The organism is Flavobacterium sp. W1B (assembly GCF_047344965.1).
In the GTDB taxonomy this organism is placed as follows: Bacteria; Bacteroidota; Bacteroidia; order Flavobacteriales; family Flavobacteriaceae; genus Flavobacterium.
On sequence record NZ_CP178845.1, the window covers coordinates 980,418 to 1,038,088 of the forward strand.

A 57,671-nucleotide genomic window follows, 5' to 3' on the forward strand; every position below is an offset into this window, starting at 1 on the left:
TCTTTCACCATAATTAATACATTGTTCGATTCTTTTTTAACGGAAACAAATACACTTTTATTTTCTTGTTGTTCCGGTATGGATTGAATAGCATTTTTAACCAGATTGGTGATGATTCGAATCAGTTGTGTTCGGTCAATTTTTGCAATAACCATTGGAGATTCAGCTTCAAAAACAATATGTTCGTCATTAAAAATATCCAAGGCTAATTCTACAACTTCAACTACGTTTAGTGTTTCATTTTGTTGGGCAGGCATCGAAGCAAAATTTGAAAAGGCTGATGCAACGGCACTCATGGTATCAATTTGCTGGATCAATGTTTCGGAATAATCCTTCATTTTTTGAATAATGTTTGGATCATTTGGGTCAAATTTTCTTTGGAAACTCTGAACAGTTAATCGCAAAGGCGTCAATGGATTTTTGATTTCATGTGCCACTTGTTTTGCCATTTCGCGCCAAGCGCCTTCTCTTTCGCCTTGGGCTAATTTTATGGCACTTTTTTCCAGTTCATCTACCATTCCGTTGTATGCCTTTATCAAGAGATTAATTTCTTTGCTATTGGCTTCCAAAACAATTTTTTCGTTTTTTTGATTCAAACTGGTTTCACTCAATTTATCCGATATCGTTTTTAAAGATTTGGTAATATAAGAGGAAAGAAAATAAGCCAAGGCAAAGGCTACGATGAGCATAAAGGAATAGACCTGACCCAAACGAATCAGAAAACTATTCAGCTCTTTTTCATAAAAACCATCGTCTTCTAAATAGGGTAAATTTAAAATTCCCAAAGGCTTGAATTTATCATCTTTTATTTGGCTGTAAGAAGATCTGTTCTTGATTCCGTTGATAGTTTTGATATCTACATATCTTTTTTCGATAGAAGATCGGACTAATTTTAATATGTATTTCGGAATTGGTTGCGCTACTTTGTCTACAGAAAAAGATTCTTTGGATGATTTTAATAGTTTCCCATCTAGATCATAAATGTTTATTTCGGTATTGTGAATGTGCGCCAATTCGTGGATTTTATCCTTGAAAATCAGCTCCAGATTTTCTGTTGTCAATGGATAAGTAGTGGTAGAAAGAACGTAATTGATGTGCTCTTTCACTGCATTTTCTTTGCGTTCCTGTCGTTCTTGATGGTATTCTTTGGCTTCGTTTTTAAATTGAATTATTGAAATGGAAGCTAACAAACCAGAAGCTACAATTATCAATAGGATCATCGAAATAAATATTCGAATCCGTAACGAAAGCGCAGATATTTTGAAGCCTTTCAACATAGTTAAGATTGATTTCTTTCTCGAATTCTTTTGTAAAATTTGAAGCCTAACATAATTAAAATAGAAAACAGAAATATTCCAACGACACCATAAATCCAGTTGACGGCATTTTTTAGAACAACTAAAAACACCACGGCAAAAAGAATGATGGTAGCACCTTCATTCCATAAACGCATAAAATTAGTGGTGTATTTTACCTGATCGTTTTGCAATTGCGTGAATATTTGGTGGCATTTTCCATGGTATAAATACAACACAAATACGAAGCCAAGTTTTACATGCATCCAAGGCATTTGCAACCAAGACTGTCCTAATTCAGTAAAAAACAACATCCAAAAAGCAAAAAAACTGGCCAAAACCGCCGATGGCCAAGTGATGATGTACCACAGGCGGTAAGTCATTATTTTGTATTGTTTTTGCAATATTTCTTTTTCTGGCGATGGTTTTTGTGCGGCTTCAATTTGGTAAACAAACAGACGAACAATATAAAATAAACCAGCGAACCAGGTAATTACAAAGATGAGATGCAAGGATTTAAGATAGTTGTAATAATCCATCAGTTAAGTTTATTTAGTTGCAGCCCAGTTGTTGATCCAGTTGCTCACGGTTTTACACCAGTCATCGCTGTCATTTAAACAAGGAACAGCTGTAAATTCTTCGCCGCCATGTGCTAGAAATTCATGATTGGCTTCCATTGCAATTTCTTCTAATGTTTCCAAACAATCGGCTACAAATGCAGGAGTAACAACTGCTAATTTCTTAATTCCTTTCTCCGGTAACTTGTTTATCTCGAAGTCGGTATAAGGCTCGAGCCATTTGTCACCAGCCAATCTGGATTGAAAAGTCTGACTGTATTTTCCTTCCGGAATACCTAATGCTTCTACAACTAATTTTGTAGTTTCATAACATTGATGACGGTAACAAAATTCATGCGCAGGCGAAGGAGTATTGCAACAAGAACCATCTATTTTACAATTTGATTTGGTAATGTCAGTCTTGCGAATGTGTCTTTCGGGTAAGCCGTGGTAGGAGAATAATAAATGATCGTATTCAAAATTAGCCAAATAATTTTTGATCGAATCAGATAAATTTTTGATATAATCCGGTTTGTTGTAAAAAGCAGGAATTGACGAGAATTTCATTTCCGGGAAATGTTTTTTTCTAATTTCTTCCGCTTTTTCCAAAACCGTAACCGTAGACGACATAGCGTGATGCGGGTATAAAGGAAAAAGCAATACTTCGGTAACCCCTTTATCAGCTAGTTCTTGAAGTCCCGATTGGATATTTGGATTTCCATAACGCATCGCTAGTGCAACGGGAACGTCAACCATTGGCTGTACTTTTTCGTGCATTCTTTGCGAAAGAACCACTAATGGAGAACCTTCTTTCCACCAGATTTTACTGTATGCTTCTGCTGATTTTGCAGGTCTTTTTCTTAAAATTATTCCTCTAACTAATAATGCTCTTAATAAGAATGGAACGTCGATTACGTACTTGTCCATTAAAAATTCATCTAAATAGGGCTTTACATCTTTTGGAGTTGGACTTTCAGGAGAACCTAAGTTTACTAATAATACACCTTTCATTTTTTATTTTGTTTTTGATAAAAGTACACAATCTTACTTTTTTATAAATTGTGATTTGTTATTTTTTATTTATTGTTTAATATGTAAAACCAATCGTTTTAGGTATTCGGATTAATTGACATTAAGTATTTTTTTGGGGTGGTGCCAAATTTCTTTTTAAAAGCGGCAATAAAATGACTTCCGGTACTATAACCTATTTTTAATCCTACTTCATTAACATTATAGGAACCGCTGTCGAGCAATTTTCGAGCAAAATTCATTTTGTAATCAAATAGGAAGCCGTAAACCGTATCGCCATAAATTTGTTTGAAACCCATTTTTAGCTTCTTTAAATTTAATCCAATCTGATCGGAAAGTTCTTGCAGACTAGGGGGTTCAGACATATTGGCAATAATGATTTCTTTGGCTTTTTTAATCTTCATCACATTGTCTTCGTCAATTAGAAACGGACATTGTTCTGCGTTTGGATCTTCGGTTCGGTTAAAGTATAAACTCAGCAATTCGTATCCTTTTCCTTTGTAATAAAGGTTTTTTATCGACGGATGCAGGTTGTAGTGAAAGAGCTGACTTAGCACAATTGCCATAGACGGACTCACATTTCCTTCGTTATAATATTTTTTGTCCTTGTTATCTGGACTCAAAAAAGTAATATAATCTGCTTCTGTCGAAAATAAAGCGTGAAATTTTTTGATGGAAATAATCACCGAAATCACCCAAGAATTAGGCGAAAGCTCCAAATTCAAAGGCAATTCCTTTTGCGGATTGTACAATAGCAGCGATTTCTCTTCTTTTAATTCCAAGGCATAATTCCCTTGATTGAAGATAAATTTGGCGCCTCCTTTTAATCCAAAATGAAATTGAATCAATCCGCTGCTAACTTCACGTTGAGCAAAAAAAGGCTCAGCGCTGTCGTTTTGAAAGCGGATTAGGGTGAAGTCATCTTCTATTTTAATGATTTCTTGAGAACTCATAGCGACATTTTTTTATTAAAAGAATGATAATTATCAGTTAATTTTGTTTAGAACAACTCTAAATAAGCAACTTGTTATGACCTTATTTTACAGCAAAAGTAACATAATTTGCGATAAAATAGAGGATTAGAAATAAAAAACATACAGCGACACAAAAAGTACTTTTAGCGTTACTTTTATAAATACTATAGTGATAATTTTGTTTCACTTTCTTGAAAGGTATTTATATGGAAAATAATAAACAATCTAAGCCTCATTATTTTTACGCAGTTGGATTAAGCTATAAAAAAGCGGACGCCGAGATTAGAGGTAAATTTAGCTTAGACGCATCAGCTAAAACACGTTTGTTAGAGCAGGCAAAAAACGAAGGAATCGAGAGCTTAATCGTGACTTCAACTTGTAATAGAACTGAAATTTACGGATTTGCGGAGCACCCTTTTCAATTAATCAAATTGATTTGTGAGAACAGTCAAGGTAGTGTTGAAGCGTTCCAAAAAGTAGGTTTTGTATATAAAAATAAAGAAGCAATAGGTCATATGTTTCGTGTAGGAACAGGTTTGGACAGTCAGATTCTTGGAGATTTCGAGATCATTTCACAGATAAAAACCAGTTTTATACAGTCAAAAGCTTTTGGTCTTGCCAATACTTTCATGGAAAGATTGGTTAATGCGGTTATTCAAGCCAGCAAAAAAATAAAAACAGATACCGAAATCAGTTCGGGTGCTACTTCTGTTTCTTTCGCCTCTGTTCAATATATTATCAAGAATGTAGAAGACATTGGAAACAAGAACATATTGTTGTTTGGAACGGGTAAAATAGGGAGAAACACCTGCGAAAATTTAGTAAAACATACTAAAAACGAACATATTACCCTAATCAACAGAACCAAAGATAAAGCCGAAAAGCTTGCCGGAAAACTGAACTTAATTGTAAAAGATTATTCTGAATTGCATTTGGAATTGCAAAAAGCAGATGTTGTCGTAGTGGCAACCGGTGCGCAAAATCCTACGGTAGACAAAGCGATTTTGAATCTAAAAAAGCCGTTGTTGATCTTGGATTTATCTATTCCTAAAAATGTAAATGAAGATGTTGAAGAGTTAGAAGGGGTTACACTGATTCATATGGATTATTTGTCCCAGCTGACAGACGAAACTTTGGAAAATAGAAAAACGCATATTCCAGCAGCCGAAGCAATCATCGAAGAAATAAAAGAAGAATTCATTACTTGGACAAAAGGCAGAAAATTTGCCCCAACCATTAATGCATTAAAAGAAAAGCTAAATGCAATTAAAATTTCTGAATTGGATTTCCAAAGTAGAAAAATTGCCGATTTCAACGAAGAACAAGCCGAGATTATCAGCAATAGAATCATTCAGAAAATAACAACACAATTTGCAAACCATTTGAAAGATGACAATACCATGGTAGATGAAAGCATCGAATGGATTGAAAAAGTTTTTAAAATTGGCGCTAGCGTGAAGTAAACAATGTTCTTTTTAAGAAACCTTAATGAATCTTAATTCCTTAATGGTTTAAAAAATGAAAATATAAAAATGGCAGATAAAGTAATACGAATAGGAACTCGTGATAGTGAATTAGCCCTTTGGCAAGCACATACGGTTCAAAAAAAGTTAAATGATTTAGGGTATAAAACCGAAATTATTGCAGTAAAATCTACGGGAGATATAATTCTTGATAAACCACTTTACGAATTGGGCATCACAGGAATTTTTACAAAAACGCTCGATGTTGCGATGATCAATGGTCAGGTGGATATCGCGGTGCATTCTATGAAAGATGTTCCTACGGCTTTGCCAACAGGGATTGTTCAGGCAGCAGTTTTGGAAAGAGCCAATACCTTAGATATTTTGGTTTACAAAGACAACCTTGATTTCCTAGGAGGAAGCGGAACAATTGCTACCGGAAGTCTGCGTCGTCAGGCACAATGGTTACACAAATATCCGAGTCATAAAACGGTTGATTTGCGTGGAAACGTAAATACTAGAATGCAAAAATTAGCTGAAAGTGATTGGAACGGAGCTGTTTTTGCCGCAGCAGGTTTGGAGCGCATCAACTTGAAACCAACAAGTTTTATTGATTTATATTGGATGATTCCTGCGCCGGCACAAGGGGCAATGGTTGTGGTAGCGATGCAAGATGACAATTTTACTTTAGATGCTTTATCTGAGTTAAATGATATTGAAGCAGAAATTTGTACTTATATTGAAAGACAGTTTTTGAGAACTCTCGAAGGTGGTTGTACGGCTCCAATTGGTGCTTTGGCAAAATACAATGAGGAGGAAGATACCATTCATTTTCAAGGAGCTTTGTTCTCCTTAGACGGAAAAGAAAAAATGGAAGTGAATAAAACATTTCCTATCGAAGAATGGAAAAAATTAGGTTTCCATGCCGCCCAAGAAATTTTAAATAATGGAGGCGCTCAATTAATGGAAACAATAAAAGCGACTTTAAAAAAATAATTCAGCATCGAGGCGAGATTTATCACGTTTCTTTGATTGCTAATTTATATAGGAATAAAAATATGCGAATACTCTCGACTAGAATACTTTTGGATAGTCAAAAACAGGAACTATTAAATGCTAAGTTTGATTTAACCGAAGTTGATTTTATTGCTACGAAACACAATCGTTTTGAATTAAATGAAATCAATGATAATTTGATTTTTACCAGTCAAAATTCGGTTCTTAGCGTATTTGAGCATCCTGATTTTGAGGCTTTAAAATCAAAAAACGTGTTTTGTGTTGGTTTAAAAACCAAAATCTTATTATCAGAAGCAGGTTTTAATGTGATCGCCTATACAGGATATGCAGCTGATTTAGCCGAGATTATCACCTTAATATATGGATCCGAAAGTTATACTTTTTTTAGTGGTAACTTGCGTCGCGAAACTTTGCCAGTTGCTTTAAAAGAAGCAAAAATAAAGTTTAATGAAATCAAGGTTTACGAAACTACTTTGACACCACATAAAATAAAAACTGCTGTAGATGCAATCTTATTTTTTAGCCCGTCAGGAATAGAAAGTTATTTAAAAGAAAATACCATTAAAAAAGAAACTTGTTTTTGTATTGGAACAACCACCGCAGAAGCATTAGAAGGAATAACAAAAAACGTTATAATCGCAGATCAGCCAACAATTGAAGATGTGATTGAAGATGTAATTGCCGAATATAAATAAGAGCCCAATAATCCCAAAGAGGAATTAATAAAGAAGAAATAATTTTGCGCCTTTGCGCCTTTGAAGCCAATACTATTATGATAAAGAACGACTTATTTTTAAAAGCACTAAAAGGAGAAACAGTAGAACGTCCGCCAGTTTGGATGATGCGTCAAGCGGGAAGATATTTGCCAGAATTCATTGCATTGCGTGATAAATATGATTTTTTTACCCGTTGTAGAACTCCTGAAATTGCTGCCGAAATCACGGTGCAACCTATTCGTAGAATTGCTCCAGATGCCGCTATTTTATTCTCGGATATCTTGGTGATTCCGCAAGCAATGGGAATTGAAGTGTTGATGAAAGAAAATTTTGGTCCGTTTGTACCCAATCCTATTCGTACTATTCAAGATGTTGAGAAAGTAATTGTTCCGGATATTCACGAAACTTTAGGCTATGTAATGGATGCCATCAAATTGACCAAAGAAATGTTGAACGATGAGGTGCCATTAATTGGTTTTGCAGGTTCACCTTGGACAATTATGTGTTATGCAGTAGAAGGACAGGGATCTAAGAGTTTTGATAAGGCAAAAGGATTTTGTTTTCAATACCCGGAAGCTGCCCATGTTTTATTGCAAAAAATTACCGACACCACTATTTTATACTTAAAAGAAAAAGTAAAAGCGGGAGTTAATGCCGTTCAAGTTTTTGATTCTTGGGGCGGAATGTTGTCTCCGGCTGATTATCAAGAATTTTCTTGGAAATACATTAACCAAATCGTTGAGGCTTTGGCCGATGACGCTCCGGTAATTGTTTTCGGAAAAGGATGCTGGTTTGCCCTTGGCGAAATGGGTAAAAGTAGAGCTTCGGCACTAGGAGTAGACTGGACATGTTCACCTAGAAATGCAAGATATTTGTCAGGCGGAAACATCACTTTGCAAGGGAATTTTGATCCATCAAGATTATTGTCTCCAATTCCGGTTATTAAGAAAATGGTACACGAAATGATTGACGAATTCGGAAAAGATAAATACATCGTGAATTTAGGTCATGGAATTTTACCAAATATTCCGGTTGATCACGCCAAAGCGTTTATCGATGCCGTGAAGGAATACAATCAATAAAAAATGCTAAACAAAGGACTAAAAGATAAAGAAAACGAACGAATAGACAATGTGCTAAAAACCTTGCTTTCTTTTGTTTTTGTTCCTAAGTTTTGGAATATTGAAGACACGAGTCTTATAGATAATCAGTTGACCGATTTTGGATTAACAACGCAAGTTTTGATCGAAATAGAACAAAATGATTTGATCGAATTGTTGCGAAGATTACATTTAGACTGGAATCAACAGGAACAATTTGCTGATTTTTTGATTGCTTTTTCAAAAGAAAATTCATTTAATTTAACCGAAAAAGCAATTGCAATTTATGAGCATATTCAATCCGAAAGTAAGACATTTTCGTTCGGAATTTTTAATAAAATAGCTTTGGCGAAAGCCAGTTTGTAATGAAAAATAAATTTTACACCTACATACAAAACTTACAAGATCAAATCGTCGCAGGATTAGAGGCAGCGGATGGTCAGGCTAAATTCCGCGAAGACCTTTGGGAACGCCCGGAAGGCGGAGGAGGAAGAACTCGTGTGATTGAAAACGGAGCCGTTTTCGAAAAAGGCGGTGTTAATATTTCGGCAGTTCATGGTAAATTACCGGATAGCATGCAAAAACTCTTCAACGTAGGCGAAGCCGATTTTTTTGCCTGCGGACTGAGTTTAGTCATTCATCCAAAAAGCCCGATGGTGCCAACGGTTCACGCCAATTGGCGTTATTTTGAAATGTACGATGACAACGGAAAAGTAATCCAACAATGGTTTGGTGGCGGACAAGATCTTACTCCTTATTATCTTTTTGAAGAAGATGCAACACATTTTCACCAGACCTGTAAAACGGCTTGTGATAAGCATAATCTGGAGTTTTATCCAAAATACAAGAAACAATGCGACGCCTATTTTTGGAACGCACATCGCAATGAAGCCAGAGGAATTGGTGGATTGTTTTTCGATTATTGCAAGGCTACAGACGACATGGGCATGGACGATTGGTTTAACTTTGTTAGCGAAGTCGGCAATAGTTTCCTCGAAGCCTATGTTCCCGTTGTAGAGAAAAGAAAAGCATTAACTTATACTGCTGAACAAAGAACCTGGCAGGAAATTCGCCGTGGCCGATATGTAGAGTTCAATTTGGTACACGACAAAGGCACTTTATTTGGATTAAAAACCAATGGAAGAATCGAGAGTATCCTGATGTCTTTACCGCCGCACGTGCAGTGGGTTTACGATCATCATGCAGAAGAAGGAAGCGAAGAAGAAAAATTAATCAAAGTATTAGAAAATCCGATTGAATGGATTGTAGATTGATGACGAACAATTTGTTTTAAATCTAAAATCTAGAATCAGCAATCTAAAATCATATCATATGTTCCCATTACAAAGAGGTAGAAGATTACGCGTCAATGAATCCATTCGTTCTTTAGTACGCGAAACCAGTTTGAGTCCGTCCGATTTTATGTTTCCAATGTTTATAGCAGAGGGTGAAAATATAAAGGTGGAAATCCCTTCTATGCCCGGAATCTTTCGTCGTTCGATTGATTTAACGGTAGAAGAAGTTAAAGAATTGTTTGCTTTGGGTATTCGCGCGGTGAACATTTATGTGAAAGTTAGCGAAAATCTAAAAGACAATACAGGTAAAGAAGCTTGGAATGACAATGGCTTAATGCAACAAGCTATTCGTGCGATTAAAGCTGCTTGCCCAGAAATGATCGTGATGCCTGATGTGGCACTCGATCCGTATTCGGTTTACGGACATGATGGAATAATCGAAAATGGCGATGTGGTAAATGATGCTACAAATGATGCTTTAGTGAAAATGGCCGTTTCCCATGCCCAGGCTGGTGCCGATTTTGTTGCTCCATCTGATATGATGGACGGACGCGTGTTGCGCTTACGCCAAGGTCTGGATGCTGCAGGTTTTCACAATGTGGGAATCATGAGTTATTCGGCTAAATATGCTTCGGCATTTTATGGTCCGTTTCGTGATGCTTTAGACAGTGCGCCAAGGGAAGCTGATATTGAAGTTCCAAAAGACAAAAAAACATACCAAATGGATTATGCCAACCGAATTGAAGCCATCAAAGAAGCTTTGTGGGATGTAGAAGAAGGCGCTGATATGGTTATGGTTAAACCCGGAATTGCTTACTTGGATATCGTTCGTGAGGTAAAAAATGCCGTGAATGTTCCAGTAACCGTTTTTCATGTTTCGGGTGAATATGCGATGATTAAAGCCGCTGCCGAAAGAGGCTGGCTGGATCATGACAAAATTATGATGGAGCAATTAATGTGTATCAAACGCGCAGGAGCAAGTTTGATTTCGACTTATTTTGCCAAAGAAGCCGCTATAATCTTAAATAAATAGTTTCGCCATGAAAAAAAATGTATCCTTTTTAGCTTTATTTGTGTTAATCTGCTTCGGTAGTTCATTAACGCTCGTGTCTTGTAAAAAAGAAAGTCAGGAATCTTTTGGAAAACAAGAAACTAATACTGAATCAGTATCAGAAGGCATGCAGACCGAGAAGAAAACACCAGAACAATTAGGGGAACAACTCTTCAATGGCAAAGGGAATTGCGCTTCTTGTCATCAGCTTGACGTAAAATCAATTGGACCTAGTGTTCAGGAAATCGCCAAAATATACAAAGATAAAAACAGCGATATGATTAGCTTTTTGAAAGGAAATGGTGACCCTATTGTTGATCCAAGTCAATTTGAGGTAATGAAAGCCAATTTTGCGATTACAAAAGCCATGTCTGATGAAGAATTGAAAGGTTTGGAAGCTTATTTTTATTCTATGTTAAAATAGTCTTTGGCTTAATTATAAAAATATTTTTACAATGTCCACAAGGAATTTATTTTCTTGTGGACTTTTTGCTTTCTTAGGGTATTTATGTTTAATTTTTTTACTTTTATCAAATGGAAACAGCCTATATAAAAACTCCTTTAGGAATTGCCAAAATCATCGGCGACGAAAACGGGATTTCGGTAATTTCAGTGTCGGATGAAGGGGATATTTCTGTAAGTATTCCTGTGTTTTTACAGGAAGCCGTTTCACAACTTAACGATTATTTCGAAGGAAAAAGAAACGATTTCGATTTCAAACTGAATCCAAAGGGAACTGAATTCCAACAAAAAGTTTGGAAAGGATTATTGGAAATTCCTTTCGGGAAAACCTGTAGTTATATGGATTTATCCAAGAAATTAGGCGATGTAAAAGCCATTCGTGCTGTGGCTTCTGCCAATGGGAAAAATCCGTTATGGATTGTGGTTCCTTGTCACAGAGTCATCGGAACAGATGGTTCACTCACGGGTTATGCCGGTGGATTATGGCGTAAAAAATGGCTGTTGGAACACGAAAACCCAACTACTCAGCAAAGTTTGTTTTAGTTGAGAACTTTTCTTCCGAATAGAAAAAAGCCATAACTTTAGCTTTTAATTCATGTTGTTATGCAAAACAAAATACACACCGCCCAAAGTGCTTTCCAACATTGGAAAACTATTTCATTTCAGGATCGTGCACTATTATTAAAAAGATTGAAAACGGTTTTGGATGAGCGTCGTATGCATTATGCCGTTCTGATGACACAGGAAATGGGAAAACCCATTACCCAATCGCTAGCCGAAATTGATAAATGCGGATGGCTGTGTGAGTATTATGCCGAACACGGGGAATCATTTTTACAAAACCAATACACTCAAACCGAAGCACAGCTAAGTTTTGTAACCTATGAACCTTTGGGCGTTTTATTGGGAGTAATGCCTTGGAACTTTCCTTTCTGGCAAGTATTCCGATTTGCCGTTCCCGCTATCATGGCCGGAAATACGGTTTTGGTAAAACACGCCAGCAATGTTCCTAAATCAGCCGTAGGCATAGAATCCTTATTTTTGGAAAGTGGTTTTCCGTTGGGAGTTTACCAGAATTTACCTATTTCAAGTGATAAAGTTGCCGAATTTATTGCACATCCATTTGTTAAAGCCGTTTCACTAACGGGAAGCGAACATGCGGGAAGTTCGGTAGCGATGCAGGCAGGGAAATACCTGAAGAAAACGCTACTGGAATTAGGAGGCAGCAATGCCTTTATCGTTTGTGAAGATGCCGATTTAGAGAAAGCCGTTGCTGTAGCGGTGAATGCCCGTATGCAAAACAGCGGGCAAAGTTGTATTGCTGCCAAACGTTTCTTAGTGCATGAAACTATTTTCGATACTTTCGTAGACAAATATAAATTGGCTGTGAGCCAACTGCGGAGCGGCGATCCGATGGACCCCGAAACTCAAATCGGTTCGTTGGCCAGAGTAGATTTAGCTGAGGATTTAGAAAAACAGCTGCAAGAATCCGTTGCTATGGGTGCTCAAATAGTGTTGGGTGGAAGAAGAAAAGAGGCGTTTTTTGAACCAACGATTCTGACTAATGTAACTCCTGAAATGCCGGTTTTCAAAGAAGAAACTTTTGGTCCAGTGGCAGCATTGGTGTCATTTAAAACATTAGATGAGGCTATTTCGCTGAGCAATCAATCTGATTTCGGGTTGGGAGTTTCGATTTTTACCGCTAATATTTCGCAAATTAAAACCCGAATTCACGAGTTTAATGAAGGAGCGGTTTTTATCAATGATTTGGTGAAATCTGATCCTCGCTTGCCGTTTGGCGGCATCAAAAAATCCGGTTATGGGCGAGAACTTTCTAAAGAAGGGATACTAGAATTTGTGAATTGTAAAACGGTGGTGATACACTGATTTCATTCCCCTCCTTTGGAGGGGTGACCGTAGGGAGGGGTGGTTAATAATCTTTAAAGGAAATAATATGTCCGAAATAATTCTAACCTATGTACAAGGTATTCCTATCAAAAGAAATTTCGTTGAGAATCTACCTTATAATCCCAATTTGGTATCTCGTGCAAAATCATTAAGAAAAGCAGGGAATTTTCCTGAAGTTGTTTTTTGGAAACAAGTAAGAAATAAAGGCTTTTGGAAAATGGATTTCGATAGACAGCGAATTATCGGGAATTATATAGTTGATTTTTACGTAAAAGCTTTAGGGTTGGTTGTAGAAATTGACGGAGAAAGTCATAATGATAAAGAATCCTATGATGAAAAAAGAGAAGAATATTTGAAATATCTTGGGTTAAAGATTTTCAAAACGACTAACTTTAGAGTTCTTCATGATTTGGATAATGTAATGAAGGAATTAGAAGCTTTTATAATGGTGGGATTTGGGACTAACAAAGAGGAGTAACCACCCCGGCTTTCAGCCACCCCTCCAAAGGAGGGGAATAAAATTAAATAATTTTATAAGCATTAATTATTTACTTAAATTCGTTCAAAACTGTCAAATAGTATAGTCAATGATAGAAAAAATAAACCTCAATAATATCCTGTTTCTGGACATAGAAACGGTTCCTGAAACCGAAAATTTCAACGAGCTGGACTCAGAAATGAAAGATCTTTGGGAGCAGAAAACCCAATACCAACGCAAAGACGAATACAGTCCGGAGGATTTTTATGATCGCGCGGGTATTTGGGCCGAGTTTGGGAAAATTGTGTGTATTTCGGTCGGTTTTTTTGTGATAAAAGGGGATGTACGAAACTTTAGAGTGACTTCCTTTTTTGGTGACGAAAAGCAGCTTTTGAAGGATTTTAATAATCTGTTGAATAACCATTTCAACGGGCCTCAACATATTTTGTGTGGGCATAATGCCAAAGAATTTGATATTCCATTCCTTGCAAGGAGAATGATTATCAATCAAATTGCTATTCCGGATAAACTGAATTTATTTGGCAAAAAGCCTTGGGAAATTCCGCATTTAGATACTTTGGAATTATGGAAATTTGGTGATTACAAACATTTCACTTCATTAAAGTTGATGTGTAAAGTTCTTGGAATCCCTTCTCCCAAAGGCGATATCGACGGCAGTCAAGTTGGTCATGTTTTTTATGTTGACAAAGATATTGATCGAATTGTCATCTATTGTGAGAAAGATACCATTGCCGTGGCGCAAGTTTTTCTGCGTCTGCGAAGAGAGGATTTGTTGATTGAGGAAGAAATAATTCATGTTTAAATTAATTACAAAAAAAAGCGGGGAGGAAGTGTTTTTTATTGTATTTTCAGGTCTTTGTGTCCTTTTCAGAATCCTTTGTGAATTTTGTGGTTAAATAATTACATTTACAAAAAATATAAATTATGGTATTAAGTAGGTTTTGGTTGGTCATTTTTATTTCGTCGATTGCCTTTATTGTGGTCAGTTTGTTTACTGCTAATACTTATACCATTGATTATGTTTTGAATGGACACAAAGACGATCCGATTTTAATATCCGAAAAATACATCGATCAAATCCCGACTTTTGTCAAAGACAGCATTACCAAAGCACCCGAAAATACAATCGTAATCAATCGTGATCTTTCCAATGCCGATACGACTTACGTGTACAAAAATAAAACTGTAAAAATTTACAGTGGACTTCAAAAATCAGACGGTTTATTGCCCACTTGTAAAAGCACTTTGGTGGATTTAGTTTTACCGCTTATTGCTTATTTGGCTTTTTTCTGCGGATTGATGGAGCTTTTAATCATTTCTGGAGCTTCCGGAAAATTAGCCAAAGTATTGAGTCCGGTGTTTGTAAAAGTGTTTCCGAGTATTCCCAAAAATCATCCGTCTATCTCCTACATGACCTTGAATTTTGCAGCTAATTTCCTGGGATTAGATTCTGCCGCCACGCCATTTGGTTTGAAAGCCATGGAAAGTTTACAAGAAATAAACCCCGAAAAAGATAAGGCAAGTGATGCCCAAATTATGTTCATGTGTTTGCATGCTTCGGGACTTACTTTGATAGCGACTTCTATTATTGGATATCGCGCTGCCGCTGGCGCCAGCAATCCAGCTGATGTGATGTTGCCTTGTATTATCACTTCTTTTATTGGGACGATTGCTGCCTTTTTGATTGTTGGAATCAAGCAAAAAATTAATTTCAAAAGTGCTTCTTTAGTTGTGGGGTTAATGGTGTTAATTGCCGCCATTATTGGTTTGTTGATGTATGTAAACCATTTGGATTTAATAGGGAAAAACTATTTCACCTCTAATCTTTCTGGATTAATATTGGTTGGAATTATTGCTTTTACTTTGATTTTTTCCTTTATTAAGGAGAAAAAATTTACTGAGGCCAAAACCACCGTTTTCGATGCTTTTGTTGTTGGTGCTAATAACGGAGTAAAAACGGGAGTTGTTATTTTTCCTTATGTTTTGGGAATGTTAGTTGCCATTTCGTTATTTAGAAATAGTGGTTTGTTTGAAATTATAAGCAATTGGATCGCTTTCATTTTTTCGAATATGGGAGTAGGTAAACAAATTACCGATGCCTTGCCGGTTGCCTTGCTTCGTCCATTTAGTTCTGCAGGATCAAGAGGGTTTTTGATTGATTCGATGAATACTTTTGGAGCTGATTCGATGACAGGAAGGTTAAGTAGTATTTTTCAATGTAGTGCCGAAAGTACTTTTTATGTAATTGCCGTTTATTTTGGTTCGGTGAATATAAAAAATACGCGTTACGCTCTAGGTACAATGCTTTTAGTGGATGTAATTTGTGTGATTACGGCTATTTTTGTGGCTAGTTGGTTTTTTTAATATAAATAAGGGGGGAAACCATAGATTCTTGTAAATTAATTTGTGGAATTTGCGGTTTTTATTTTTAGAAGATTAGGAGTTTTAATCTATTTTTCATTCTTTTGAAAAAGGAACAATTAGATTAATTAATAACCAATCAAAAAACTAATAAAATGTCAAAATACACTAAATACATCGCCATAGGCTTAGTTGTTTTATTTCTAGTAACAAGTTTGTTGAGTTAAACAAAACTTATTCAATTTATTGACAAAAGTGTTTTTGCCTGTGTTGAGCAGTAGTGAAAGCACTTTTTTGCTTTCTTTTTTAACATAAAGATTAGTTTTTTTTATGATAATCACCTTAGTTAAGAAGCCATGCGACGATAAATAATTTTTATCTTTGTAAAAAACAATATTCAATGGACTTTATATACCAGGATCCTTATCCTATTTTAAAAGACGATACCCAATACCGAAAAATTACTTCTGATTACGTAAAAGTTGAAAAATTAGGCGAAAGAGAAATCTTAACCGTTGATCCAAAAGGATTAGAATTGCTTTCTCAAGAAGCGATGAAAGATGTTTCTTTTATGTTGCGAACTTCACATTTAGAAAAGCTAAAAGCAATTTTGGATGATCCCGAAGCTACAGATAACGATCGTTTTGTGGCTTACAATTTGCTGCAAAATGCTGTGGTAGCTATCGAAGGAGAATTACCTTCTTGTCAGGACACCGGAACGGCGATTGTAATGGCTAAAAAAGGTGAAGATGTCTATACGGGTGCCGATGATGCAGAATGGCTTTCTAAAGGGATTTTTAACACCTACCAAGAACGCAACTTGCGTTATTCTCAAATTGTGCCAATCAGTATGTTTGAAGAAAAGAACTCTGGTTCAAATCTTCCGGCACAGATTGATATTTATGCCAAGAAAGGGGCTTCTTATGAGTTTTTGTTTTTGGCCAAAGGTGGCGGTTCTGCGAACAAAACCTTTTTGTACCAAAAAACAAAATCGGTATTGAATGAAAAATCGATGGATGAGTTCATTCGTGAAAAAATAAAAGATTTAGGAACTTCTGCTTGCCCGCCATATCATTTGGCTTTTGTAGTGGGAGGAACTTCTGCCGAAGCGAATTTAGCTGCCGTTAAGAAAGCTTCTGCGGGTTATTTTGACAACCTTCCTACTTCCGGGAATATGTCTGGTCAGGCATTCCGTGATTTGGAATGGGAAAAGCGAGTGCAGTTGATCTGCCAAGAAAGTGCTATTGGAGCACAGTTTGGTGGAAAATATTTCACCCATGATGTACGCGTTATTCGTTTGCCGCGTCATGCCGCTTCTTGTCCGGTAGGATTGGGAGTTTCTTGTTCGGCTGATAGAAATATTAAAGGGAAAATTACCAAAGATGGTATTTTTGTTGAACAATTGGAAGTAAATCCTAAACGATTGTTGCCAGATGCAGCGCCGCATTTGGAACCGGCGGTTGAAGTTGATTTGAATCGTCCGATGGCAGATATTTTAGCTGAACTATCTAAATACCCAATCAGAACCCGTTTGAAATTAAATGGAACCTTGATTGTTGCTCGTGATATTGCCCATGCTAAAATAAAAGAACTATTAGATGCAGGGAAACCAATGCCGGAATATTTCAAGAACCATCCTGTTTATTATGCGGGTCCAGCTAAGACACCGGAAGGAATGGCTTCGGGGAGTTTTGGTCCAACTACTGCAGGGCGTATGGACGTTTATGTGGAAGAATTCCAAAAGCATGGCGGAAGTATGGTGATGCTTGCCAAAGGAAACCGTACCAAAGAGGTTATGAATGCTTGTAAGACTTATGGCGGATTCTATTTAGGATCTATTGGTGGTCCAGCAGCCATTTTAGCCAAAGAGAATATTCTTTCGGTTGAGGTTGTTGATTTTGAAGAATTAGGTATGGAAGCTGTTCGAAAAATTACGATTAAAGATTTTCCTGCTTTCATTATTACAGATGATAAAGGGAATGATTTCTTTGAGAATTTGTAATTTGGTTTAACCGCAAAGAATGCTGAGTTTTACACAAGTTTCGCAAAGTTTTATATAGAATAAGACCGCTAATTGTAGCGGTCTTGTTTGTTTTTATAGGGTTGTAATATTAATCAATCACCATTTCAGGGATATCTCCTTCGATAATTAACTCTGCTTCTGTGGAAGCGATAATATGTTCTACAGAAACTCCGGGAGCTCTTTCGAGTAATTTAAAACCTTTTGGAGTTACTTCTAAAACGGCCAATTCAGTCACTACTTTTTTAACGCAACCTACACCTGTTAAAGGGAGGCTACATTTTTTAAGGATTTTAGATTCCCCTGCTTTGTTGACGTGCATCATGGCAACTATAATGTTCTCGGCTGAAGCTACTAAATCCATTGCGCCGCCCATTCCTTTAACCATTTTTCCTGGGATTTTCCAGTTGGCGATATCACCGTTTTCGGCTACTTCCATGGCACCAAGAATGGTTAAATCTACTTTTTGGCTTCGAATCATTCCAAAGCTAAAAGCAGAATCAAAAAAACTGGCTCCCGCTAATGTTGTTATCGTTTGTTTTCCGGCATTAATTACATCGGCATCCTCTTCTCCTTCAAAAGGGAAAGGTCCCATGCCAAGAACGCCGTTTTCGCTTTGAAATTCAACGGAAATATCTGTTCTGACATAATTAGCCACCAATGTTGGAATTCCGATTCCTAAGTTTACATAATAGCCGTCTTTAACTTCTTTGGCTATTCTTTTTGCAATATCTATTTTATCTAAAGCCATATTTTTAATGTGTCAATTAGTGAATTAGAAAATTAGATAAGATTTTACATTATCTAATTAACTTATTTTCTCATTGTCTAATTCTTACGGTTCTTTGCTCAATTCTTTTTTCAAATACTTCACCTTTAAAGATACGTTGTACCATAATGCCGGGAATATGGATCTCGTTAGGATCCAATGAACCCACAGGTAAAAGTTCTTCTACTTCGGCAATGGTGATTTTTGCGGCACCAGCCATACAAGCGTTAAAGTTTCTTGCCGTTCCTTTAAAAATTAAATTTCCTGCTTCATCTCCTTTCCAGGCTTTTACAATCGCAAAATCGGCCTTGAAAGCGAGTTCCATGACATGCATTTTCCCGTTAAATTCACGAGTTTCTTTCCCTTCGGCAACTTCGGTACCATAACCCGCCGGAGTAAAGAAAGCAGGGATTCCCGCCTGGGCAGCACGGCATTTTTCGGCTAAAGTTCCTTGTGGCGTTAATTCAACATCTAATTCTCCAGAAAGCATCTGACGTTCAAATTCAACGTTTTCACCCACATAGGAAGAAATCATTTTTTTGATTTGTCTTTTCTGTAATAACAATCCAAGACCAAAATCATCAACACCGGCATTGTTAGAAATACAAGTCAGATCGTTGATTTCTTTTTTTACTAGTTCTGCGATAGAATTTTCGGGAATTCCGCATAATCCAAATCCGCCTAACATGATGGTCATTCCGTTTTCAACGCCTTGAAGAGCGTCTTGTACGGTGTTTACTTTTTTGTTAATCATATTATATGGTGCTTTTTAGTCCAGAGCGCATCAGTTTTTCTTGTTTTATATTCGATTCTTGTGAGTATTTTGGAATAGTAAAATTCACAAGAATCGAAATATTTTAAATTTAGAAATCAAATTCTTCTGTGTCTTGTTGAATATCAGTGGTGTCTTTTACAACTGGGGCACGATAACAATCTACTTTTATCGAAAGATTTGCGGGTCTTTCAAACTCTCCTTTTGATACTTTCAATTCGGGATCAGCATAACAAAGTTTCATGAAATACCCCCAGACAGGTAGGGCAGCAGTAGCACCTTGCCCATAAGTAAGGCTTTTAAATCGAGCAGAACGATCTTCGCAACCTACCCAAACACCAGTAACTAAATTAGGAACCATTCCCATGAACCAACCGTCAGATTGGTTTTGCGTAGTACCTGTTTTTCCGGCAATCGGATTTGTAAACATATAAGGATATCCGGTCCATCTCTTGTCACCGCTTCCGCCTCCTTGGGTTCTAAGTCTTGATCCAGAGCCACCTTCGGTAACACCTTCGAGTAATTTTATAACCGCAAAAGCGATGTCTTTATTTAATACGTCGTGGGATTCAGGGATAGGTTCGTAGATAACAACGCCACTTTTGTCTTCGATTCGGCTTAAAAATTGCGGTTTGGTATAAACACCTTGATTGGCAAAAGTACTGTATGCAGCTACCATATCTTCCACGGTAATGTCTACGGCTCCTAATGCTATCGAAGGTTGAGCAGGTATTTTGCCTTTTATTCCTAATTTGTGAGCCAAAGTAACAACAGCCTCAGGTCCTGTTTTGTCTATTAGTTTTGCTGAAATGGTATTGATAGAACCTGCCAATGCTTGTTTTAGGGTTACCATACCGCGGTATTTGTTGTCTGAGTTTCTAGGTTCCCAATCTTCGGTAACGTTATGGCGTCCTTTGCGAATCACAAACGGACCATCAATAATGGTGTCGCAAGGAGACATGTTTAATTGTTCAATTGCCGTTGCATAAACGAATGGTTTAAAAGTAGAACCTACTTGTCTTGCACCTTGGCCTACGTGATCGTATTGGAAGTATTTGTAATTAATTCCACCTACCCAGGCTTTGATATTTCCTGTTTGCGGCTCCATGGCCATTAAGCCAGATTGTAAAAAATGCTTGTAGTAACGAATAGAATCCATTGGAGTCATAATCGTATCTCTTTCGCCTTTCCAAGTAAACACGGTCATTTGTGTTTTTTTATTGAAAGATTCTATGATTTCATCATCACTTTTGTCCATTGATTTCATAATAGACCATCTGTTTGAAGATTTCATAGCTTGTTTTAAAATACGCTGTGTTTCGGCCTGTGAGATGTTTACAAAAGGAGCATTTTTATTGCCTTTTGACTGAATAAAAAATTCTTCTTGAAGGTTTGCCATGTGAGCCGAAACGGCTTCTTCGGCATGCAATTGCATTCTAGAATCAATAGTAGTGTAAATTTTTAATCCGTCTTTATAGATATCATAATCAGATCCATCTGGTTTTTTATTTTGCTCTACCCATTTTTTCATGTAATCACGCAAGTATTCTCTAAAATAAGTGGCAGTTCCTTCTCTATGGCTTTCCAATTTGAATTTTAAAGAAATAGGTAGGCTTTGTAGTTTTTCTTTTTGCTCTTTGGTGATCATGTGCTCTTTTTCCATTTGAGCAAGCACAACATTTCTTCGGTTTTTTACACCTTGCGGGTTTCTTACCGGATTGTAAAGTCCGGAGTTTTTGAACATTCCAACTAAAATAGCGGATTCATCGATTGTCAAATCTTTTGGAGCTTTTGAAAAATAAGTTTGTGCAGCAGAACTTACGCCTACAGAATAATTTCCAAAATCGTATACATTACAGTACATGGCTAGGATTTCATTCTTAGTGTATTGTCTCTCTAAGCGGATTGCAATGATCCATTCCTTGGCTTTTTGTACAATTCTAAAAGGTAAAAACTTAGAACCTTCCCCATGAAACAACTGCTTGGCTAATTGTTGGGTCAGAGTACTTGCTCCTCCGCTTGTTCCTAAACTTGCAATTGCTCTCAAAGTTCCTCTTCCGTCAATACCGGAGTGTTCGTAAAAACGTTCGTCTTCTGTCGCAACTAAAGCATCTACGAGGTTTTTAGGTAAATCAGAATATTTTAATTGAGATCGGTTTTTTTGAAAATATTTACCCAAAATTACTCCATCAGAAGAGATAATCTCAGTAGCTAAATTCGAGTCTGGATTTTCTAGATCCTCAAAGGAAGGCATGGAGCCAAAGAGTCCCCAAGAGGCAAATACGAAAAATAGAAGGATGGCTCCCATTCCGTAAAAGAAAAACTTCCAAAACGCTTTAGTATAATACTTGAAATTTTTCTCAGTATTAGTAGTCTTATTATTTTTTTTCGCAGCCATAAATTATCTTAATCTTTGTTTTCAATTCGTAAACCTACTTCGGTAATTCCTTCTAATCGTTCGACTCCGGGAACTTTTCCGGTTTCTCTCACAGCTTGTTTTATGTTGACTTTGTATTTACCTCTAAATTTTACATTTTCCTTATAGAACAATTTGCTTTCTTTTATATCGGTAAAGCCATCGCCAAGCAAGGTTCCATCTGGGCTTGCCATTTGATATTCTAAGGTGTCCACTTTTGTGTAGCCATTTGGCTTTTCCAGAGTAACAATCAAAAAAAGATTGTTGAATTGGTAATTATTGTTGCCTCTTATGTTTATAAATAAATTATATCGTTTTGTTGAGTCTAATTCTGGTAAATTAAAAGATACAATACTGTCTTTATGCCAGGCACTGCCTACGGATTTGTATTCATCAAATACTCTTTTTTCGTCACATGAAGAAAAAAGAATCACAATCAAAAGGAGAAAAACACTATTTTTTATTCTCATTTTTTTTAATAATTATTGGTTTTCTAGGTTCTGCCGGCTTTTTATCGTTTGAAGGATTTGGGCGTTTATTGTTGCTATTTGCAGGTTTATTATTGTTATTTGGTTTGGGTTTATTGGCAACAATTGCATTTTCACCTGCAGGTCTTGGTTTTTTGTTCGGTTTTTTCTTTTTCTTAGGTTGGTCAAAACGGGTTAGACTTTCTTGTCCCATTGCATTGTTAAAGTCTTTTTCTCTTTCCTGAACAATTTCGATTGCAAAATCCTCAAGAGCCGAAACTTTGTTTTTAAGTTTGTTTTCGGCAATGATTTCTTTTACTTTTTCGATTTTTAAGACATGCCAATTGGCAAAATTATTGGTGTAAGCAAACCACATTAACCCTTTGAAAATATCTTGTTTTTGACAAATAGCGTCGCCTTTTTCGGTAACTAATTTCGTGTCAAAATCAGGGAAACCTTTCAAAGCATCCATGTAAGTGTCTAGCTCATAGTTTAAACAGCATTTTAATTTACCGCACTGCCCAGCTAGTTTTTGAGGGTTTAAAGACAATTGTTGGTAACGCGCCGCGGAAGTGTTGACACTTCTAAAATCGGTTAACCAAGTAGAACAGCAAAGTTCTCTACCACAAGAACCAATTCCTCCTAAACGGGCAGCTTCCTGACGGAAACCTACCTGTTTCATCTCAACTCTAGTACTGAATTCTTTGGCAAAATCTTTAATTAAAAGTCTAAAATCGACCCTGTCATTAGCCGTGTAATAAAAAGTAGCTTTAGAACCATCTCCTTGAAACTCAATGTCCGAAATTTTCATTTCCAGTTTTTGAGCTATCGCTAATTCACGTGCTCGAACCTTCATAGGCTCTTCTTTTGCTCGTGCTGCTGACCAGATATCGATGTCTTTTTGAGATGCTTTTCTGTATATTTTTGGAACCTCATTACTGTTAGAATTTACTCCTTTTTTCTTCATTTGAATTTTTACCAATTCTCCTGTCAAGGTTACAATTCCAATGTCATGCCCCGGAGAAGCGACTGTTGCTACAATGTCTCCAATACTTAGCGTTAGTTTTTCGGTATTGCGAAAAAATTCTTTTCTTCCATTTTTAAAACGAACTTCGACACAGTCAAAAGGAGCTTCGCCATTAGGTAAACTCATATTAGAAAGCCAATCGAAAACAGTTAATTTGTTGCAGCTATCGGTGCCGCAGGTCCCATTATTTTTACAACCCTTTGGTGCGCCACCATCAGAGGTTGAACAACTTGTACATGCCATAATTTTATATGTAGTGTTGTGACCGGCACAACTTAAGTTCTTAAAACGATTAATGTGTAAAGATAGTATTTTTTAATTTTATGTTACAACCGTTGAAAATGTAAGAAAGTGATAAAATTTTATTAAAAAACCCATTACAATTGTTGTCGTAATGGGTTAGATATTAGTCTGTTTTTGGTGGATTTAAGTCTCTTTCACCGTAATTATTTTTACCGGGCAGGCTTTTGCGGCCAATTCACAATGTTCAGCAATGGAATGATCCTGTGATTTTAAGGTGTGAAAACCTTTGGCGTTTTGCGAATGAAGCAAAACCGATTTCCCGTCTTTTTTTGACATTTGAAATTGAACAGGAGCCATTTCGACGCAATAATTGCAACCAATGCATTTGTCTCTTTGTAAGCTTACAATGACCATTAGGCTTCCACGATTTTATATAATTTGTCCGACATTCTAATTTTAAATGGCAATTTCAAAGTGCAATCATCGCCTTTTGTTGCTTTTTCGGCTACAGTATCATTTACATACATTTCGTCGATTATCATTTCTTGTGATCCGGTACTTGGTCCGGTTACAAGGATTTTATCGCCAATTTTTATGTCGTAAGCTTCGATTTTGAATTGTCCGACTGCTGCTTTTGGAAAAAAATGCGTTCCTTTTCCCACATAGACTTTTTTCTGAGTCGCCATAGATCCCGAAACATCGCTCCATTCGCCCAATTCCTGTCCGAGATAATATCCTGACCAAAAACCGCGGTTGTAAACGGTGTTCAAAGCTTCCATCCAAATGGCTACTTTTTCTTTAGAAAATGTGTTGTCATAGTAACTGTCTATCGCTTCTCTGTAAGTTTTTATTACGGTAGCCACATATTCCGGAGCACGACCACGACCTTCGATTTTTAAGACCTGAATGCCGGAATCAATTACCTGATCCAGAAAATCAAGAGTGCATAAATCTTTTGGCGACATCATGTATTCGTTGTCGAGTTCGATCTCAAAACCGGTTTCCTGATCGATAACGGTGTATTTTTTACGGCAATTTTGCTTGCAGGCGCCACGATTTGCCGAAGAATTATTTGAATGCAGACTCAAATAACATTTTCCGGAAACCGCCATGCACAAAGCACCATGACCGAAAATTTCAATTTCGACTAAATTTCCGTTAGGACCTTTGATGTCTTCTTTTTTGATTTGATCGGTGATGTTTTTCACCTGACGCAAGCTCAATTCGCGACTCAAAACCATCGTATCTGCAAATAGGCTGTAGAATTTTATGGTTTCGATATTGGTCACATTCAGTTGGGTCGAAATGTGTACTTCCATTCCGATTCCTCTTGCCATAGCAATCACAGCTTGGTCTGATGCGATTACTGCGGTGATATTGGCTTCCTTGGCTTTGTTCAATAATGTTTTGACCACAGATAAATCATGATCATAAATTATGGTATTTAAAGTCAGATAGCTTCGAACGTTTTTAACCGCACACCGACTTGCAATTTCAGCCAGATCGTCAATAGTGAAATTTACTGTTGAACGTGCGCGCATGTTGAGCTGCTCTACACCAAAATAAACGGAATCAGCGCCATTATCAAGCGCAGCCTGAAGTGACTCAAAGCTCCCAGCGGGAGCCATGAGCTCAATTTTATTGTGTATTGACATGATAAATTAGTCTAAGATTTTATATAATTTATCAGATAGTCGAATACGGAAAGGGACAGTGAAGGTTGCTTTATCGCCTATTTTTGCTTGATTAGCTTCTGTTCCGTTGACAAACATTTTTTCTAAAACCAATTCTTGGTTTCCGGTTGTAGGTCCCGAAATTAAGATTCTATCACCTACTTTCAATTCTTGATTTTCGATGATGAAAAGTCCCACTTGAGCTTTTACATAATAATGTTCTGCTTTACCAAGTAATACCTTTTTTACTTTTATTTTTTGGCGAATATCAGTCGATTTTGAAGCAGTTGCCAAAGCGACATTTGATAATTCTCCCGAAAGTTTGAATTTTAAACTTTCAGATTTTCCTTTTCTAAATACTTTATTGCCTACTTGTTTTCCGGTTCTTAATTTTACCTGTTCGGCCAAAGTCATATGGGTGATTTCTTGACATTCGGAAGAACAGCAATTTTCCATAGCGACTTTACATTCATCACATTGGATGAATAATAAGTGACATCCGTCGTTGCCACAATTGGTATGATTATCACAAGGTTTTCCGCATTGATGACATTGAGAAACAATATCATCGGTGATTCTTTCGCCCAAACGGTTGTCGAATACGAAGTTTTTTCCAATGAATTTGCTTTCTAGACCTTCTGCTTCAATTTGTTTTGCGTAATTGATGATTCCGCCTTCTAATTGGAAAACTTTTTTAAAACCTTGGTGTTTGAAATAAGCACTTGCTTTTTCGCAACGGATTCCTCCGGTGCAATACATTACCAGATTTTTATCTTCTTTGTGATCTTGCAGTTGTTCATTAATTATGGGTAAACTTTCTCTGAAAGTTTCAACGTCTGGTGTTATGGCGTTTTTGAAATGACCAACTTCACTTTCATAGTGATTTCTAAAATCAACGACTATGGTGTTTGGATCATCCAAAATTTCATTGAATTCCTTGGCTTTTAAGTGGATTCCTTTATTAGTTACATCGAAAGTTTCGTCGTTTAGACCGTCAGCAACAATTTTGTGACGTACTTTAATGGTAAGTTTTAAAAACGCGTGGTCATCATGTTCTACGGCTACATTCAAACGAATGCCTTTCATGAAATCATAAACTTCTAAAGTTGCTTTGAAAGCATCGAAATTTTCGGCAGGAACGTTCATTTGAGCGTTTATACCTTCGTGGGCTACGTAAATTCGGCCTAGTGCATCGAGTGCATTCCAAGCAATAAATAAATCGTCGCGAAATTTTTTGGGATCTTCAATTTTGGCATACGCATAGAAAGACAACGTAAGACGTTGTTTGCCCGCTTGATCAATCAATTCGGCTCTTTCTTCTGCGCTTAAGGTGTTATACAGTTGCATGCTATAAACGTTTAAGTGAGAAAATATGTTGTGAACTCTAAATGGAAGAATTCGGGCGCAAAGTTAGTTTTTTACTGCAAAGCCACAAAAAATTTTATCAAAGTTCGTCAGATTTAAAAAAAAGCAAACCGCTATAAATAAAAAAACCACGAATGAACGTGGTTTTAGTCTGGTTTTTTTACTGGATTAACAGTACTCGTTGAAAGCGTCTTTCAAGTTTTCGGCAATCATTTCAGCTGGACGTCCTTCGATGTGGTGACGCTCTAGCATGTGAACCAATTCACCGTTTTTGAACAATGCCATAGATGGAGAAGATGGAGGAAAAGGGAACATGTGTTGTCTTGCCGCGTCTACCGCTTCTTTGTCAACACCAGCAAAAACCGTGATTAAATGATCTGGTTTTTTTGCTCCTTCTAAGCTCATTTTTGCTCCCGGACGCGCATTTCTTGCAGCACAACCACAAACTGAATTTACAACCACTAGAGTTGTTCCTTCTGCTTTTATTGCGTTTTCTACTGCTTCAGCACTATGTAAATCTTGAAAACCTGCTACTGTTAATTCAGCTTGCATTGGTTTTACCATTTCTTCTGGATACATATCGTTGTATTTTAAATATTAATTTTTAATTAGGCAAAGTTACGAAGTTTGCAAAGAACTCCATTGTTTGCATTATAAAGTTTTGTTATTGTTTGATAGTTACTGTTTTGTTATTAAAATAAATTACGTGTTGATCGAATTAAAGCATGCATAAACGGGATTTTAGGACATTTCCAAATGACTTGAAGATCTTCGGCGAAAGTTGTTTCTTCATCCAAAAATTTAAAAATCAAGCTTGGATTTCCTTTTTTGAATAGAGATGAAAATATGGAAGCACCCAATTCATTTTTCCGGTCTAAAATATCCAAAAGCAATAAGTCATAAAACCAGAATTTGTTTTTTTTATGGAATCGTCTAAAGTCCGTTTCTTTTTGTAAAAAAGCGACTAATTCCGTCGACTTTTTATCGGAATTTTTAAAGGTGTAACCCGTGCTGGCTTTGGTCCATCCTCCGGCAGTGCCTATATTCAGTGCTTTTTTGGTGTTTTTTTTCCAAAAAGGATAGCAAGTCATCGGGATGCTACCCTGTTCTTTTTCGGTAATTTCATAATTTTGAATACCCAGTTTTTGGATGTATTTTTCAATTTCAAGTTCGTATTCTTTTTTTTCTAATAATTGATGTGAAAACAAGGTATATTCCAATAAAGCTTCGGTTTTAGAAATCGGCAACACATACATAAAACGAGTATTTCTTTTTTGTTCAACCGAGAAATCCATGAAAGTAGCTTGCTCGGGATTGAAAGCGGCTTCCTTGCTTTTGATGAACCAACCTATAAAATGTTGTTGCAAAACAGGATATTGGCTTTGGTTTTCTACTTCCGATTTTCGGTAAATGCTGTTCAAGAGTTTTCCGCAGGTGTAACTTTCTTTTTCTGTTGCCACAAATACGTGGTTTTCGAGCTCGTTGATGTCGGTTACTTTTTGATTTGCGAAAGTTATATTAGATTGTTCCGAAATCAGTTCGAAAACTTGATTGTAGAAATCCAATCCTTTTACCATATTGTATTGATACGGTTTTAAATCGAGATCGCGACTAAAATCAGCATTGGCAAACAAAGCCGAATCCCATTTTTTAGAAATGCTCTTTTCCCAAATAGAATCTTCGGTTTTCCAAAAACACCAGGTTCTGTCATTGTCTTTTTTGGTATTTTGATCGATTAACAAAATGGATTTATCGGCAAATTTGCCGGATTCAATCATTTTATAGATCGTCATCAATGCCGCTAAACCTGTACCCGTGAAAATGTAATCGAAGTGCTTCATGTTAATTGGAGGAAATTCTTCTCAAAAATAGCGAATTATTTCAGTTTGTCAAGGATCTGAATTAAGGCTTTGGTCGTAACGTAAGAATGTTGTTGGAATAAAATGGAGTTATCCTTTTCCAGAATAGTCAATGTAGGATAAACGACTTGGTTGTCTATGGTTGCTAATGCTGCGGCCAATTCGTGAATTCCGGTGTTAGGTCCTGTTGGTTCGAATTGGAATCTATGATTTTTGAAAAGGATGTCTCGTCTAGTCTCGGCATCAAATGCAATGAAATAGTAATGTCCGTTTAATGCTGCAATAATCTTTGGATCTTTGAAAGTCGAATTTTCCATTATTTTGCAATAGTTGCACCAAGAAGTATGGATAAAAATGACAATGGGTTTCGGGTTTTCTTTGGATAATTGTTCTACTTCTTCAAAGGAATGTGTTTTCAATTGGGCAAAACCAGATGGAATTACCAAAAGAAAAAGCAGTATTATGAAAAGATCTTTTTTCATTATTTCAAAGTATATCTTAAACCCAAAAAGCTTCGGATTCCTTGGTTTGGGCCGTAAACATAATTTGGGTCAAATGTCAACGCATACGGATTATTTGCTGTGGCTAGAACATTTCCGATAGCGTCATATTGCACGTTTTTGTCAAAAGGATCGTTAGCCCTTGCAATAATAAACGGGTTTCCTTTATTTGGCGTCCAGTTCAGTAAATTTTTCACACCGGCATAGATTTCTATGTTTTTAAACTTGTTGAAAGTGAATTGGATATTTTGGATACTCCAAGTGGGAGAATATTCTTTTCGCGGGTCTAATGTACCCAATAACGGCAGACGCATTGGTCCATATAGATTTCCGGTGTAGTCAACATCTAAGAATAGTTTGTTGATGCGATAGGAAACTGCCCAAGTCCCTGAAAATTTTTCGGTAAGAATTTGTTGGGTTGTAGTGTTGTTTTCGGTTTTGGAAACATCCATGAAAGTACCACCTATAATCATTTTCAAACCATTGTTGAAGACCAAATCAATATTGGTACTTATTCCTTTGGTAACGGCGTAACCATCTAAATTTTTATAGATAATCTGGTTTGGATTGCTGTCGTAATCCGGAATGATTGAATTGCTAAAGCGGGTGTACCAAGCGGTAGTTTCAATGCCGATAAAATTGCCGTTTTTGCTGTAAATTTTCTTCAGATAGTTCAAATTAGCATTGTAAGAACGCTCCGGTTTTAATTCTTCCAATACAATCACATCGCGCGAACCTGTTAAAGCAGCGTGTTCTTCGGTAAAAAGATTAACGATTCTAAAACCCGTTCCGGTGTTAAATCGTAAAATATTATTGTCGTTTATTTTCCATTTATAGGCAAGACGTGGAGTGAAAATGGAACCATGATTGCGGTTGTAGTCGTAGCGGGCACCGAGAAGCACTTTGTGGTTTTCGTTAAAACTTATTTCGTCCTGTACAAATAAACTCGGAATCCAATTGACATCTTCGTTGATAGTTGCCGTGGTATTGTCATCGTAATATTGATAGCGTAGGGCAGTGCCAAAAAGCAAATCGTGGTTTTCTATTTTTTTGTCCCAAGTCAGTTGTCCAAAACCAATGCGCTGTTTGGCGAGATAAGGAATGTTTCCATAAACCGAGTTCTGATCGTGATCTGTGTAAGAAAAGGAAAATAACATTTTCTCGGCAATGGGAAGCTCATAAGCACCGAGCAATTCCCAGCGCTTGGTGTAAATGCTTTCGCCATAGATCTCACTTCCACCACGATATTTTTTCTCCCATTGCAACTCGCCTCCCCAGCGGTCTTCATAAAAATAACGCCCCGCCAAAGAGAATAACTTGTTGCTTTTTCGATTAAAATTCCATTTTTGGAAAACCGAGATTCTGTCCTGTAAGGTTAAATCAGTAAAATTATCGTTATTATTGTCAATTGGGTTGCTGTAATTAAAATAATTAATTCCGGTTAACAACGAAGTGTTTTTGCTAATGTTGGCTTTAAAACCCAGATCTACATTGAGTTCTCCCCAATCCGTTAGGAAAGAATCTGCAGAGAAAACAGCAGCATTTTTTGGGTTTTTGGTGATGATATTTATTAATCCGCCCACGGCTTCGCTTCCGTATAAAGAAGAGGCTGGACCTTTAACTATTTCGATACGTTCCAATAAAGAATTAGGAATTCCGGACAGACCGTAAACCGTTGAAAGTCCGCTTACAATTGGCATTCCGTCAATTAAAACTAAGGTGTATGGACCTTCAAGACCATTAATGTGAATGTCGCCGGTGTTGCAAACATTGCAATTCAGTTGCGGACGCACGCCGTTGACGTTTTGTAAAGCCTCAAAGATGTTTGCCGTTGGGTTTTTCTTGAAAAATACAGGTTTGTAAACTTCAACAGGAACAGGACTTTCTATTCGGGACACCGGTTTTAAGGTTCCTGTTACAACCACTTCGTCCAACGTATTGTTTTCTTGCAAATCAAAATCCAAAAAAACTTCAGTGGTATCGCTAACAATAATGTTTTTTGTTTGGGATTTAAAACCAGTATAGGAAACATGAATTTCATAGTTTCCGTTTGAAATGTTTTTAATTATAAAGTTACCATCTCGATCACTTATCGTCGATTTTTTTATATTTTTTAGAACAATATTGGCGTGTTGCAAAGGCATCGCATCCGAAGAAACCTTTCCTTTTATGCTAGTTTGAGCAAATGATGCGGAATTAATTAGAATAATAAAAAGCAGAATTAAATTTCTCACAACAAAATTTTTAGATTAGTTTTTGATTTAAATTTAGACAAATCTAAAAATTATATTTGATAAAGCAAAAAAACATAATTATATTTGCTTCAAATAGTTGAAAAATGGGTAAGTCATTAGAAGAGGTTCACGGATCAGTTTCTACACAAAATAAAAAATCAGTTTTCAGGAAAATATTAGCTTTTTTTGGTCCTGCGTACCTGATAAGTGTGGGATATATGGATCCGGGGAATTGGGCTACAGACATTGCCGGAGGAAGTCAGTTTGGCTATTCTTTGCTTTGGGTTTTATTGATGAGTAATATCATGGCTTTGCTTTTGCAGAGTTTAAGTGCGCGATTGGGAATTGTTACCCAGCGCGATTTAGCCCAAGCTTCTAGGGAAACTTACTCGAAATTCATCAATTATATTCTTTATTTTTTGGCTGAAATTGCTATTGCTGCCTGTGATCTTGCCGAAGTCTTAGGTATGGCTATCGGTATAAACCTCTTGTTTGGAATTCCGCTTATTGAAGGGGTTCTGATTACGGTATTGGATACTTTTTTATTGTTATTTTTGATCAATAAAGGCATCCGAAAAATGGAAGCCTTTATCATTGCTTTAGTTACTGTCATTGGGGTTTCGTTTATTTTTGAAATGATTTTTGCTCAACCGGAGATGGATAAGGTAATCTTGGGTTTAATTCCATCGATACCAAGTGAAGCCGCATTATACATTGCCATTGGTATTATTGGGGCAACGGTTATGCCACACAATTTGTACCTGCATTCTTCTTTGGTGCAAACCAGGAAATTTGACCGAAGCCCTGCTGGAATCAAGCAGGCATTGAAATATAATTTTATAGATTCTACGATTGCCTTAAATTTAGCTTTTCTTGTAAATGCGGCTATTTTGATATTAGCGGCAGCCACATTCTATAAAAACGGCATGTTTGAAGTTGCCGAGATTCAAGATGCACACAAGTTTTTGGAGCCACTTTTGGGAAGCAAATGGGCACCCGTTTTATTTGCTGTGGCTTTGATTGCTGCGGGACAAAGTTCTACAATAACGGGAACATTGGCAGGCCAAATTATTATGGAAGGCTATCTGAATTTAAGAATCCAACCTTGGGTACGTAGAATTATTACCCGACTGATCGCGATAGTTCCTGCTGTTATTGTAATTAGTGTTTTTGGCGAAAGTGTAACGGGGAAATTATTGATTTTGAGTCAGGTGATTTTGAGTTTACAATTGGGATTTGCCATTATTCCGTTGATTCATTTTGTCAGTGATAAATCAAAAATGAAAGGATTTCACATTGGTAAAGTGACCCAAATTGCTTCTTGGGTTGTTGCTACGGTTATTGTTATCCTAAATGCAAAATTGGTTTTTGATGAAATTAGTGGCTGGCTCGAAACTTCTCAAAATCCATTAGTGTTGTGGCTTACAGTGGTTCCTTTAGCGATAAGTTTTCTGATTTTACTGTTGTATATTGTCTTTAAACCATTTGTTTCAAAAGCAAAAATTGACATCCAAAATCATTCGCCACATAGTTTAAAGTTAGAGTTTTCTAAGTCCATAAGTCGTGACAAGAAGAATATTGCTATTGCCTTAGATTTTTCAAGGGCCGATGAAGCGGCATTAAATAATGCTTTTGAATTAGGAGGAATGGATGCAGTATATACCTTAATTCATGTACAGGAATCTGTTGGAGCGATGGTTTATGGCGAAGATGTTGAGGATCACGAAACCTTGATAGACGAAAAAATACTGAAAGAATACAAAGAAATGCTTATTGAAAAAGGATTTAAAATTGAGACAATATTGGGATATGGTAACCCAAATAAGGTGATTCCTGAGATTATTAATGCAGGGAATTTTGATATTTTGGTCATGGGAGCGCATGGTCATACCGGATTGAGGGATTTGATTTTTGGAACCACCGTAGATAAGTTACGCCACAAAATTTCTATACCTTTGCTAATCGCTAAGAATTAATTTTATTAGGAGCTATTTCCCGCTATTTGTTGCAATCTTTTTTCCTCGCTGAGGCGAGTCAAAAAGGATTTTCACTGCTATCGGGGCTATGAATCTGAAATCAAAAACCGTTAATCTTCAATCCAAAAATCGCATGACCTTTTCAGAAGAGAATTATCTTAAAGCCATATACCATCTTACGGTGGTTTCTAATTCCGAGGTGAGTACTAACGCCATTGCCGAAATGATGGAAACCAAAGCGTCCTCGGTAACGGATATGATTAAGAAATTGGCCGAAAAGGATTTGGTAAACTATAAAAAATACCAAGGGGTTTCTCTAACAGAGAAAGGAAGATTAGCGGCAAAAATGATCGTAAGAAAACACCGCCTTTGGGAGGTTTTTTTGGTCGAAAAACTAGATTTTTCTTGGGATGAGGTACATGATATTGCAGAACAATTGGAACATATAAAATCAGAAAAACTGATCAACAAACTGGACGATTTTTTAGGGAATCCCACCGAAGATCCGCATGGCGACCCAATTCCTAATGCCGAAGGACAAATTTTAAAAATTGAAAAACAATTGCTTTCTGAATTGGTTGAAAATCAAAAAGGAATATGTGTTGGCGTGAAAGACACTTCCTCTGAATTTTTGAAATACCTGGACAAACAAGGAATTGCATTGGGATCCAAAATTGAAGTCATTGGTAAAGAAAGTTTCGATTTATCCTTAAAAATAAAGGTGGATTCGAAAGACTTGACTATTTCCAATAAAATAGCGAGCAATCTTTTTGTGAAAATTACTTAGTTAAAAAAGGTTTTATTTGACGGCATTAGAATAAGCCAAAATACAATTTGGATCTTTATTTAAAATTTCCTTTGAATTCCTTCTTAAATTTCAAAAAATCAGGAATGCTGACGTTTTTCACGTAAACATCATTGGGATGATGGTAAACATATTCCTGATGGTAATCTTCAGCAGGATAAAATTTTGCAAACGGAATAACCTCAGTTACAATCTTGTTTTTATATTTCTTTGAATCGGTCAATCGTTTGATTTCTTCTTCAATTGTCTTTTTCTCTTTTTCATTTTGATAAAAGGCAATGGAACGGTAGTTTGTGCCAACATCATTTCCTTGTCTGTTAATCGTAGTGGGATCTTGGCTTGCGAAAAAGGCGGCAACCAAGGTTTTGTATGCTATTTTGGCGGGATCATAATAAACTTGAACGGTTTCGGCATGTCCCGTTGCATCGGCAATGACTTTTTCATAAGTGGGATTTGTACTTTTTCCGCCGGCATATCCTGAGATTGCATCTCTGACACCAACTAAACTTTGAAAAATAATTTCGGAATGCCAAAAACAACCTTCAGCAAAATAGGCCACTGCTTCATTGGGAGAAGGGTTTTGCTTTATACCTAATGGAATGTTTTGGTTTTTGTTTTGTGCACAAGAAATCAATGCGACACAAGATATTATGGCTATATAGACTAATTTCATGATCTTTATTTTTATAGTTAATCTTGCGGTTTCGAATTTATTGGTGGTTTACCTCCCTCGGGTACAAATAGTAAAGCGTCAGAATTCAAGCAATACCTCTTGTAAGTGGGTGGCGGTCCGTCATCAAAAACGTGTCCTAGATGCGAACCGCTTTTACTGTCTACAACTTCCAAACGTTGCATACCATCACTGCGGTCTTTTACCAATAAAATTGCATTAGGGTCAATTGGAGCATAAAAACTAGGCCAACCGGTATGTGAATCATATTTTGTCTCTGAGCTAAAAACAGCTTGTAATGAAGCTGCCGAATAATAAGTCCCTTTTTTATAAAAGTGATTGTATTTGCCTGTTCCTGCAACTTCGGTTCCTTTTTCTCTTAAGATGTAATATTGTGGCGGAGTCAGTCTTTTTTTCCATTCAGCATCAGAAAGCTTTATGGGATATACCGTTTTACTATTTGCTATTTTTGGGTTCGATAATTTTCCTTTTTTATTTTGGGCAACGCCAAATTGGCTGCTCAAAATTACCAACACCATAAGTTGGGATAATAATAAATTTTTCATCTTAATTCGTTTTATTAAGTATTAAAAAGAGCTTGAAATTGTGATGCTCTATAATGCGGAGTCATAATCATATCCTCTTTCATACCAATAGTCGGGTGGTCGGGTATCCGAAAAATAGATGTATCCGATGCGTTTTAAACTTTTGATACCATATTTCACGGTGATTATCAACCGAAGCGGATAACCTTGATTCATCGGCAGCGGTTTTTCATTTAATTCATAACATAAAATGGTCTGGTCCTGCAACATACTCTTCATGTCAATTCCTACATAGTAAGCCTTGTCTGGTGTCATCAGGCCTACGTATTTGTATAAATCTTCGGGATTATTCGGATCTGGAGCTTTGCCGCTACGGGTACCCAGACGGTATTTTATAAGGAAATCTGAAAATTTTGTGCCTCCCCAATGCGATATCTGATTCCATCCTTCGATGCATTTGAAATCAAAAACTAAATCTCTCTTTGGCAGTGCTTTTATGTCATCCATCGTTAATTGAAATACGGAATCAGTTGCATTATTTCCCGGATGTCGATTTATTGTCAGTTTCCAATTAGAGGCGTCAAAATCATCACCCATGCCAACATCACCGTTTACCCGGGCTTGTTTTGCTGCCATGCTTTTTGGATATTCAGGCGCCAGATTTTTTTCATTGAAAAAAGCGGCATTTACCTTTTCATTGGCATCCAAAATCTTTCGTAATGGTTTTAGCGCACCATTTTCTTCGGGTTGATGCATTAGCCATCTCCAACCTACAAAGGCAAAAGCAAATGCAAGGATAAAAACAGCAAATGAAATGACGGTCTTTTTCCTTATTAAACTAGTTGTTTTTAGGTCTTCCTTTGATGATGAATTGTTTTTCATTGGATGGATTTATAATTTATAAACTGATAATTGGTTATTTTTCTATATCATATCCGGTGACCATTCCCCGGAAATTTTTCCATCCGGTTTTGACTACTTGTACCATATGTATCATAAAAAACATTACGTATCCAAATGCAAGTGTAAAATGTTCGGCTCTTGCCAATTGATAGCCTCCAATAAGTTTGGTAAGCCATGAAAATTGGATTGGTTTGTAAATTGCCAATCCGGTAATCAAAGAGCCAAATCCCATTAGGATAATCATAGTATAAGCGATTTTCTGTGCGGCATTGTATTTTGATTGTGGAGGTCGGTAATCGTTGAGATGAAAATCGTTTAGAGTTACCTGTAAAGCCTCCTTAAGAGATTTTTTATTGGGCAATAAATGTTTCCACTCGCCGGAAATAAAAGTGTAGGATACATAACCTATTCCGTTGATTGTAAACAACCACATGAATACAAAATGCAATGCCATTCCGTCTGCAAGATGAAATGGAATTCCGAGTGCATCATAAAATGATTGAGGAAATAATTTGAAAATAACGAAGTCCCCCCATCCTATAAAATAGACATCATTTGACCAATAAATCAACAAACCGCTCCATAGCATTATGCCAAGAACCAAAAAATTCATCCAGTGAAACCATCTGGTAGCGAGAGCATGTTTTTTGATGATACGTTTCATTGTTATTGCTTCAAAATGATTTATACTTTTTGTAGAAATCTATTCTGAGTTTACGGATCGAATCTCCAAAATAGAAGGCTAACTTTATTTATTTGCCACTTTTAAAACCAATCAATTTTCGATATTTCTGTTCGCTTTCTTCTAAAGCATTTTCTAGTTGTTTGTAATAGGTAATGTCTTTTATATTGGCTACAGCGGCAATAATGTAGTTGTTTTCATCTACGATGGGTCTGCCGCTGATGATAACTCTTTTTTTGTTTTTAGTTTCTGAATCTGCAATTATTATCTCAACATCATCGGTTGATTCTCCTTTTAGAGCTTTTTCCAAAGGAAGGTTTTGCGATGGAAAAACGGTTTGTTCGTCAGGATAATACAAATCATATTTAGTAGACCAATCTAGTGTATTGTGAGTTTCGGAATCTTGTTTTATACCTATGATTTCTTCTGCCATATGATTGGACAAAACAATTCTTTTTTGGGTATCGGTAACAATAATTCCTTCTCCGATATTTTCCAAAATCAATTTTAATTTTAGTTCATTAAGACGGACTAAGCGGTCAGCTTCTATTTTTTCATTTTCGAGCTTTTTGCTTAAAGAGATGTCTTTGATAAAGGCAATGAAGATATATTTGCCTAAGATAGTTGCTGGCGAAATGGTTAATTCAATTTCAAATTCGATGTTTTTTTTGTTAAGAGCCGTAATTTCGATTGTTTTATTAATGATTGGAGCTTCTCCTGTTACCAGAAATTTTTCGAAACCTTTTTTTAGTCTTTCTTTATATTGTTCAGGAACAATTAAAGTGTTGATGGGTTTTCCTAAAACTTCGCCCAAGGACCATCCAAATACTTTCTCAGCCTGTGGATTCCATCTAATTATGTTCCCTTCTTCATTTATTACAATTAAGGCGTCTGGAGCTTCGTTAAATATTGTTTGAAGTTGTCCTTCGCTTTCTTTTAATTTTTGTTCGGCCGCTTTTCTGTCAGTAATGTCTCTCATGATTGATTTATAACCAGTTATTCTATTACCTTCCCGAAGTTGAATAGCTGTTTGTTCAATCCATTTTTGTTCTCCTGATTTGGTGATTATTGGAAAGGAAAGTAAGGTTTCGTCAATCTTATTTTTAAATTGATCCAAATAGAATTCAGCCACACGGTCTTTCCATTCCGGAGCAACGAGTTCTGAAAAATGCTTGCCTATAAGTTCATTTTGAGAATAACCGGTTAGTTTTTTACAAGCTGGGTTTATGTAGGTAAAATAGCCTTTGTAATTTGATGTATGAACTACGTCACCAACGTTTTCTACTATTTCGCGATATTTTTCTTCGCTTTTGCGGAGCGTTTCAATGGCTTCGGCTAATTGGGCGGTGCGTTCGGTTACTTTTTGTTCCAGTTCTTCATTCAGTTTTTTAATTTCGGTTTCTGAGTTTTTTCGTTCCGTGATATCATGGAAAACAGCTACTGCGCCGCTAATCTTACCGGATAAATCTTTTAACGGACTGGCAGATATTACAACAAAGTTGCCTTCTGTTTTGATGTAATTTTGTACAAATATTTCTGTATTTCCTACTTCTTCTCCATTTAACGCTTTTACCAAAGGAAGCTCCTCCGTTTTAAAAATGGTTTTGGTGTCAGGCCAAAATATGCCGTAGGTTTGTGACCATTTTTCTTCGGGGATGTCTTGAAGTCCAATTCCAATTATTTTTTCACTCGCTGGATTCCAAAGAATGAATTTTCCCTTTTCATCAACAACGACTAAACCATCTCCCATGTTTTGTATAACTGATTGCAAAAGGGTGTTTTGTTTGTTTAATTGCTCTTTAGATTGAGCTACTTCATTATCTCTTTTTTCTATAGTTGAAAGCATATCATTGAGTCCAACGGCGAGGAAGTTGATCTCATCTTTTCCATCAACAGCCATACGCATTCGATAATCGGCGGTGTCTTTAATTTTTTGTATTACCGTAACCAAGTTTAGAAGTGGTTTCGAAATATACATTTTAATGATCATGGCAATTACAAAGGCTAGTCCGATTCCCACTATTAATAGAACAATTCCCAGACGTAAAACATCCATTTTTATTTTATTGAGTTCGGACAATTCAAAGCGAATAGCAACATATCCTATTGTTTCTTTGTTTTTAAGGATTTTGCTGTAAACAAAAAGATTTTGATTTGTAAATAAAACGTTTCTCTGAGTTGCTGTGGGAATCGAGAATTGGTATTTAGGATCGGAGCCTGTTTTAGTATAAGATGCAAATTCTTTTCCGTTTTTATCGAGGATGCTCGCATTCAAAATATCTGTTTGTACTTTTAATTCAGACAGGCTTTTTTTCGCGGCAGCATTATCCATAAACTCAAGAGAAGAAATACTATTAAACCCCACTACCTGAGCAATTGCAATAGAACTTGTTTCTTTGCGGTCCTTGTATCCTTTGATGTTTATTAGTACAAAAGCCGCAATGCAAATTCCTAGTACAAACGCAGAGGTGAACATCTGCATCAGAACAAGTTTATTTTTGATTGATATATTTCGCAGTGTAATCATTTGTTGGTGTGTTTAGTACAAAAAATGCTTTTAGGAATCAGTTTTGTTCAAATTCAATGTAGCATGAATTTGAGGTTATTATTGTACAATAATTGCATGCTGAAGCAAGAAAGAACTTATTCCAATTCCGGATTTATTTATTGCTTTAAGGTTGACTTCAAATTTTAATTTATTATCAATCATAATAAAATTCATATGTGCTCCTTTTTTTCCGTAACCATTTCGTTCCGTTACAATTAAAATGGGTTTTTCGGAAAATTCAGAAAGAACTGCTTCGATAGAAATGTTGCTATTGTAGGGGACAAATAGAATGTTGCAGGATTCTATTTCGTTTAGGTTTTTATATTCCTTTATTTCTATTTTTTTATTTCTGGTAATAGCCGTTAGTAATGGAGTAATTGGACTTTGGTCTAAAACTGCAATTTTAAACAGTTGGTTTTTTGAGTAGTTTTTCCAACTTACATAATCTATAAAACGATAAAGAAACTGCGCTTTCATTTCGTATTCGTTAGCATTCTCTTGGGCGGATAATATATTTCCTACCATGATGATGAAGATTACTCCTAAAAAAAATATACGTCTTTTCGTTGTCATTGCATTTTGCATTTAAAGAAGTTTGTCGTTTTTTTAAATAATACAAATTAGAAACAGTATTCTGAATTTTTTAATTATAAGTAACTGGTTTATAGAAGTTAAGTGTTGTTTTTTGTAATGTAAATTTAGTTAATTAATGAGTCTTTTTTGATGTTTTCACAAAAAAATAATCATAGAATAGTTTGTGAAGGAAGAAATTTGAAAAACAAGAAAACGCATTCAAAATTGAGATAAGATTGATGCTCGAATTAGAATTGATACTAAGTAAAAACAGGAAGTTTGATGTTTTTAGATTAGGTTATTAAAAAATGCGCTTTCTTTTTTAGGTAAAAAGAAAGCGCATTTATATCTAAATTAGGCTTGTTTTTTGGATTTAAAATAGGTTTCTAATGGCAGCCACAATCATCACTTCCACAGTTTTTATTTTTCTTTTTATTCTTAAAAAAAAACTTCTTAATCAAAAAAGTAAGGGCAATTGCGAGTAAGGCGAAGGCTATGATTTCTTGAAGCATATGTCGTTATTTTAGAATTTGAAAAGCAATCAAGGCAACTATATAGGCAAGACCGCTCATAAAGATTAGTTGTCCCAAAGGCCATTTCCAAGAATTCGTTTCTTTTTTGGTAATGGCTAGTGTACTGGCACATTGCAAAGCAAAAGCATAGAACAGTAACAATGATATGCCCGAGGCAAAATTGAATACTTTGTTGCCTGTAACTGGATTTATTTCGGCTGCCATTTTGTTTTTTATAGTAACCTCATTATCGCTACCACCAACACTATAAATGGTTGCTAATGTACCTACAAAAACTTCTCTGGCTGCAAATGAACTGATGATAGCTATTCCTATTTTCCAGTCGTAGCCTAATGGTGAAATGGCAGGTTCAATTGTTTTTCCCATAATTCCAATATAGGAATTTTCTAGTTTTTGAGACGCTACCTCGTTTTCAAAATCGGTTTCCGATAGTGGATTATTCTTGGTTTTTTCAGCTACGATAGTTTCGGCTTTGTTGAATTTCTCTCCAGGTCCATAGGAAGCTAAAAACCATAAAACAATCGATATTGCCAAGATGATCTTTCCGGCTCCAGAAACAAAGGCTTTTGTTTTTTCAACCACGTTTATAGCCACGTTTTTGAACATGGGTAATTTGTAATTTGGCATTTCAACTATGAAGAAAGTTTTCCCTTTTATTTTCAATATTTTATTCAAAATATAGGCTGAAAATATTGCCATTCCAAAACCTAAAAGATACAATAACATTAAAGTTAGTCCTTGTAGGTTTAGAATCCCAAAAATACGATTGTCGGGAATTACTAATGCAATGATGATGGCATAAACCGGTAGTCTTGCTGAGCAGGTTGTAAACGGAGTTACCAGTATGGTGATTAATCTTTCTTTCCAGTTTTCAATGTTTCGGGTTGCCATAATTGCAGGAATTGCACAAGCAGTTCCAGAAATTAGAGGCACAACACTTTTGCCGGACAAGCCAAATTTGCGCATAATTTTATCCATCAAAAAAACCACTCGGCTCATATAACCACTTTCTTCAAGTATGGAAATGAACATGAACAGAAAAGCAATTTGTGGAATAAATATTAGTATGCCGCCTATTCCTGGGATAATTCCCTGAGAAATTAAATTAGTTAAAACCCCGGCAGGCAATTCTTCGCTAGCCAGTGAACTCAAGGATGCAAAAGTAGCGTCAATGAAATCCATGGGGATTTTTGACCATTCAAAAATGGACTGGAAAATGACAAATAAAATCAAAAAGAAAATGGCGTAACCCCAAACTTTGTGTGTAAGCACGCGATCAAGTTTAGAACGGAAATCTTTGGCTTTTGAAGAGTCAACTTTTAGACCTTCTTTCAGTACATCATTAATAAACTGATAGCGTTTTATGGTTTCTTTTTGTTGTAAACGCTTTAAATCAGAATGCGATTTGGTAAAAGAACTTCTAACTTCATTTCGCTCCAAATTCAGGAAGTTTACATCCTGGGTAATCACTAACCACAATTTGTACAACAATTGATTAGGAAATGCTTTTCGAAGATTGTTAAAATATTCGCTATCTATACTGGATGCATTCAAACAAGGTTCGCTTGAAATGGATTTATAGGTAACGATTAATTTTTTTAATTCTTCGATACCAAAACCTTTTCTGGAACTGATCAGTGCAATTTTAGTTTTTAGATGCTCCTCAAGATACGGAATGTCTAATGAAATTCCTTTGTGTTCCATTCGGTCAGCCATGTTAATGACTAAAATGGTCGGAATTTCTAAATCTTTTATTTGGGTAAAAAGGAGTAAATTACGTTTAAGATTCTCTACGTCAGTAACTACAAGCGCCACATCAGGATATAATTTATCGTTTTTGTTTAGCAATAATTCAATGACCACATTTTCATCAATCGAACAGGCATTAAGACTATAAGTACCTGGTAAATCTAAAATGTTGGCTTTGATATTGTTTGGCAATTTACAAAAACCAATCTTTTTTTCAACGGTAATTCCCGGATAATTTCCCACTTGTTGGTTCAAGCCGGTCAACTGATTAAAAACGGAAGTTTTCCCTACATTTGGATTGCCTATAAGAGCTACATTGATGTTTTTTCCGCTCATTATAAGTCGTTTTTTATTGGTTCAACCTCAATTTCACGCGCCGTTTCTACCCGAATGGCTAAATGAGAACCGTTTATATTCAAGTATAGGGGATCGCCAAAAGGCGCAATTTGAAGTAACTCGACCATATTGCCCGGCAAACAGCCCATTTCAAGAAGTTTTAAAGGGACAATATCAATGTCAAAATCTTTGATAATGGCTTTTTCGCCTTTTTTTAAAGAAAATATGGTTGTTCGCAACGCTTATTTAGATTTAATTAAGATTGCAAAAGTACACATTATAATACAAATACAAATGATAATTATCACTTTTGTAGCTTTTTTGCAATACATTAACACTGTTAAAAAAGAAAGTTGAGTTTAGTTGAAATATTATTCGTTACATAAAAACTCGATGTCGGCAATTAATTTTTGAACCTCTTCTTTGTTTGTTCCGTCATAAAATCCGCGAACTCTTTTTTTAGCATCAACTAATACAAAATTTTCGGTATGAACCATATCATAGAGTTCGCTCGGTTTCCCAAGTTTTACGGCCAAATAAGATTTTCGGGCCATAGTGTATATTTCTTTTTTGTCTCCGGTAACCATGTTCCATTTTTTGTCATCAACACCATTTTTTAAGGCATAGGCTTTCAAAACGGGAACACTGTCGGTTTCCGGGAAAACAGTATGGGAAAGAAGCATCACTTTTGGGTTGTTGATAATGACTTTTTGAATTTCGGCTAAATTAGTTGTCATTTTTGGACAAATTGAACCGCAAGTGGTAAAGAAAAAATCGGCAACGTAAATTTTACCTTCGTAATCTTTTTGGGTTATTGTTTTTCCGTTTTGGTTTACAAATGAAAAATCAGCAATAGTATGGTATTTACTAACGTATTGTACTGTAGTATCAACCAATTCAGGGTTAACATCGGAAGGATTGAATATTGGCAGCATTTTGCTTGGTTTTAATGCGCCATAAAACAGATAAAGCGTAATGGCTGAGAAAACGAATAAACCAATAAAAAATTTTCGGTACTTATAAAAAATAGATTTCATAAAAAAAATAATTTTTGCAAAAGTACAAAAATAAGGACTCTTTTTTTTACGGAATGAGTTAAACTATAAAGACCATTGACTAATTAACATTTTTTTAAAATTTTATCAATAGCTTTGTGAGACTAACTTAATCATTTGATAATATGAAAATAAAGCTTAATAAGCAGCTTCTTTTTGTGATTCCTGCAGTAATAGCGTTTACTGAAGCTGAAGCTCAAACTGTTCCGGTAACTAAAGAGCCGGGAATTAATATCCAGCATATGGATAAAAACGTAAAAGCCAGTAACGATTTCTTTCGTTATGTAAACGGAACTTGGTTAGACAATACCGAAATCCCAAGTGACAGAATGCGTTGGGGAAGCTTTGATGAATTGCGTCAAAGAACTGATAATGATGCTTTGGCAATCTTAAAAGAAGCAGCAACAAATCCGGCCTATAAATCGAATACGGATCAAGGCAAAGCGATTAATCTGTACAAAACTATTTTAGATACAGTTGGAAGAAATAAGTCAGGAATAGCTCCTTTAAAGCCCTATTTGAAGAAAATAAACGCAATCAAAAACACTAAGGATTTAGAGGCTTTCTTGATTGAAATGGAACCGATGGGTGGTTTAGGTTTTTTTGGAGTTGGAGTTGGAATTGATGCTAAAAATAGCAATAGAAATGTGATAAATCTTGGATTGGGTAGCGTAGGTTTAGCCGATAGAGATTATTATGTTTCTGAAGATGCTGATTCTAAAGAAAAACGTGCAAAATATGTGGAGCATGTAGCAAGAATGCTTCAGTTTATTGGTGAAAAACCAGCTGAGGCAAAATTGCAGGCCAATAAAATATTAGCATTAGAGACAGAAATGTCAAAACCAAGATTGGACAGAGTAGAAAGAAGAGACAGAAGAAAATCATACAATCCGATGACTGTTAAAGATCTTCAAAAACTAACTCCTTCAATTAATTGGGATAATTATTTTACAAAAGTAGGATTGCCAGCTACTGATTCTTTGATTGTTTCTCAGCCAAAATACATGGCGGCACTGGAAACTATTTTTAAAGAAAATAAAGTGGAAGACTGGAAAGCTTATATGAGATGGACTTTGTTGAATAGAGCTTCAAGTCAGCTTTCTACGGTTATAGAAAATGCTAATTGGGAATTTTATGGTAAAACATTAACAGGAGCTGTAAAACAAAGGCCAAGAGATGAAGGCGCTCTTCAAGTTATCAATGGATCTTTGGGAGAAGCTTTAGGGAAATTGTATGTAGAGAAAAAATTCCCGGCTGAAGCTAAAGCAAAAGCTCAAAAAATGATTAAAAATGTTTTTCTTGCTTTTGAAAACAGAATCAAGAATTTGACTTGGATGTCAGCCACAACCAAAGCGAGTGCTGTTGAAAAATTACATAAATCAAGAATCAAAATTGGTTATCCTGATAAATGGAAAGATTATTCTACTTTAGTTATTGCTGGACCTAAAGAAGGTGGTTCTTATTTTGAGAATTCAAAAAATTTAGCCAAATGGCGTTATACTGAAAACATTGCTGAGTTGAGCAAACCTGTAAATAAAGAAAGATGGGGAATGTCACCACAAACGGTAAATGCATACTACAACCCTTCTTATAATGAAATTGTTTTCCCGGCTGCCATTTTACAGCCACCATTCTATAATTATCAAGCTGATGATGCAGTAAATTATGGTGGAATTGGAGCGGTTATCGGTCATGAGATTTCTCATGGGTTTGATGATTCAGGAGCACGTTATAATGCCGACGGTAATCTAGTAGATTGGTGGACCGCTGATGATTTAAAACAGTTTTCTGCTTTAACTGGAGCATTAGCGGCTCAGTATAGTGCATTAGAGCCTTTGCCGGGAACTTTTGTTGATGGTAAATTTACTTTAGGGGAAAATATAGGCGATTTAGGAGGTGTTAATGCCGCTTATGATGGATTACAACTGTATTTGAAAGAAAATGGAAATCCGGGCTTAATAGATGGCTACACACCAGAGCAACGTTTCTTTATTTCTTGGTCAACAATTTGGCGTACAAAATCACGCGATGAAGCGATAAAAAATCAAGTAAAAACAGATCCGCATTCTCCGGGAATGTATCGTGCTTATGTTCCTTTGCAAAACATAGACACTTTTTACAAAGCATTCGGTATTCAGCCTACTGACGGCATGTATATTGAACCTTCAAAAAGAGTTAAAATCTGGTAATGATTGCTTTTTTATAAATGAAAATCCCATCTACTTAGTTTTAGGCAGATGGGATTTTTTTATTAATAAGACTGAGTTTAGGCTATAAACGGATTACTTCAAATGTATAATCAAGAGCTTCTGTTAACAGATTCCCCGAGATGGTTTTTCCAGTGGATGCTTTTTCATGACTGAATTTTGGAACAGTTAAATTTAATTCTACTGCTTTTTGTGTAAAATAGGCTTCGCGCGAGGGGTGAAAAGGAGCTACAGCATTAAAAGTGGCTCCCCAAATATTCAATTCAATTATCTTATGAATAATGCCAATACAGTCTTTTTGATGTATAAAATTGATGGGAGCTTCGGGATTTTCCAAATTTTCACGACCTGCTAAAAATTTTACAGGATGCCGGTCTTCGCCAATTAAACCGCCAAAACGTAGTACGGTAGTCTTAAAATGAGGATTGCTTTGTAATAGATTTTCAACGATGATAAGCTGTTTTCCACCTTCAGAATCGGGGTTCAAAGGCGTTTCTTCTGTTACTAAATTATTTGCTTCTCCGTAAACAGAAGTAGAGCTGATAAAAAGCACATTTTCAACAACTGATTTTTCGATAAAAGGGATTAATATTTCTATTTTTCCGACAAAATTTTCTTTACTATTTCCTCTTAGTTTCGGCGGGATGTCAATAATTAGAATTTTACTTTCGTTCAAAAAAGAGTCAATTTTGCCAGAAACACTTTCGCTTTCGAGCGCAATTAAAAAAGGATGGATTCCTATAATTTCAAGTTTGGGAATTTTTTCCTCGGATGTTGTGGACCCTTTTACAGGAAATCCTTTATCTAAAAGGCTTTTTGCCAAAGGTAATCCCAGCCAGCCACAACCTAAGATGCTAATTTTTGTCATTTTTATTTATTGTAACCAATTTGTTTGCGCTCTTTTTGAGCCGTTTCTTTTTCGTCTTTTTTGATGAGGTAATTCAATGCTTCGTAAACATCATTGAATTTTTTATCGTATTTGGTTTCTATTTCGAGCAATTTTTCGCTGAATTCTTTGTGCTCCAAAGCATATTTTCTAATCAGGACAAAGGTACGCATGATGGCGATATTCACATTAACAGCCACGTCCGAATTTAAAATGCCGCTCAGCATAGCGACTCCTTGTTCGGTGAAAGCATAAGGTGTAACAGTAATGTTTCTTTTGTTTTGGTATGCGGTCACAATTTGTGACCGCATATTTCCCCATTCCTCAATAGTAAGCTGAAACATAAAATCACTTGGAAATCTTTTGATGTTTCGTTTTACCGCTTGATTTAAAACTTTAGTTTGAACTTCATAAAGTATCGCCAAGTCGAAGTCGAGCATCACTTTTTGATCCCGAATATCATATATTTTAGATTGTAATGTGATTGTGTTCATAAACTTAAATTTTAAAAGATTATTAAAATTAGTTCATCTCTATACTATTATTCAACTTTTAGGCTGTCAACTTTAATTATTCTACGCTCTTTTTTAAATGATTTTGGAACAGGAATCACTGGTAACTCTTCTATTGTTTTTGGACTCGGCTTGATTCTTTTTTTAATAACAACGGCATCGGTCAAAACAAAAGGAGTTGGCATCATCCAGGAAGCTCTTTTGCTGATTTGAAATAAGTGGTTGTGCATTAAATCAAAAGAACTTTCGAGTAATTGCATATCAAAAACGGCAGTTTTATTGATATTGAATTCCATTATCAATGGTTCATTATCTACAACATAATAACTTAAGATTTTCTTCCCGTTTCGTTTCAACTGAGTTCCTTTTTGGTCTAAATGTTTTACACCATTGGCTTTGAAGTTGGATAAATCCATTTTTTCATTGGCAAAAATATCATAACGATTTACTTTTCTATTAGAAGAAATTCTGATTTTTATGTACCGTTGATTAGCCGCGATACTATCTTTTAAAAATTGGATCGTAGGTTGAGGAATATCTTTTTTAGGTGCTTGGGTAGCATAGGTGAATTCCGAATTGTATTTGCTAAATAAAGGTGTTTCGTTGAGCGCTTTTGGAGCTTTAGGATTTTCTCCCAAATATTCTTTTGTCCAAGAATCCAGATTTTTGTCATAAGTCACCCAGTTTGCTGTATTTGCATCGGCATCGTAGACATACAATAAACTGTTTGATTTTGCTTTTCCTTTTTCATAACCGGATTCGTAATGCGCTTTGGCGAAAAAACCAATGGAAGCCAATAGGAAAACCAAAGACCATAAGCCTTTTTTGATGAAACCGCCAAAAGTAGGCAGTAATAAACCAAAGGTTAAAACGGTAAGCATGGCACTTCCAAACAATACTTTCAAGCCCAAACCTATGGGGAACATTTGTATAAAAGGAACAATAATAAGGAATGCCGGAATGCTTAAGAAAAGGTTGAGCAGTTTGTTTGTTCTTTGGGTAACGATAAAAACAGCAAAAGCTAATAATCCAAAATATACAGGAATAATCAAAAAACCAGCTCCTTGTAAGCTAATGGCGAGATATGCATTAATAAGTATCCAAATAAATAAGGGTGCTATATAATGGTTCATTTTTATTTTATTGGCAGAAAAACGTTGGTAAAATGCAAAACTAATAGCCATTGCCAAAAGCACAAATGCAGCAATATAGGCGTGACCATTATAGGTAAATCCGTTTAACAAATCGTTGTATTGTGGGTATACATTTAAGAGTAGTTTCCATCCCAAAAATGTAATAAGCCCAGCGCTAATTAAAGAACCCAAGAAAGGGATAAATCCTTTTATGATTTCTTTCGCTGATAAAATGCGTTTGGCGATTCCGATAAAAATTAACAATAGAAACAGTACCGCCGCAACAATCACCATAGGTACAACCCAGCTAAAAGGATAGTTTATAAAAGAATAGGGTGCTGTAAAATAGACAAAATCTTCTGATGACTGAGTGGAACTCAAATCGGCATTCGAAAAATAGCTTAGCAATGGCATTAAATAGCTGCCTTGGTGTTCTAATGTGTTTTTGTCTAAATGCTTGCTGTCATCCTGAGCTGTGTGGTAATTGTAATGACCATCTATAAATGCGAAATTGTAGCCTTGAATTTTTCCTTTTTCTCTAAAAACGGTTAGGTCAGTGTCATTAGGAAGCATTTTGTAAATGCTATACATTAGTGAGTTAGAAACAGGATAAGTTGCTTTTGCAGAAGCAAATTCTTTTACAAGAGCCGCATTTCCTTTATTGGTTTCCATCAACATATAACTTGGTCCAGAGGAACCTCGTGCTTCAAAGTTAAGTACCAAACCTACTTCTTTGGCCCAATTGTGCTGGGTTACAAAAAGTGCCGCACCGTTTAAACCTAATTCTTCGGCATCCGAAAATAAAATAATAATATCGTTTTTATGCTTTTTTTGATCATACAAAAAAGCACGAACACTTTCTAATATGGTTGCTACGCCTGATCCCGCATCGCTGGCGCCATAAGAGTAGGAATGAGGAGCGCTGTCGTAGTGAGAAAGTAAAAGCAAGGCCTTGGAATTATTAGATCCTTTTATTCTTGCTAATATGTTTTTGGGTTTTACTAAATTGCCCCAGTCAGTCAAAGTATAGCCTTCTTGGATAGCGGTTTCTAAGCCTAATTTACTTAGTTCTTTTAGTAAATAATTAGCTACTTGCTCATGGTTTTCGGAACCCACATAATGCGGCTGTTTAGCTATAGCTTCTACATGAGTAAAGGCTCTTTTAGTAGAAAACTCCGCAAGTGGACCTTCATCATCTGAAGTCCATTGTGGCATCATCGTAAAGTAAATGAATCCAAGGGTTAGTAGGAAGAATAAAATTGCAAAAATGGAAGAATAATCTTTTTTCATTTTGGTTAAATAGAATTTGGGTTGTGGTATTAGAGGTCTTTTTTAACAAGCATATAATAATCATTGTCCAAAAGCATATAGCCTTGGTCATATAAGAAATAGTAGGTGTTTCCTGTTTTGGTTTGTAAAATATTGGTAAAAAAATCAAAATCAAATCCTTTGCTTAAGAGTTTTACTCGCGTAGTTTTTGATTTTCCTTCGGTATTAAGTTCAGATAGGATGCGATAATTTTTGCGCAGTTTGTTGTTGATGTTGCGCATAAAGTTTGTACTGTCCTTATTTATTTTGTTATTGTAGGCATTACGACATCCATCGCTGCAAAACTTTTTGTCTTCCCGACCTACAATTTTGTCCCCACATTCTAAGCAGCTTTTATCCATCATATACTGAGATTTTAGTATTTAAATTAAGAATTTTTCGGTTAAAAAAGCTTATAATCAATCAAATGTACTGATTAATTTCCATTTACAAACGCTTACAAGTAATTACAACCGAAAGTAAGTAGTTAGAAACCGAATAATTTTTGAAAGACGTTGGATCTTTGCTATGTCGAAATCAAAGTGCGATCGACAAAAGTTTTAAGCTAACATCAACATTTAAATTTTACACGCCATGAATGCATTAAGAAACAAAGTACAGCTAATAGGACATGTAGGGAATGATCCGGAAATCAAAAATTTTGAAGGTGGGAAAAAACTAGCCAATTTTACACTGGCCACAAACGAGAGCTATAAAAATGACAAAGGCGAGAAGGTTGAAGAAACCCAATGGCATAAGTTAGTAGCTTGGGGGAAAACAGCCGAAATTATCGAAAAATACGTAAGTAAGGGAAAAGAAATCGCGATTGAAGGCAAATTGGCTCATCGTAGTTATGATGATAAAAATGGGGAGAAGCGCTATGTTACCGAGGTAGTTGTGAATGAAGTGCTTTTATTGGGGAAATAAAAATGAGGGTTAAATTAAAATCCCGGTTTTTAGTATTTTGTACTAGAAACCGGGATTTTGATTGTTTTTTGGTAAGTCAAATCTAGGACATCGCTTACATCTTTTATCCTCACCTTTTTTGTATTTTTCGCAACATTCTTTCTTTAAGTCTTTGTCAGGCTTGTCTTTTTTAAGGAGTTTTTTTTCGTCCTTTTTTTTGTCCTTATTTTTATTCTTTTTACTCAATTTGTAAAGAATTAAATCAAGATGCGGAAACGCTATTCTTCGGGACTAAATAAAGTTGTTTATTTAGAAGACTCAGAATTTTTTAGGGTAAGTTGTTGTATGTCTCTGTCAAAAAGATAAAGACCACCTTTGTCATCACCTATTAAGTTGATTTTGTCTAAAATAACTTTAGCTTGAGCTTCTTCTTCAATTTGTTCAGCTACATACCATTGTAAGAAGTTATGAGTAGCATAATCTTTTTCGGTAAGAGAAACATGAACTAAATCGTTTATAGCTTCAGAGACAAAGACCTCATGTTTGTAAACTTCCTCAAACATTTCTTTGAAGGTGATATAATTTGTTTTTGGCTCTTGTAAATCGGTTACTTTAGCATGACCGCCGCGTTCATTTATATACTTTATTATCTTAAGCATGTGTATGCGTTCCTCATCGGATTGGGCATACATAAACTTAGATATTCCTTCTAGCCCATGGGTTTCAGACCAAGAAGCCATAGCGAGATAAATTTGAGAAGATTCTGCTTCGATGCGAAGCTGTTTGTTCAATGCAGTTTCGATATTTTTTGATAGCATGGCAAAGTGTTTCTTGTAAAGTTACAAAAAAAGAAGATACTATTGATTCATGATTTCCTGAAAATAATCTGTAAATTGTGCTAGATGAGCCCCATCCATTAAGCCATGATGTACGTGAACGGACATCGGCATCGTTCTTTTACCACTTTCGTTTAATATCATTTTTCCAAAGGAAATTTTCGGACAGCTATCTGGAAAAGTATAGCTTCTGGCATGCGAAAGTGAGGTGAAATTGAGCCAGGGAATAGCCGAAAAATGAATTACATTGTCATCTTCAAAAGTTCGGGTAAATAAACCAGTAGTGTTTTGAATACGTTCAATTTCTGTTACTGCTGTTTGATTGAAAATAGCGAAATCAGGGTTGTATTCCATTAATGAAAATCCAAAAGTGCCATTTTCTCGTCCAATGGTTGCAGAGCCGTTAATTCGATCATGAACAAAGACATTGTCATTAGAAATTCTATATCGGAAAGATTCAATCGAATTGACTGCGACCAATGTTTTGTGTAAGTAATATATAAAAAAAGAGGTTTTTAAGGCTTTTGCAGTTTCATAAGCTTTCGTGCAATCTATTTGTACAGTTGCTCCAAAAAATGGTTCTTCAAATTGTCTAAAGAAATGAAAATGTTCTTTTCTAGGCCAATTTTCTATATCTAAAAGTGTTTTCAAAATTTACTGTTTTTATTATTTTGCAAAAGTAGTGCTATTCTTTTTTATTAATAACTCTTGAAATTATTATCTAGTAAAAGTTAAAACGAAATAAAATAAAAAAGTCCCAAAAGAAATTTCCTTTGGGACTTTTTATAACTATTAAAAAAAGTTTATTTTATTTTAAAAGTAACTTTTCTAACTAATTTTCTAGCAGCATCTGAGTTTTTCTCAACTGAAGTATCCTCACCACCAGCAACAACATTTAATCTTGAAGCATTGATTTTAGCTTTTACCAAAATGTTTTTGATGCTATTTGCTCTTGCAGTTGATAATTTGTTGTTGTAAGCAGTTTTTCCTAATTCGTCAGCATGACCAATGATGTCAACTGAAGCTGAAGGATTGCTTCTTAAATAAGTCAAGATGAAATCAATACCATCAGTTGAAACATCAGTTGGAGTTGATTTGTTGAAATCAAAATAAGTAGCTACATAACCACTATTGATTAAGTTTTTGATCAATTCGTTATTGTTCAAAATTGGTGAATTATCGTTTTTGCTAGCGTAGTTTGCTAATAAATAACTTTCTAATTCATCAGGAACGTTGTTTTTGTTTAAATCAATTGCTCTTCCTTTAGTATCAACCATTACACCAGAAACAGTGTTTTTTTCAAGATCTAAATAATCAGCAACACCATCTTGATCAGTATCGATCAACATAGTTTCAAGAGTGTCAACTCTGTCTTTTAAAGACAATACGTCTTTGTCTACTAGAGTAACCCAGTCAGCATGTTTAGCGTTTTTACCTAAGTAAACAGTTAAACCAACAGTTCCGTTAAATAAAATACCAGAAAAACCTCTAGAAGAAACAGTACTTGCAGCGTCAAAAGCAGCGTTTTGATTAGCGTTAATGATCGTTGTAAAATCTCCTGTTAAAGCGATTCTGTTAGATAATTTAATTTGACCAGTTACACCTGCCATGAAATTACCCATTCTGTCTTTTAATGCAGAATTTTGGTCTTCTAATTGAGCTAAACCAAAACCAGCGTGACCTAACAAACCAATAGTGGTAGTCCAAGTTTCGAAATTCATGATTCTTCCTAAGTTAGCTACTGCTTGAATGTCTGCTCTGTAGTATTTAGTGTCGAAATCAATAGAGTTGTTTTTTCCTTGGAAACTGTTGTAACCAAAGTCAGCTTTTAAACCGAATTTATTGTTAAACATATATCTAGCTCCAAGATCAATTACATAAGGACTTGGTGTAGATGTAGAATAACCAGCTGTCATTGGTCTTTGTGTTTTGTTAACACCACCAGCCAATTCAACAGACCATTTGTTATAGTCGTTTTGTGTGTTTTTTTCAGCTACAGTTTGAGCATTTACAGTCGAAGCTGCACCTGCAAAAACTAATGCAAACATTAATTTTTTCATTATTGTAATTTTTTAAAATTTTATGCAAAATTACAACATATTATTTGATAAGAAATTTCAAACAGTTAATTGTGTAAGGTAAATCAACTCTTTTATGGATAAGGGATTTTTTTTAAATGTTTGGTAAGTTTTTGAACGTTTTTCGGTGGATTAAATTCAAATTCCGAAATTATTTATGAAGTTTTTTTAATTATAAATTATTGAAAAAGCATTACGGAGCTTTGATATGTTAAAAATAAGTAAAAAAAAATCTAGACTAATGTTTTTAATATTAACGTATTGTTATTTTTTGAATCGGATCAAAACATCGGTTATTTTCTCAAAAGAACTAAAATTTTCATGTTCTACTTTATGGTCGATTTTTTCGTGTGCCCAAGTGGTATGAAACGGAATGTGAACTGCGTGTCCGCCAATCGCCAAAACCGGTAAAACATCCGATTTTAAGGAGTTTCCAATCATGAAAAATTCCTCAGGTTGAATTTCCAGTCGTTTAATTAAATCAGAATAATCAATCTCTTGTTTGTCTGACATGACCTCGATGTGGTGAAAATACTTTCCTAATCCGGAGTTGTGCAGTTTTCTGCGTTGGTCTAATAAATCTCCTTTAGTAGCAACAACTAATTTGTATTTACCATGCAAAGCTTGCAGTGTTTCTTCGACGCCTTCTAATAAAACAATAGGCTTCTCGGTTAATTCTTTTCCATATTGAATAATTCTCTCTATAGCTTCAATAGAAATGGTATTGTTTGAGATTTTCATCGCGGCTTCAATCATCGAAAGAATATAGCCTTTGATTCCGTAACCGTATAATTTTAGGTTGTCGATTTCTATCTTGAAAAGTTCTTTTGAAATTCCCTGATGCGATAGGTAATCGCTCATTAAGCTACAGAATTTTTCTTCAGTTTCAGCAAAATAAGTTTCGTTGATAAATAAGGTGTCGTCCGCATCAAAAGCGATTACTTTTATGTTTTTCATACTGTTTTGTGTTGCTAAAGAAGAGTCCTCTTTAGTTTTTATTTAATATATTTTTTTATTGAAAGTGTTTTGCTGTAAAATGTAATTCGGATACCGAAAAGTAAAATTACGCCACCGATAGCCATATTCAATGTGATTTTTTCATCTAAAAAAAGCCAAGCTAATAGCGATGTAATGACAGCCTGACTCAGTAAACTTAGTGAAATTCTTGTGGCTCGCATATGTTGTGTGGCATAACTGATCGAAAGCCAAGCACACAATTGACAAATAACCGCCTGAAGCACTAAAACCAACCAACCCGTATTGGAAAACCCTGTAAATGGCTCATCTAAAAAATAACAAAGGATTCCTAAATAGACGCTTGAAGCTACTAAACTAATGGTCATAAAGGATAAAACAGCCACTTCTGAAAGTACATTTTTACTAACCAAAAGATAAATGGAATATAAAACTCCAGATAATACGGCAAGTAGAAAGGCTTGGTCAAAATTCAATTCAAGAAAAAATTGAAATCCCACCAGCATCGCCATTCCAAATAAGGAAACCACTGTGCCAATCCAGAAATTGGTTGCCGGTTTGGTTTTGAAAAAAGCAAAAGACAGAATACCCACCCAAAGCGGGGATAAATTAGTCAATAAAGACGCTTGGGTTGCGCTTGATTCTTGTATGGCAATATTCCAAACCGCTACATCGGAGGCAAATAATATTCCGCAAATAATCGCTAGGAGTAAGGTTTTGCTTTTTGGAAGAACAAACTTTTTTGTAATTAAGATATAAGGCAAAATCAACATGGCGGCAATTGCCATTCGATAAAAAGCAGAAATTAGGCCTGGAGTCAATTTGAGTTTAACCAGTATAGGGAAAATAGAAATGCAAAGTATTCCAAAAGCTAAAGCTAATCTTGGTTTGGGGAGTTTCATGTACATATTTTCAAGCTTAATAGAACAGCGTTTTATCAGCCTAAAAAGCAATTATTTTAATCCCGAATTCGTCGAATTTTATAATCTGCCGAATTCGGGATTACTTTTCTTAATTTATCGTTTCTCCATTAGCCGCTTCAGCATCCGGATTAACAAAAACCAATTTTCCTTCCGCATTGGTAGTCATCAAAATCATTCCTTGACTTTCTACACCACGAAGGTTTCTTGGCGCCAAATTCACTAAAACTGTTACTTTTTTACCCACAATTTCTTCCGGCGAAAAACTCTCAGCAATTCCCGAAACAATTGTACGAACATCAATGCCGGTATCAACTTTCAAAATCAAAAGCTTGTTGGCTTTTGGCATTTTCGAAGCTTCTAAGATGGTACCAACACGCAAATCCATTTTGGCAAAATCCTCAAATTGAATCTCTTCTTTTTGTGGTTCCGCTTTTTTATTTTCGGCAGTATTGGCAGTTTTGGTCGCTTCCAGTTTGTCTATTTGTTTTTGGATTTCTTCGTCTTCAATTTTGGCAAAAAGCAATTCCGCTTCGCCAATTTGGTGTCCAGCCGGAATCAAATCAGAAGTTTCAGCGATAGTATTCCAGTTCAACGGACTTTCTATTTTTAAAATTCTTGATAATTTTTTAGCGGTAAAAGGCAAAAATGGTTCGCAAAGAGAACTCAACGCAGCAGCAATTTGTAAGGCTACATACATTTGTGTTTGCACACGCTCCGGATTGTCTTTGATGACTTTCCAAGGCTCTTCGTCGGCCAAATATTTATTTCCTAAACGTGCCACATTCATCAATTCGCTCAATGCTTCACGGAAACGGTATCGTTCCACTGAACTCGAAATCACAGCCGGATACGCTTTCAGTTCCGTTAAAGTTGCTTCATCCACTTCCGATAATTCGTTCGGCTGCGGAACAACTCCATTGTAATATTTATTGGTTAAAACCACGACTCGATTAATGAAATTACCATAAATCGCAACCAATTCATTGTTATTTCTCGCCTGAAAATCTTTCCAGGTAAAATCATTGTCTTTTGTTTCCGGCGCATTCGAAGTCAATGCATAACGCAAAACATCTTGCTGATTCGGAAATTCTTCCAAATATTCGTGCAACCAAACCGCCCAGTTTTTAGACGTAGACAATTTATTTCCTTCCAAATTCAAGAACTCATTTGCAGGAACATTATCCGGCAAAATGTAGCTTCCTTCGGCTTTTAGCATCGCAGGGAAAATGATGCAATGAAAAACAATATTGTCTTTCCCAATAAAGTGCACCAACTTCGTATCTTGATCTTTCCAGTACGGTTCCCAATCTTTTCCTTCGCGCAAAGCCCATTCTTTAGTAGAAGAAATGTAGCCAATTGGCGCATCAAACCAAACGTATAGTTTTTTTCCTTCGGCTCCTTCAACCGGAACATCAATTCCCCAATCCAAGTCACGCGTTACCGCACGAGGTTCTAGTCCTCCATCGATCCACGATTTTACTTGTCCGTAAACATTGGGTTTCCAGTCATTTTTATGTCCAACGAGAATCCATTCTTTTAAGAAATCTTCGTAACGATCCAAAGGCAAAAACCAGTGTTTCGTCGATTTCAAAATTGGCGTTTCTCCAGTTATTGTTGATTTTGGATTAATCAAATCCGTAGCATTCAGTGTAGAACCACATTTTTCGCATTGATCCCCGTAGGCTTCTTCGTTGCCACATTTTGGACAAGTTCCCACCACAAAACGGTCTGCCAAGAACTGATCCGCTTTCGCATCATACAATTGTTCCGTCACTTCCTCAATAAAATCTCCTTTTTCATACAGCTTTTTAAAGAATTCCGAAGCCGTATCGTGATGAATTTTAGCTGAAGTACGGGAATAATTATCAAATGAAATTCCAAAATCAGAGAACGATTTACGGATTATTCCGTCATATTTATCAATTACTTCCTGAGGCGTAATACCTTCTTTTTTGGCTTTCATCGAAATCGCCACGCCGTGTTCGTCACTTCCGCACACAAACAAAACGTCTCTTCCTTGCAAACGCAAGTAACGGGAATAAATATCAGAAGGCACGTAAACCCCCGCCAAATGGCCAATGTGAATCGGTCCGTTCGTATAAGGCAATGCCGCTGTAATCGTATATCTTTTTGGATTCTGTATCATAAAATTATTTTTAGATTCTGAAATTAATTCAGAACGCGGTGCAAAAATAAGGAATAGAATTTTTATTTGAAGCAATTTCCCGCTATACGTTGCAATCTTTTACTTTTTAAATAAAAAAGTAAAAGGATTTTCACAGCAAACGTAGTTCACTGAACTTCTATGAAAGTTAATGCTAAGTGAAGTAATGGGGCTAAGAGATTTTGGATTTGATTAGTTTTAATTGAATTGATTAACATTTTAGATTGCTAAATCAAGCCTATTTTGGTAAAAAAAATATTACAATTAAATAAAAACAGTATTATATTTGCATTTTT

The 57,671-nt window shown here is 35.9% G+C and carries 53 protein-coding genes (1 of these 53 only partly in view); 18 read left to right on the forward strand and 35 right to left on the reverse strand.

The features are described 5' to 3' along the window. The 4 genes from ACMDB5_RS04295 to ACMDB5_RS04310 all read right to left on the reverse strand — a co-directional run. Positions 1 to 1,220: the 5' portion of a sensor histidine kinase gene (locus ACMDB5_RS04295; protein WP_413999784.1), read on the reverse strand. It extends 196 nt beyond the left edge of the window; the window shows 1,220 of its 1,416 coding nt (coding positions 1–1,220); it begins with the start codon at positions 1,218 to 1,220; its stop codon lies beyond the left edge, outside the window. A 59-nt stretch (positions 1,221 to 1,279) separates the two neighbouring features. After that, positions 1,280 to 1,834 carry a CopD family protein gene (locus ACMDB5_RS04300; protein ID WP_413999785.1) on the reverse strand — a complete coding sequence of 185 codons (555 nt, stop codon included), beginning with the start codon at positions 1,832 to 1,834 and terminating at the stop codon, positions 1,280 to 1,282. A gap of 9 nt (positions 1,835 to 1,843) precedes the next feature. Further along, positions 1,844 to 2,863, reverse strand: coding sequence for a ferrochelatase (gene hemH, locus ACMDB5_RS04305; RefSeq protein WP_413999786.1), 1,020 nt, complete (start codon positions 2,861 to 2,863; stop codon positions 1,844 to 1,846). 98 nt (positions 2,864 to 2,961) lie between these two features. Further along, a complete protein-coding gene (locus tag ACMDB5_RS04310) occupies positions 2,962 to 3,834 on the reverse strand; it encodes a helix-turn-helix domain-containing protein (protein WP_413999787.1) in 873 nt (290 codons plus the stop codon). 227 nt (positions 3,835 to 4,061) lie between these two features. On the opposite strand from ACMDB5_RS04310, the gene hemA reads away from it, so the two are divergent. The 14 genes from hemA (at position 4,062) to ACMDB5_RS04380 (ending at position 17,729) form a co-directional block, all read left to right on the forward strand. Continuing rightward, positions 4,062 to 5,318 (forward strand): glutamyl-tRNA reductase, encoded by a 1,257-nt coding sequence (hemA, locus tag ACMDB5_RS04315; RefSeq protein WP_413999788.1) that lies wholly within the window; start codon positions 4,062 to 4,064, stop codon positions 5,316 to 5,318. A gap of 69 nt (positions 5,319 to 5,387) precedes the next feature. Beyond that, positions 5,388 to 6,314, forward strand: a complete 927-nt coding sequence (hemC, locus tag ACMDB5_RS04320; protein ID WP_413999789.1) for a hydroxymethylbilane synthase — start codon at positions 5,388 to 5,390, stop codon at positions 6,312 to 6,314. A gap of 62 nt (positions 6,315 to 6,376) precedes the next feature. After that, entirely contained in the window at positions 6,377 to 7,030 is a 654-nt protein-coding gene (locus tag ACMDB5_RS04325) for a uroporphyrinogen-III synthase (RefSeq protein ID WP_413999790.1), read from the forward strand. A gap of 77 nt (positions 7,031 to 7,107) precedes the next feature. Beyond that, entirely contained in the window at positions 7,108 to 8,133 is a 1,026-nt protein-coding gene (gene hemE, locus ACMDB5_RS04330) for a uroporphyrinogen decarboxylase (RefSeq protein ID WP_413999791.1), read from the forward strand. A gap of 3 nt (positions 8,134 to 8,136) precedes the next feature. Then, the gene (locus ACMDB5_RS04335; RefSeq protein WP_413999792.1) at positions 8,137 to 8,517 is read left to right on the forward strand and encodes a hypothetical protein; all 381 of its coding nucleotides are present in this window, start codon (positions 8,137 to 8,139) and stop codon (positions 8,515 to 8,517) included. Next, a complete protein-coding gene (gene hemF / locus ACMDB5_RS04340) occupies positions 8,517 to 9,425 on the forward strand; it encodes an oxygen-dependent coproporphyrinogen oxidase (protein WP_413999793.1) in 909 nt (302 codons plus the stop codon). The genes ACMDB5_RS04335 and hemF overlap by 1 nt, the downstream gene beginning before the upstream one ends. A gap of 58 nt (positions 9,426 to 9,483) precedes the next feature. Then, entirely contained in the window at positions 9,484 to 10,479 is a 996-nt protein-coding gene (hemB, locus tag ACMDB5_RS04345) for a porphobilinogen synthase (protein ID WP_413999794.1), read from the forward strand. A gap of 7 nt (positions 10,480 to 10,486) precedes the next feature. Then, positions 10,487 to 10,921 (forward strand): c-type cytochrome, encoded by a 435-nt coding sequence (locus ACMDB5_RS04350; protein WP_413999795.1) that lies wholly within the window; start codon positions 10,487 to 10,489, stop codon positions 10,919 to 10,921. A 110-nt stretch (positions 10,922 to 11,031) separates the two neighbouring features. Further along, a complete protein-coding gene (locus ACMDB5_RS04355; RefSeq protein WP_413999796.1) occupies positions 11,032 to 11,502 on the forward strand; it encodes a methylated-DNA--[protein]-cysteine S-methyltransferase in 471 nt (156 codons plus the stop codon). A gap of 60 nt (positions 11,503 to 11,562) precedes the next feature. Continuing rightward, a complete protein-coding gene (locus tag ACMDB5_RS04360; RefSeq protein ID WP_413999797.1) occupies positions 11,563 to 12,846 on the forward strand; it encodes an NAD-dependent succinate-semialdehyde dehydrogenase in 1,284 nt (427 codons plus the stop codon). Positions 12,847 to 12,913: 67 nt separating this feature from the next. Beyond that, positions 12,914 to 13,345 carry an endonuclease domain-containing protein gene (locus tag ACMDB5_RS04365; RefSeq protein ID WP_413999798.1) on the forward strand — a complete coding sequence of 144 codons (432 nt, stop codon included), beginning with the start codon at positions 12,914 to 12,916 and terminating at the stop codon, positions 13,343 to 13,345. 109 nt (positions 13,346 to 13,454) lie between these two features. Beyond that, entirely contained in the window at positions 13,455 to 14,168 is a 714-nt protein-coding gene (locus ACMDB5_RS04370) for a 3'-5' exonuclease (RefSeq protein WP_413999799.1), read from the forward strand. Positions 14,169 to 14,290: 122 nt separating this feature from the next. Further along, positions 14,291 to 15,730 (forward strand): nucleoside recognition domain-containing protein, encoded by a 1,440-nt coding sequence (locus ACMDB5_RS04375; protein ID WP_413999800.1) that lies wholly within the window; start codon positions 14,291 to 14,293, stop codon positions 15,728 to 15,730. 397 nt (positions 15,731 to 16,127) lie between these two features. Further along, complete coding sequence (locus tag ACMDB5_RS04380) at positions 16,128 to 17,729, forward strand: fumarate hydratase (protein ID WP_413999801.1); 1,602 nt, start codon at positions 16,128 to 16,130, stop codon at positions 17,727 to 17,729. Between the two features lie 109 nt (positions 17,730 to 17,838). Here ACMDB5_RS04380 and ACMDB5_RS04385 read toward each other — a convergent pair whose 3' ends face one another. The 12 genes from ACMDB5_RS04385 to ACMDB5_RS04440 all read right to left on the reverse strand — a co-directional run bounded on the left by ACMDB5_RS04385 (position 17,839) and on the right by ACMDB5_RS04440 (position 31,072). Beyond that, entirely contained in the window at positions 17,839 to 18,498 is a 660-nt protein-coding gene (locus ACMDB5_RS04385) for a 3-oxoacid CoA-transferase subunit B (protein ID WP_413999802.1), read from the reverse strand. Between the two features lie 70 nt (positions 18,499 to 18,568). Continuing rightward, the gene (locus ACMDB5_RS04390) at positions 18,569 to 19,270 is read right to left on the reverse strand and encodes a CoA transferase subunit A (protein WP_413999803.1); all 702 of its coding nucleotides are present in this window, start codon (positions 19,268 to 19,270) and stop codon (positions 18,569 to 18,571) included. A 109-nt stretch (positions 19,271 to 19,379) separates the two neighbouring features. After that, positions 19,380 to 21,686, reverse strand: a complete 2,307-nt coding sequence (locus ACMDB5_RS04395; protein WP_413999804.1) for a penicillin-binding protein 1A — start codon at positions 21,684 to 21,686, stop codon at positions 19,380 to 19,382. 8 nt (positions 21,687 to 21,694) lie between these two features. After that, positions 21,695 to 22,174 (reverse strand): gliding motility lipoprotein GldH, encoded by a 480-nt coding sequence (locus ACMDB5_RS04400; RefSeq protein WP_413999805.1) that lies wholly within the window; start codon positions 22,172 to 22,174, stop codon positions 21,695 to 21,697. Further along, positions 22,158 to 23,441 (reverse strand): stage 0 sporulation family protein, encoded by a 1,284-nt coding sequence (locus ACMDB5_RS04405; protein WP_413999806.1) that lies wholly within the window; start codon positions 23,439 to 23,441, stop codon positions 22,158 to 22,160. The genes ACMDB5_RS04400 and ACMDB5_RS04405 overlap by 17 nt, the downstream gene beginning before the upstream one ends. A 183-nt stretch (positions 23,442 to 23,624) precedes the next feature. Next, positions 23,625 to 23,855: a ferredoxin gene (locus ACMDB5_RS04410; protein ID WP_413999807.1), complete on the reverse strand. Its 231-nt coding sequence runs from the start codon at positions 23,853 to 23,855 to the stop codon at positions 23,625 to 23,627. Then, positions 23,855 to 25,096 carry a peptidase U32 family protein gene (locus ACMDB5_RS04415; RefSeq protein ID WP_413999808.1) on the reverse strand — a complete coding sequence of 414 codons (1,242 nt, stop codon included), beginning with the start codon at positions 25,094 to 25,096 and terminating at the stop codon, positions 23,855 to 23,857. The genes ACMDB5_RS04410 and ACMDB5_RS04415 overlap by 1 nt, the downstream gene beginning before the upstream one ends. Before the next feature lie 6 nt (positions 25,097 to 25,102). Then, positions 25,103 to 26,461, reverse strand: coding sequence for a rhodanese-related sulfurtransferase (locus ACMDB5_RS04420; RefSeq protein WP_413999809.1), 1,359 nt, complete (start codon positions 26,459 to 26,461; stop codon positions 25,103 to 25,105). A 186-nt stretch (positions 26,462 to 26,647) separates the two neighbouring features. Continuing rightward, positions 26,648 to 27,058, reverse strand: a complete 411-nt coding sequence (locus ACMDB5_RS04425) for a BrxA/BrxB family bacilliredoxin (protein WP_413999810.1) — start codon at positions 27,056 to 27,058, stop codon at positions 26,648 to 26,650. Positions 27,059 to 27,171: 113 nt separating this feature from the next. After that, positions 27,172 to 28,320, reverse strand: coding sequence for a lycopene cyclase family protein (locus tag ACMDB5_RS04430; RefSeq protein WP_413999811.1), 1,149 nt, complete (start codon positions 28,318 to 28,320; stop codon positions 27,172 to 27,174). A gap of 35 nt (positions 28,321 to 28,355) precedes the next feature. After that, positions 28,356 to 28,820 (reverse strand): thioredoxin family protein, encoded by a 465-nt coding sequence (locus tag ACMDB5_RS04435; protein WP_413999812.1) that lies wholly within the window; start codon positions 28,818 to 28,820, stop codon positions 28,356 to 28,358. Then, positions 28,820 to 31,072, reverse strand: coding sequence for a TonB-dependent receptor (locus ACMDB5_RS04440; RefSeq protein ID WP_413999813.1), 2,253 nt, complete (start codon positions 31,070 to 31,072; stop codon positions 28,820 to 28,822). The genes ACMDB5_RS04435 and ACMDB5_RS04440 overlap by 1 nt, the downstream gene beginning before the upstream one ends. 104 nt (positions 31,073 to 31,176) lie before the next feature. On the opposite strand from ACMDB5_RS04440, the gene ACMDB5_RS04445 reads away from it, so the two are divergent. After that, complete coding sequence (locus tag ACMDB5_RS04445) at positions 31,177 to 33,048, forward strand: Nramp family divalent metal transporter (RefSeq protein ID WP_413999814.1); 1,872 nt, start codon at positions 31,177 to 31,179, stop codon at positions 33,046 to 33,048. Between the two features lie 133 nt (positions 33,049 to 33,181). After that, positions 33,182 to 33,835 (forward strand): metal-dependent transcriptional regulator, encoded by a 654-nt coding sequence (locus ACMDB5_RS04450; RefSeq protein WP_413999815.1) that lies wholly within the window; start codon positions 33,182 to 33,184, stop codon positions 33,833 to 33,835. 55 nt (positions 33,836 to 33,890) lie between these two features. Here the strand turns inward: ACMDB5_RS04450 and msrA are convergent, their stop codons facing one another. From msrA to ACMDB5_RS04495, 9 genes are all read right to left on the reverse strand, one after another. Beyond that, entirely contained in the window at positions 33,891 to 34,526 is a 636-nt protein-coding gene (gene msrA / locus ACMDB5_RS04455) for a peptide-methionine (S)-S-oxide reductase MsrA (RefSeq protein ID WP_413999816.1), read from the reverse strand. Positions 34,527 to 34,543: 17 nt separating this feature from the next. Continuing rightward, positions 34,544 to 35,089 (reverse strand): peptide-methionine (R)-S-oxide reductase MsrB, encoded by a 546-nt coding sequence (gene msrB, locus ACMDB5_RS04460; RefSeq protein WP_413999817.1) that lies wholly within the window; start codon positions 35,087 to 35,089, stop codon positions 34,544 to 34,546. A gap of 48 nt (positions 35,090 to 35,137) precedes the next feature. Next, the gene (locus ACMDB5_RS04465; protein ID WP_413999818.1) at positions 35,138 to 35,950 is read right to left on the reverse strand and encodes a molybdopterin-dependent oxidoreductase; all 813 of its coding nucleotides are present in this window, start codon (positions 35,948 to 35,950) and stop codon (positions 35,138 to 35,140) included. Between the two features lie 34 nt (positions 35,951 to 35,984). Beyond that, complete coding sequence (locus ACMDB5_RS04470) at positions 35,985 to 36,635, reverse strand: cytochrome b/b6 domain-containing protein (RefSeq protein ID WP_413999819.1); 651 nt, start codon at positions 36,633 to 36,635, stop codon at positions 35,985 to 35,987. Positions 36,636 to 36,723: 88 nt separating this feature from the next. After that, a complete protein-coding gene (locus ACMDB5_RS04475; protein ID WP_413999820.1) occupies positions 36,724 to 39,135 on the reverse strand; it encodes a PAS domain S-box protein in 2,412 nt (803 codons plus the stop codon). Positions 39,136 to 39,258: 123 nt separating this feature from the next. Then, positions 39,259 to 39,774, reverse strand: coding sequence for a YfiR family protein (locus ACMDB5_RS04480; RefSeq protein ID WP_413999821.1), 516 nt, complete (start codon positions 39,772 to 39,774; stop codon positions 39,259 to 39,261). Between the two features lie 518 nt (positions 39,775 to 40,292). After that, the gene (feoB, locus tag ACMDB5_RS04485) at positions 40,293 to 42,392 is read right to left on the reverse strand and encodes a ferrous iron transport protein B (RefSeq protein ID WP_413999822.1); all 2,100 of its coding nucleotides are present in this window, start codon (positions 42,390 to 42,392) and stop codon (positions 40,293 to 40,295) included. Further along, positions 42,392 to 42,631: a FeoA family protein gene (locus tag ACMDB5_RS04490; RefSeq protein WP_413999823.1), complete on the reverse strand. Its 240-nt coding sequence runs from the start codon at positions 42,629 to 42,631 to the stop codon at positions 42,392 to 42,394. The genes feoB and ACMDB5_RS04490 overlap by 1 nt, the downstream gene beginning before the upstream one ends. Before the next feature lie 132 nt (positions 42,632 to 42,763). Then, positions 42,764 to 43,429, reverse strand: coding sequence for an SCO family protein (locus tag ACMDB5_RS04495; RefSeq protein WP_413999824.1), 666 nt, complete (start codon positions 43,427 to 43,429; stop codon positions 42,764 to 42,766). 143 nt (positions 43,430 to 43,572) lie between these two features. On the opposite strand from ACMDB5_RS04495, the gene ACMDB5_RS04500 reads away from it, so the two are divergent. After that, entirely contained in the window at positions 43,573 to 45,636 is a 2,064-nt protein-coding gene (locus ACMDB5_RS04500) for a M13 family metallopeptidase (protein ID WP_413999825.1), read from the forward strand. Between the two features lie 82 nt (positions 45,637 to 45,718). On the opposite strand, the gene ACMDB5_RS04505 is transcribed toward ACMDB5_RS04500, so the two are convergent. The 4 genes from ACMDB5_RS04505 to ACMDB5_RS04520 all read right to left on the reverse strand — a co-directional run bounded on the left by ACMDB5_RS04505 (position 45,719) and on the right by ACMDB5_RS04520 (position 49,855). Continuing rightward, positions 45,719 to 46,522, reverse strand: coding sequence for an SDR family NAD(P)-dependent oxidoreductase (locus ACMDB5_RS04505; protein ID WP_413999826.1), 804 nt, complete (start codon positions 46,520 to 46,522; stop codon positions 45,719 to 45,721). Between the two features lie 2 nt (positions 46,523 to 46,524). Then, entirely contained in the window at positions 46,525 to 47,034 is a 510-nt protein-coding gene (locus ACMDB5_RS04510; RefSeq protein ID WP_413999827.1) for an ORF6N domain-containing protein, read from the reverse strand. A 47-nt stretch (positions 47,035 to 47,081) separates the two neighbouring features. Then, on the reverse strand, positions 47,082 to 49,403 hold the full coding sequence (locus ACMDB5_RS04515; RefSeq protein ID WP_414000358.1) for a M28 family peptidase: 2,322 nt from the start codon (positions 49,401 to 49,403) through the stop codon (positions 47,082 to 47,084). 101 nt (positions 49,404 to 49,504) lie between these two features. Beyond that, positions 49,505 to 49,855, reverse strand: coding sequence for a hypothetical protein (locus ACMDB5_RS04520; RefSeq protein WP_414000359.1), 351 nt, complete (start codon positions 49,853 to 49,855; stop codon positions 49,505 to 49,507). A 232-nt stretch (positions 49,856 to 50,087) separates the two neighbouring features. On the opposite strand from ACMDB5_RS04520, the gene ACMDB5_RS04525 reads away from it, so the two are divergent. Continuing rightward, positions 50,088 to 50,420, forward strand: coding sequence for a single-stranded DNA-binding protein (locus ACMDB5_RS04525; RefSeq protein ID WP_413999828.1), 333 nt, complete (start codon positions 50,088 to 50,090; stop codon positions 50,418 to 50,420). A 284-nt stretch (positions 50,421 to 50,704) separates the two neighbouring features. On the opposite strand, the gene ACMDB5_RS04530 is transcribed toward ACMDB5_RS04525, so the two are convergent. The 6 genes from ACMDB5_RS04530 to metG all read right to left on the reverse strand — a co-directional run bounded on the left by ACMDB5_RS04530 (position 50,705) and on the right by metG (position 57,357). Then, positions 50,705 to 51,217 carry a ferritin gene (locus ACMDB5_RS04530; RefSeq protein WP_413999829.1) on the reverse strand — a complete coding sequence of 171 codons (513 nt, stop codon included), beginning with the start codon at positions 51,215 to 51,217 and terminating at the stop codon, positions 50,705 to 50,707. A 39-nt stretch (positions 51,218 to 51,256) separates the two neighbouring features. After that, the gene (locus tag ACMDB5_RS04535; RefSeq protein ID WP_413999830.1) at positions 51,257 to 51,886 is read right to left on the reverse strand and encodes a CatA-like O-acetyltransferase; all 630 of its coding nucleotides are present in this window, start codon (positions 51,884 to 51,886) and stop codon (positions 51,257 to 51,259) included. 152 nt (positions 51,887 to 52,038) lie between these two features. After that, entirely contained in the window at positions 52,039 to 53,295 is a 1,257-nt protein-coding gene (locus ACMDB5_RS04540; RefSeq protein WP_413999831.1) for an OmpA family protein, read from the reverse strand. 282 nt (positions 53,296 to 53,577) lie between these two features. Next, positions 53,578 to 54,270, reverse strand: coding sequence for an HAD family hydrolase (locus ACMDB5_RS04545; RefSeq protein WP_413999832.1), 693 nt, complete (start codon positions 54,268 to 54,270; stop codon positions 53,578 to 53,580). A 38-nt stretch (positions 54,271 to 54,308) separates the two neighbouring features. Next, a complete protein-coding gene (locus ACMDB5_RS04550; protein WP_413999833.1) occupies positions 54,309 to 55,190 on the reverse strand; it encodes a DMT family transporter in 882 nt (293 codons plus the stop codon). 109 nt (positions 55,191 to 55,299) lie between these two features. After that, complete coding sequence (metG, locus tag ACMDB5_RS04555) at positions 55,300 to 57,357, reverse strand: methionine--tRNA ligase (protein WP_413999834.1); 2,058 nt, start codon at positions 57,355 to 57,357, stop codon at positions 55,300 to 55,302. Between the last annotated feature and the right edge of the window lie 314 nt (positions 57,358 to 57,671).

What these genes read in the sequence shown, in the direction of transcription:
- msrB (WP_413999817.1), bottom strand. Translation starts at nt 35,089, where the DNA reads ATGAAAAATTTATTATTATCCCAACTTATGGTGTTGGTAATTTTGAGC.
- ACMDB5_RS04465 (WP_413999818.1), bottom strand. Translation starts at nt 35,950, where the DNA reads ATGAAAAACAATTCATCATCAAAGGAAGACCTAAAAACAACTAGTTTA.
- ACMDB5_RS04435 (WP_413999812.1), bottom strand. Translation starts at nt 28,820, where the DNA reads ATGAAAAAAGATCTTTTCATAATACTGCTTTTTCTTTTGGTAATTCCA.
- ACMDB5_RS04415 (WP_413999808.1), bottom strand. Translation starts at nt 25,096, where the DNA reads ATGTCAATACACAATAAAATTGAGCTCATGGCTCCCGCTGGGAGCTTT.
- ACMDB5_RS04410 (WP_413999807.1), bottom strand. Translation starts at nt 23,855, where the DNA reads ATGGTCATTGTAAGCTTACAAAGAGACAAATGCATTGGTTGCAATTAT.
- ACMDB5_RS04390 (WP_413999803.1), bottom strand. Translation starts at nt 19,270, where the DNA reads ATGATTAACAAAAAAGTAAACACCGTACAAGACGCTCTTCAAGGCGTT.
- ACMDB5_RS04500 (WP_413999825.1), top strand. Translation starts at nt 43,573, where the DNA reads ATGAAAATAAAGCTTAATAAGCAGCTTCTTTTTGTGATTCCTGCAGTA.
- ACMDB5_RS04510 (WP_413999827.1), bottom strand. Translation starts at nt 47,034, where the DNA reads ATGAACACAATCACATTACAATCTAAAATATATGATATTCGGGATCAA.
- ACMDB5_RS04480 (WP_413999821.1), bottom strand. Translation starts at nt 39,774, where the DNA reads ATGACAACGAAAAGACGTATATTTTTTTTAGGAGTAATCTTCATCATC.
- ACMDB5_RS04470 (WP_413999819.1), bottom strand. Translation starts at nt 36,635, where the DNA reads ATGAAACGTATCATCAAAAAACATGCTCTCGCTACCAGATGGTTTCAC.
- ACMDB5_RS04445 (WP_413999814.1), top strand. Translation starts at nt 31,177, where the DNA reads ATGGGTAAGTCATTAGAAGAGGTTCACGGATCAGTTTCTACACAAAAT.
- ACMDB5_RS04495 (WP_413999824.1), bottom strand. Translation starts at nt 43,429, where the DNA reads ATGAAATCTATTTTTTATAAGTACCGAAAATTTTTTATTGGTTTATTC.
- ACMDB5_RS04400 (WP_413999805.1), bottom strand. Translation starts at nt 22,174, where the DNA reads ATGAGAATAAAAAATAGTGTTTTTCTCCTTTTGATTGTGATTCTTTTT.
- ACMDB5_RS04530 (WP_413999829.1), bottom strand. Translation starts at nt 51,217, where the DNA reads ATGCTATCAAAAAATATCGAAACTGCATTGAACAAACAGCTTCGCATC.
- ACMDB5_RS04360 (WP_413999797.1), top strand. Translation starts at nt 11,563, where the DNA reads ATGCAAAACAAAATACACACCGCCCAAAGTGCTTTCCAACATTGGAAA.
- ACMDB5_RS04425 (WP_413999810.1), bottom strand. Translation starts at nt 27,058, where the DNA reads ATGTATCCAGAAGAAATGGTAAAACCAATGCAAGCTGAATTAACAGTA.
- hemH (WP_413999786.1), bottom strand. Translation starts at nt 2,863, where the DNA reads ATGAAAGGTGTATTATTAGTAAACTTAGGTTCTCCTGAAAGTCCAACT.
- ACMDB5_RS04395 (WP_413999804.1), bottom strand. Translation starts at nt 21,686, where the DNA reads ATGGCTGCGAAAAAAAATAATAAGACTACTAATACTGAGAAAAATTTC.
- ACMDB5_RS04420 (WP_413999809.1), bottom strand. Translation starts at nt 26,461, where the DNA reads ATGCAACTGTATAACACCTTAAGCGCAGAAGAAAGAGCCGAATTGATT.
- ACMDB5_RS04505 (WP_413999826.1), bottom strand. Translation starts at nt 46,522, where the DNA reads ATGACAAAAATTAGCATCTTAGGTTGTGGCTGGCTGGGATTACCTTTG.
- ACMDB5_RS04475 (WP_413999820.1), bottom strand. Translation starts at nt 39,135, where the DNA reads ATGCAGATGTTCACCTCTGCGTTTGTACTAGGAATTTGCATTGCGGCT.
- metG (WP_413999834.1), bottom strand. Translation starts at nt 57,357, where the DNA reads ATGATACAGAATCCAAAAAGATATACGATTACAGCGGCATTGCCTTAT.
- ACMDB5_RS04335 (WP_413999792.1), top strand. Translation starts at nt 8,137, where the DNA reads ATGCTAAACAAAGGACTAAAAGATAAAGAAAACGAACGAATAGACAAT.
- ACMDB5_RS04380 (WP_413999801.1), top strand. Translation starts at nt 16,128, where the DNA reads ATGGACTTTATATACCAGGATCCTTATCCTATTTTAAAAGACGATACC.
- ACMDB5_RS04525 (WP_413999828.1), top strand. Translation starts at nt 50,088, where the DNA reads ATGAATGCATTAAGAAACAAAGTACAGCTAATAGGACATGTAGGGAAT.
- hemE (WP_413999791.1), top strand. Translation starts at nt 7,108, where the DNA reads ATGATAAAGAACGACTTATTTTTAAAAGCACTAAAAGGAGAAACAGTA.
- ACMDB5_RS04520 (WP_414000359.1), bottom strand. Translation starts at nt 49,855, where the DNA reads ATGGATAAAAGCTGCTTAGAATGTGGGGACAAAATTGTAGGTCGGGAA.
- hemC (WP_413999789.1), top strand. Translation starts at nt 5,388, where the DNA reads ATGGCAGATAAAGTAATACGAATAGGAACTCGTGATAGTGAATTAGCC.
- ACMDB5_RS04405 (WP_413999806.1), bottom strand. Translation starts at nt 23,441, where the DNA reads ATGGCATGTACAAGTTGTTCAACCTCTGATGGTGGCGCACCAAAGGGT.
- hemB (WP_413999794.1), top strand. Translation starts at nt 9,484, where the DNA reads ATGTTCCCATTACAAAGAGGTAGAAGATTACGCGTCAATGAATCCATT.
- ACMDB5_RS04540 (WP_413999831.1), bottom strand. Translation starts at nt 53,295, where the DNA reads ATGAAAAAATTAATGTTTGCATTAGTTTTTGCAGGTGCAGCTTCGACT.
- hemF (WP_413999793.1), top strand. Translation starts at nt 8,517, where the DNA reads ATGAAAAATAAATTTTACACCTACATACAAAACTTACAAGATCAAATC.
- ACMDB5_RS04370 (WP_413999799.1), top strand. Translation starts at nt 13,455, where the DNA reads ATGATAGAAAAAATAAACCTCAATAATATCCTGTTTCTGGACATAGAA.
- ACMDB5_RS04355 (WP_413999796.1), top strand. Translation starts at nt 11,032, where the DNA reads ATGGAAACAGCCTATATAAAAACTCCTTTAGGAATTGCCAAAATCATC.
- ACMDB5_RS04350 (WP_413999795.1), top strand. Translation starts at nt 10,487, where the DNA reads ATGAAAAAAAATGTATCCTTTTTAGCTTTATTTGTGTTAATCTGCTTC.
- ACMDB5_RS04365 (WP_413999798.1), top strand. Translation starts at nt 12,914, where the DNA reads ATGTCCGAAATAATTCTAACCTATGTACAAGGTATTCCTATCAAAAGA.
- ACMDB5_RS04545 (WP_413999832.1), bottom strand. Translation starts at nt 54,270, where the DNA reads ATGAAAAACATAAAAGTAATCGCTTTTGATGCGGACGACACCTTATTT.
- ACMDB5_RS04300 (WP_413999785.1), bottom strand. Translation starts at nt 1,834, where the DNA reads ATGGATTATTACAACTATCTTAAATCCTTGCATCTCATCTTTGTAATT.
- feoB (WP_413999822.1), bottom strand. Translation starts at nt 42,392, where the DNA reads ATGAGCGGAAAAAACATCAATGTAGCTCTTATAGGCAATCCAAATGTA.
- ACMDB5_RS04385 (WP_413999802.1), bottom strand. Translation starts at nt 18,498, where the DNA reads ATGGCTTTAGATAAAATAGATATTGCAAAAAGAATAGCCAAAGAAGTT.
- ACMDB5_RS04450 (WP_413999815.1), top strand. Translation starts at nt 33,182, where the DNA reads ATGACCTTTTCAGAAGAGAATTATCTTAAAGCCATATACCATCTTACG.
- ACMDB5_RS04550 (WP_413999833.1), bottom strand. Translation starts at nt 55,190, where the DNA reads ATGAAACTCCCCAAACCAAGATTAGCTTTAGCTTTTGGAATACTTTGC.
- ACMDB5_RS04515 (WP_414000358.1), bottom strand. Translation starts at nt 49,403, where the DNA reads ATGATGCCACAATGGACTTCAGATGATGAAGGTCCACTTGCGGAGTTT.
- ACMDB5_RS04430 (WP_413999811.1), bottom strand. Translation starts at nt 28,320, where the DNA reads ATGAAGCACTTCGATTACATTTTCACGGGTACAGGTTTAGCGGCATTG.
- ACMDB5_RS04310 (WP_413999787.1), bottom strand. Translation starts at nt 3,834, where the DNA reads ATGAGTTCTCAAGAAATCATTAAAATAGAAGATGACTTCACCCTAATC.
- ACMDB5_RS04325 (WP_413999790.1), top strand. Translation starts at nt 6,377, where the DNA reads ATGCGAATACTCTCGACTAGAATACTTTTGGATAGTCAAAAACAGGAA.
- ACMDB5_RS04375 (WP_413999800.1), top strand. Translation starts at nt 14,291, where the DNA reads ATGGTATTAAGTAGGTTTTGGTTGGTCATTTTTATTTCGTCGATTGCC.
- msrA (WP_413999816.1), bottom strand. Translation starts at nt 34,526, where the DNA reads ATGAAATTAGTCTATATAGCCATAATATCTTGTGTCGCATTGATTTCT.
- hemA (WP_413999788.1), top strand. Translation starts at nt 4,062, where the DNA reads ATGGAAAATAATAAACAATCTAAGCCTCATTATTTTTACGCAGTTGGA.